The sequence below is a fragment of the Pyxidicoccus trucidator genome, from assembly GCF_010894435.1.
Classification (GTDB): Bacteria; Myxococcota; Myxococcia; order Myxococcales; family Myxococcaceae; genus Myxococcus; species Myxococcus trucidator.
In genome coordinates this window covers 515,806-573,476 of the sequence record NZ_JAAIXZ010000002.1, presented here as the reverse complement: position 1 = coordinate 573,476, position 57,671 = coordinate 515,806, and the positions used below count along the sequence as shown (strand labels likewise).

The 57,671-nt window shown below is 71.4% G+C and carries 40 protein-coding genes (2 of these 40 only partly in view); 20 read left to right on the top strand and 20 right to left on the bottom strand.

Annotated features, from left to right (window positions below; all coding sequences use genetic code 11):
- The 12 genes from G4D85_RS08825 to G4D85_RS08770 all read right to left on the bottom strand — a co-directional run.
- Nucleotides 1-2,040 carry the 5' portion of a type IV pilus secretin PilQ gene (locus G4D85_RS08825; RefSeq protein WP_164009985.1) on the bottom strand. It extends 732 nt beyond the left edge of the window, so the window shows 2,040 of its 2,772 coding nt (coding positions 1-2,040); the start codon lies at nucleotides 2,038-2,040; its stop codon lies beyond the left edge, outside the window.
- Between the two features lie 55 nt (nucleotides 2,041-2,095).
- The gene (locus G4D85_RS08820) at nucleotides 2,096-2,665 is read right to left on the bottom strand and encodes a pilus assembly protein PilP (RefSeq protein WP_205525474.1); all 570 of its coding nucleotides are present in this window, start codon (nucleotides 2,663-2,665) and stop codon (nucleotides 2,096-2,098) included.
- A 43-nt stretch (nucleotides 2,666-2,708) separates the two neighbouring features.
- Entirely contained in the window at nucleotides 2,709-3,308 is a 600-nt protein-coding gene (locus tag G4D85_RS08815) for a type IV pilus inner membrane component PilO (RefSeq protein WP_164009981.1), read from the bottom strand.
- A gap of 15 nt (nucleotides 3,309-3,323) precedes the next feature.
- The gene (locus G4D85_RS08810) at nucleotides 3,324-4,001 is read right to left on the bottom strand and encodes a PilN domain-containing protein (RefSeq protein ID WP_164009979.1); all 678 of its coding nucleotides are present in this window, start codon (nucleotides 3,999-4,001) and stop codon (nucleotides 3,324-3,326) included.
- Between the two features lie 31 nt (nucleotides 4,002-4,032).
- Nucleotides 4,033-5,115: a type IV pilus assembly protein PilM gene (gene pilM / locus G4D85_RS08805; protein ID WP_164009978.1), complete on the bottom strand. Its 1,083-nt coding sequence runs from the start codon at nucleotides 5,113-5,115 to the stop codon at nucleotides 4,033-4,035.
- 220 nt (nucleotides 5,116-5,335) lie between these two features.
- Entirely contained in the window at nucleotides 5,336-6,763 is a 1,428-nt protein-coding gene (locus G4D85_RS08800) for a sigma-54-dependent transcriptional regulator (protein WP_164009976.1), read from the bottom strand.
- Nucleotides 6,764-6,837: 74 nt separating this feature from the next.
- The gene (locus tag G4D85_RS08795; RefSeq protein ID WP_164009974.1) at nucleotides 6,838-7,959 is read right to left on the bottom strand and encodes a sensor histidine kinase; all 1,122 of its coding nucleotides are present in this window, start codon (nucleotides 7,957-7,959) and stop codon (nucleotides 6,838-6,840) included.
- Nucleotides 7,960-7,975: 16 nt separating this feature from the next.
- Complete coding sequence (locus G4D85_RS08790; protein ID WP_164009972.1) at nucleotides 7,976-9,016, bottom strand: prepilin peptidase; 1,041 nt, start codon at nucleotides 9,014-9,016, stop codon at nucleotides 7,976-7,978.
- 38 nt (nucleotides 9,017-9,054) lie between these two features.
- Nucleotides 9,055-9,825, bottom strand: coding sequence for an ABC transporter permease (locus tag G4D85_RS08785; RefSeq protein ID WP_205525473.1), 771 nt, complete (start codon nucleotides 9,823-9,825; stop codon nucleotides 9,055-9,057).
- The gene (locus G4D85_RS08780) at nucleotides 9,822-10,784 is read right to left on the bottom strand and encodes an ABC transporter ATP-binding protein (RefSeq protein WP_164009970.1); all 963 of its coding nucleotides are present in this window, start codon (nucleotides 10,782-10,784) and stop codon (nucleotides 9,822-9,824) included. Before G4D85_RS08780 ends, G4D85_RS08785 begins: the two co-directional genes overlap by 4 nt.
- Nucleotides 10,781-11,659: a tetratricopeptide repeat protein gene (locus tag G4D85_RS08775; protein WP_240359153.1), complete on the bottom strand. Its 879-nt coding sequence runs from the start codon at nucleotides 11,657-11,659 to the stop codon at nucleotides 10,781-10,783. Before G4D85_RS08775 ends, G4D85_RS08780 begins: the two co-directional genes overlap by 4 nt.
- A 159-nt stretch (nucleotides 11,660-11,818) precedes the next feature.
- A complete protein-coding gene (locus G4D85_RS08770; RefSeq protein WP_164009968.1) occupies nucleotides 11,819-12,493 on the bottom strand; it encodes a prepilin-type N-terminal cleavage/methylation domain-containing protein in 675 nt (224 codons plus the stop codon).
- 265 nt (nucleotides 12,494-12,758) lie between these two features.
- Between G4D85_RS08770 and G4D85_RS08765 the strand changes: the two genes are divergently transcribed.
- Nucleotides 12,759-14,387 (top strand): tetratricopeptide repeat protein, encoded by a 1,629-nt coding sequence (locus tag G4D85_RS08765; protein WP_164009966.1) that lies wholly within the window; start codon nucleotides 12,759-12,761, stop codon nucleotides 14,385-14,387.
- A 24-nt stretch (nucleotides 14,388-14,411) separates the two neighbouring features.
- On the opposite strand, the gene G4D85_RS08760 is transcribed toward G4D85_RS08765, so the two are convergent.
- From G4D85_RS08760 to G4D85_RS08735, 6 genes are all read right to left on the bottom strand, one after another.
- Nucleotides 14,412-15,794, bottom strand: a complete 1,383-nt coding sequence (locus G4D85_RS08760) for a sigma-54-dependent transcriptional regulator (RefSeq protein ID WP_164009964.1) — start codon at nucleotides 15,792-15,794, stop codon at nucleotides 14,412-14,414.
- A gap of 120 nt (nucleotides 15,795-15,914) precedes the next feature.
- Entirely contained in the window at nucleotides 15,915-17,633 is a 1,719-nt protein-coding gene (locus G4D85_RS08755) for a two-component system sensor histidine kinase NtrB (protein ID WP_164009962.1), read from the bottom strand.
- Nucleotides 17,634-17,656: 23 nt separating this feature from the next.
- Nucleotides 17,657-18,913, bottom strand: coding sequence for a type IV pilus assembly protein PilC (pilC, locus tag G4D85_RS08750; RefSeq protein WP_164009960.1), 1,257 nt, complete (start codon nucleotides 18,911-18,913; stop codon nucleotides 17,657-17,659).
- A 57-nt stretch (nucleotides 18,914-18,970) separates the two neighbouring features.
- Nucleotides 18,971-20,092, bottom strand: a complete 1,122-nt coding sequence (locus G4D85_RS08745) for a type IV pilus twitching motility protein PilT (protein ID WP_164009959.1) — start codon at nucleotides 20,090-20,092, stop codon at nucleotides 18,971-18,973.
- Nucleotides 20,093-20,131: 39 nt separating this feature from the next.
- Nucleotides 20,132-21,832 carry a type IV-A pilus assembly ATPase PilB gene (gene pilB, locus G4D85_RS08740; protein ID WP_164009957.1) on the bottom strand — a complete coding sequence of 567 codons (1,701 nt, stop codon included), beginning with the start codon at nucleotides 21,830-21,832 and terminating at the stop codon, nucleotides 20,132-20,134.
- A 207-nt stretch (nucleotides 21,833-22,039) separates the two neighbouring features.
- Nucleotides 22,040-22,966 carry a bifunctional riboflavin kinase/FAD synthetase gene (locus G4D85_RS08735; RefSeq protein ID WP_164009955.1) on the bottom strand — a complete coding sequence of 309 codons (927 nt, stop codon included), beginning with the start codon at nucleotides 22,964-22,966 and terminating at the stop codon, nucleotides 22,040-22,042.
- A gap of 90 nt (nucleotides 22,967-23,056) precedes the next feature.
- On the opposite strand from G4D85_RS08735, the gene trmB reads away from it, so the two are divergent.
- The 7 genes from trmB to G4D85_RS08700 all read left to right on the top strand — a co-directional run bounded on the left by trmB (nucleotide 23,057) and on the right by G4D85_RS08700 (nucleotide 31,057).
- Nucleotides 23,057-23,677: a tRNA (guanine(46)-N(7))-methyltransferase TrmB gene (gene trmB, locus G4D85_RS08730; RefSeq protein ID WP_164009953.1), complete on the top strand. Its 621-nt coding sequence runs from the start codon at nucleotides 23,057-23,059 to the stop codon at nucleotides 23,675-23,677.
- A gap of 107 nt (nucleotides 23,678-23,784) precedes the next feature.
- A complete protein-coding gene (locus G4D85_RS08725; RefSeq protein WP_164009951.1) occupies nucleotides 23,785-24,828 on the top strand; it encodes a diguanylate cyclase in 1,044 nt (347 codons plus the stop codon).
- 56 nt (nucleotides 24,829-24,884) lie between these two features.
- Nucleotides 24,885-25,301 carry a hypothetical protein gene (locus tag G4D85_RS08720; protein WP_164009949.1) on the top strand — a complete coding sequence of 139 codons (417 nt, stop codon included), beginning with the start codon at nucleotides 24,885-24,887 and terminating at the stop codon, nucleotides 25,299-25,301.
- A gap of 409 nt (nucleotides 25,302-25,710) precedes the next feature.
- Complete coding sequence (locus G4D85_RS08715; RefSeq protein WP_240359152.1) at nucleotides 25,711-26,580, top strand: hypothetical protein; 870 nt, start codon at nucleotides 25,711-25,713, stop codon at nucleotides 26,578-26,580.
- Between the two features lie 53 nt (nucleotides 26,581-26,633).
- Nucleotides 26,634-27,074: a cupredoxin domain-containing protein gene (locus tag G4D85_RS08710; protein ID WP_164009945.1), complete on the top strand. Its 441-nt coding sequence runs from the start codon at nucleotides 26,634-26,636 to the stop codon at nucleotides 27,072-27,074.
- Between the two features lie 57 nt (nucleotides 27,075-27,131).
- Nucleotides 27,132-30,095, top strand: a complete 2,964-nt coding sequence (locus G4D85_RS08705) for a helicase C-terminal domain-containing protein (protein ID WP_164009943.1) — start codon at nucleotides 27,132-27,134, stop codon at nucleotides 30,093-30,095.
- Between the two features lie 194 nt (nucleotides 30,096-30,289).
- Nucleotides 30,290-31,057 (top strand): Uma2 family endonuclease, encoded by a 768-nt coding sequence (locus G4D85_RS08700; RefSeq protein ID WP_164009941.1) that lies wholly within the window; start codon nucleotides 30,290-30,292, stop codon nucleotides 31,055-31,057.
- A gap of 24 nt (nucleotides 31,058-31,081) precedes the next feature.
- On the opposite strand, the gene G4D85_RS08695 is transcribed toward G4D85_RS08700, so the two are convergent.
- Nucleotides 31,082-31,819 (bottom strand): sensor histidine kinase, encoded by a 738-nt coding sequence (locus tag G4D85_RS08695; RefSeq protein WP_164009939.1) that lies wholly within the window; start codon nucleotides 31,817-31,819, stop codon nucleotides 31,082-31,084.
- The gene (locus G4D85_RS08690) at nucleotides 31,816-32,565 is read right to left on the bottom strand and encodes a HEAT repeat domain-containing protein (protein WP_164009937.1); all 750 of its coding nucleotides are present in this window, start codon (nucleotides 32,563-32,565) and stop codon (nucleotides 31,816-31,818) included. The genes G4D85_RS08695 and G4D85_RS08690 overlap by 4 nt, the downstream gene beginning before the upstream one ends.
- Before the next feature lie 176 nt (nucleotides 32,566-32,741).
- Here G4D85_RS08690 and G4D85_RS08685 point away from each other — a divergent pair, with 176 nt between their 5' ends.
- From G4D85_RS08685 to G4D85_RS08630, 12 genes are all read left to right on the top strand, one after another.
- On the top strand, nucleotides 32,742-34,523 hold the full coding sequence (locus G4D85_RS08685; protein ID WP_164009934.1) for a S53 family peptidase: 1,782 nt from the start codon (nucleotides 32,742-32,744) through the stop codon (nucleotides 34,521-34,523).
- A gap of 156 nt (nucleotides 34,524-34,679) precedes the next feature.
- Nucleotides 34,680-35,468 (top strand): hypothetical protein, encoded by a 789-nt coding sequence (locus G4D85_RS08680; protein WP_164009933.1) that lies wholly within the window; start codon nucleotides 34,680-34,682, stop codon nucleotides 35,466-35,468.
- Nucleotides 35,465-36,298 (top strand): hypothetical protein, encoded by an 834-nt coding sequence (locus tag G4D85_RS08675; protein ID WP_164009931.1) that lies wholly within the window; start codon nucleotides 35,465-35,467, stop codon nucleotides 36,296-36,298. The genes G4D85_RS08680 and G4D85_RS08675 overlap by 4 nt, the downstream gene beginning before the upstream one ends.
- A gap of 102 nt (nucleotides 36,299-36,400) precedes the next feature.
- Entirely contained in the window at nucleotides 36,401-37,753 is a 1,353-nt protein-coding gene (locus G4D85_RS08670) for a DcaP family trimeric outer membrane transporter (RefSeq protein ID WP_164009929.1), read from the top strand.
- A 141-nt stretch (nucleotides 37,754-37,894) separates the two neighbouring features.
- Complete coding sequence (locus tag G4D85_RS08665) at nucleotides 37,895-39,145, top strand: hypothetical protein (protein WP_164009927.1); 1,251 nt, start codon at nucleotides 37,895-37,897, stop codon at nucleotides 39,143-39,145.
- A gap of 224 nt (nucleotides 39,146-39,369) precedes the next feature.
- On the top strand, nucleotides 39,370-42,573 hold the full coding sequence (locus tag G4D85_RS08660; protein ID WP_164009925.1) for a poly-gamma-glutamate biosynthesis protein PgsC/CapC: 3,204 nt from the start codon (nucleotides 39,370-39,372) through the stop codon (nucleotides 42,571-42,573).
- Nucleotides 42,570-45,209 (top strand): hypothetical protein, encoded by a 2,640-nt coding sequence (locus tag G4D85_RS08655; RefSeq protein WP_164009923.1) that lies wholly within the window; start codon nucleotides 42,570-42,572, stop codon nucleotides 45,207-45,209. Before G4D85_RS08660 ends, G4D85_RS08655 begins: the two co-directional genes overlap by 4 nt.
- A gap of 260 nt (nucleotides 45,210-45,469) precedes the next feature.
- Entirely contained in the window at nucleotides 45,470-46,561 is a 1,092-nt protein-coding gene (locus G4D85_RS08650) for a hypothetical protein (RefSeq protein ID WP_164009921.1), read from the top strand.
- A gap of 6 nt (nucleotides 46,562-46,567) precedes the next feature.
- Nucleotides 46,568-51,586, top strand: coding sequence for a hypothetical protein (locus G4D85_RS08645; RefSeq protein WP_164009920.1), 5,019 nt, complete (start codon nucleotides 46,568-46,570; stop codon nucleotides 51,584-51,586).
- A 73-nt stretch (nucleotides 51,587-51,659) separates the two neighbouring features.
- Entirely contained in the window at nucleotides 51,660-56,261 is a 4,602-nt protein-coding gene (locus tag G4D85_RS08640) for a hypothetical protein (protein ID WP_164009918.1), read from the top strand.
- A gap of 171 nt (nucleotides 56,262-56,432) precedes the next feature.
- Nucleotides 56,433-57,527, top strand: a complete 1,095-nt coding sequence (locus G4D85_RS08635; RefSeq protein WP_240359184.1) for a GNAT family N-acetyltransferase — start codon at nucleotides 56,433-56,435, stop codon at nucleotides 57,525-57,527.
- Nucleotides 57,509-57,671, top strand: partial view of a serine O-acetyltransferase gene (locus G4D85_RS08630; RefSeq protein ID WP_164009914.1) — the 5' end (the start) only. The gene runs 269 nt beyond the window's last position; 163 of the gene's 432 nt are visible here — the first part of the coding sequence; the start codon lies at nucleotides 57,509-57,511; its stop codon lies beyond the right edge, outside the window. The genes G4D85_RS08635 and G4D85_RS08630 overlap by 19 nt, the downstream gene beginning before the upstream one ends.

The following is a 57,671-nucleotide window of genomic DNA, read 5'->3' as shown; positions in this document are numbered from 1 at the left end:
CACGCCCAGCTGGCGGCTGAAGGTGGTGTTGGCCTCCACGATGCGGCTCTCGATGAGCACCTGCGGCGTCTGCGTGTCCAGGCTGCGCACCAGCGCGCGCGCCTTCTCCGTGTTGGAGCGGACGTCCTTGACGATGAGGACATTGGTGCGGCCGTCCACCGTCACCGAGCCGCGCTCGCTGAGCACATCCTTCACACGCGCGGACATGTCCGCGGCCACCGCGTAGTTCACCGGGATGAGGTTGACCAGCAGATCCTCCTGCTGCTGGAGCGACTTCTTGCGCTCCTGGCGCAGCCGCGCCTCCTCTTCCAGCGTCTTGAGCGGAGCGATTCGGATGATGTTGCCGAACTCCTCCTTGCCCAGCTGCTTGGTGCGCAGGATGAGGTCCAGCGCCTGGTCCCAGGGCACGTTGCGCAGGCGGATGGTGACCTTGCCGCCCACATCGTCCGCGAGGACGACGTTGCGCTTGGAGATCTCCGCGATGACGCGCAGCAGGTTCTGGATGTCGATGTCCTTGAACTCGAAGGAGACGCGCTTGCCCCGGTAGCGGGCCTGCTGCGGCGCGCCCTCGGCGGCGTAGGCGGGCGCCTCGGCGGTGAAGCCAGCGGTGCGCTGTGCCACGGCCACCTGGTCCGTCTTCACGCCCTGCACGTCCAGGCGCCAGGACAGCGTGCCGCCGTTCTGCGTCACCTTCTCCTCGATGGCGCCATCGGCGGCCACCACCACGCGCACCTTGCGGCCCTCACCCGGCACGCTGAAGGCGCTGACCATCTTCACCGGCGTCTCGAGCGCGCTGGTGTCCAGGCTGCGCTCCAGCTTCTTCGGCAGGCGCGCGTTGTCCAGCGTCAGCACCGCGCTGCGCGGGTCCGGCCGGTCCACCTTCCACGCCGCCGTACCGGACAGCTTCAGCACCACGCGGCCACCCGCCCCGCTCTCCTCGAAGCTCAGGTCCTTCACGTCCACCAGCGAGGCCACCGTCGCGGGCGCCGCGGTCGGCTCGGGCGTCGGGCGCAGGGGCTCGACCTCGGCCACCGTGGCCACCATCTCGGACGGCTCCCGCGCGGGCGCCGCCTTGCGGGCCACCGCGCCGCCGAGCACCACCTCGAGGCCACGCGAGGCCCGGTCCACGCGGTAGGCCGGCATCTGCCCCCGCACGTCCAGCACCAGGCGCACCTTGTCCGAGTGGGCACCCACGCGCACGTCCTTCAGCGCGCCGCCGCTCACGCGCGGCGCCCGGGCCGACAGGCCCACGCCGTACAGGTCCACCGCCAGCCGCGGCGGGTCCGCCAGCTCCAGCACCTCGTAGCGGGCGATGTCGCCGTCCGCGCGGATGCGCAGGGTGTCGTCGGCGAAGGTCAGGCCGGTGATGCGCTGGGCCGGCTGCGCCACCTCGCGCTCGTCGGCCTCCGCGGCCACCACGTTCTCCGGCAGGGCCGGCTTCGCGGGCGCGGACTTCTCGGGAGCGCGGGGGGCCTCGGCCACCACCACGGCGGCGGGCTCGACCGGCTTCGGCGTCTCAATGGGCTTCACGACCTCGGCGGGCTTCGCCGCGACGGCCACGGTGGCCTTGACGGCCTCGGGCTCGGCGCGCTTCGCCTCGACGGGGGCCGTGGGAGTGGCCGCGGGCTGAGCGGCGCCATCCACGGAGATGACCACCCGGTTGCCATCCGCGCGGACGTCGTACTGGGACGCCTTGTCCAGCGCGAGCAGCACGCGGCCGACGCTCGCGCGCTCGTCCGAGAACTGCGAGGCGACCACGCCCGCCACGGGGCCGGAGCCGTCATGGTGGCCCTTGATGCTCGTCGCGTCCGCCGACGAGAGGTCCACCACCAGCCGCTCCGGTCCGCTCAGGCGGAACACGGTGAAGGTGGGCGGACGGGTGCCGGTGACCACGACCTGGGCCCCGGAACCCGTGCGCGACACATCCAGGTCGCGCAGCGTATTGAGTTCGGCGCCCTCAACCCTGGCGCCCACCAGAACGACGGCCCACGCGGCCGCCAACATCCACTTGCCCCTCGTCACAGCGCTCTGCTCGAGCATGCGTCCCCTCAACAAGTTGGAAGCGGGCGACCGCCCGCGGGAGCGCCTTGGGGCGCTACTCCCCGTAGTTCTTGCCCGTCATCATGTTGTAGGCGGGGTCCTGCTTATCGTCGGGCTTGAGCTGCAGAGTCACCGGATTCTTGATGATCTCGCCATTGCCCGAGAAGACCTCGGTCACCGTCACCGAGTCACGGAGGATCTGCGTCACCTTGCCACCCTGACGCCCCACCCGGGTGTTGCGCCGGACGATGTGGCCGCGACCCACCGGGTCCTCGACCATGGCAATCGGGTTGGCATCACCCGTGACGACCGCCACCAGCTTCAGCTGGTCCAGGTCGAAGGCGCACAGCGGCTCGTTGCACGAGGACGCCTGCGACTGCACCACGGGCCCGAGTTCGTCGACCGGGCTGCGGAACGGGTCGCGCTTGCCCACCGGGTTGTACGTGTACACGTACGGTGGGGGCGCGACGGCGGTTTCCGCCGCGGCAGGTGCCGCTTCGGCCGGAGCCGGAGCCGCCGCGGCAACAGGCTTGGCCGCGGCCGGAGCCGGCCGGGGCGCCTCGTCGCAAGCGGCCAGCGACAGCGCCAGCACCGCGGTGGTCATGGTGGCCTTGAACGTCTTCATCCTCAATCCCCTTGTCGCCCTACTTTTCGAGCGGATCAAGTTTCTAGTTCTTCGGAGTTTCGTTCTTGGGCGGCTCGACGAAGCGGAACGTCGTCGCCAGGAAGCTGCTCTGCAGGACGACCTTCTCGTTCTTCAGGGCGGGCGCATCGAGCTTGATGTTGTTGACGTTGACGATGCGGCGCATGTTCGCCATCTCCTGCAGGAACAGGGCGATTTCATGATAGTTGCCGCTGACCGTCATCTTCAGGGGGATGCGGGCGAAGAACTCGCCGCCGCCCACGAACTCGCGCTCCGGCGTCACGCTGGAGATCTCCAGCCCGCTCTTCTTGCCGATGTCGTTGATCTGCGCGAGCAGCTCCTCGATGTCCTTCTTCTCGGGCAGCTCCGTCAGCGCCTCGGCGAGCTTCTGCTCCAGCACGTCCATCTCGCGGCGGCGGTCGTTGAGGTTCTGGGCAATCTCACTCTTCTCCGCCAGCTCCAGGTCCAACGTGCGGCGCTGCGACATCGCGCCCTTGATGGAGGTCTCGGTGGGGTCGATGAGGAGGAAGTAGTTGGCGACGGTCATCAGGATGATGGCGATGCCCAGGCCGCCGAACTTCGTGGCCGGGGGCGCCTTGGCGAACTGATCCAGGTACTTGTCCATGGGGCGTGGGGCCTCTCAGATGGAGTAGCTCGACTGCAGCGTGATCTTGAAGTCGACCATGGGTTGCGCGCCCGGCTGTGACGCCCGGGCCTGCACCGCGTTGGTCAGGTCGATGTTGGTGAAGAAGGGGATGACCTCGTTCACCGGGAACTCCTCGACGGTGGCCTCGGCGGTGAGCAACTCCACGCGCGACGTCTTGCTGTCGCGGCGCTGGTCCACCAGGCGGCCCATGCCCTTCGGCGTCCACACCACGCCGTTGAGGCCGCGCATGAACTCGGCGACCTCGTCGTGGCTCACGGCGGCGCCGTCGATGGACACCGCGTTGCTGGTCTCCGCGAAGCTCTTGATCCAGACCTTCTTCGGCATGGCGGAGGCGAGCGCGTCCAGCATGCGCACCGGTCCGTTGCGACCCTTGCGCAGCGAGTCCAGCACCGCCAGCTTCTTCTCCACCTCGGCCTTGCGGGCGTTGATGTTGGCCACCTCGCCAATGACCTTCTCCAGCTCGGCGATCTTCGCGCGGGTCTGGGTGATGCCCTGGCGCTGGCGGGTCAGTTCGCCGTCGCGGTCCGCGTACCAGAAGTAGTTGCCAACAGCCGCGCCGAGCAACACCACGGCGAAGAGGACCAGCACCTGCCGGCCCATCTCCCGCTTCTTCACCGCCCTGACGGGCAGCAGGTTGATGCGAATCATCATGTGCGTCGTCTCCTAAAGGGGGTGGACCAACTCAGGCCAGCTTGTCGCCTGGGCGCCGCAGCGCCAGGCCCACGGCCACCGCCGCCATGGGAGCCACGTCCATGATGAACGCGGGGTCGAACTTCCGGTTGTCCACTTCGATCTTGCGGAAGGGGTTGAGGATCTCCACCGGCACGCCCGTGCGGGCTTCGATGGTCTTGAACAGCGCGGGAATCTTCGCCGTGCCGCCCGAGAGGTAGACCTTGCTGAAGTTGGAGTCGGCGGCGGTGCCCGCGTAGAAGTCCAGCGAGCGCTGGATTTCACCGGCCACCTGCTCGGCCACGCTGGAGAGCACGCGCTCGACTTCCTGAGGCACCACGGCGTCCGCGTCCGCGCGGTTGCCGCCAATCTTCAGGGCCTCGGCCTCCTCGTAGGAGACGTTGAGCTGCTTCTGGATTTCCTCGGTGAACTGGTTGCCACCGATGGTGACGTCGCGGGTGAACACCGTCACGCCGTTGGCGATGATGTTGATGTTCACCACCGAGGCGCCCGCGTTGATGAGCACCACGGTCTCCTTCTCCGGGAGGTCGTAGTTGACGGAGAACATGTTCTGGACGGCGAAGGCGTCCACGTCCACCACCACCGGCGCGAGGCCCGCCTCGGAGACCACGGTGGTGTAGTCGTTGATCATGTCCTTCTTGGCGGCCACCAGCAGCACGTCCATCTGCCCGGTGGCGTCGTTGCCGCCGCCGTCGAGGATCTGCGTGTCGATGTTCACGTCCTTCACATCGAACGGGATGTACTGCTCCGCTTCCCACTGGATGCTCTCCTCGAGCTCGTCCTGGGACATGCGGGGCATCTGGATCTTCTTGATGATGACCGAGTGGCCGGACACGCCGATGGCGACGTCCTTGCCCTTCACCTTGAGCTCGGACATCAGCTCCTGAACGGCCTGGACGATGGCCGTGGAGTTCATCAGCGCGCCGTCGACGATGGCCTCGGGCGGCAGAGGCTTCATCCCGAAGCTCTGCAACGCGAAGCCGACCTCGCCACGCTTGCGCTGCTCCTTGAGGAGAATCATCTTGATGGACGTCGATCCGATGTCCAGGCCGAGTGCCAGTTTGCCCTTCGCCATGCTTGACTCCGTCGAGAGGCGGGCAGCGTAACACTGGCCGTCAACCCCTCCTAGAAAGTGCCTGGAGCCCGCCTGCCCTACGGACGGACGGGAGCCCTACACCACCACTGCGCCGGGCCCCTCGACACCGTCGCGAAGGCCCGATTTTCCGGCCCCCGGCGCGTTCCGTCAAATGCAGGCAGGCAGGCGCCGTCCGGTGCACGCGCCCGTGCCGGGCACTTCAGCCCCGCTCCGCCTCCGCGTCCGGGTCGATGCCGTACTCCTTGATCTTGTACAGCAGCGCGCGGTGACTGATGTCCAGGAGCTCCGAGGCCCGGGTGCGGTTGCCCTTCGTCCGGCGCAGGGCCGCGCGGATGTAGGACTCCTCCATCTCCCGGATGGCGCGCTTGAGCGACAGGTCCGACACATCCTGTAGCACCCCACCGGTGCCGCCTTGCGCCGTGCCCGTGGGTCCGGGTGGGGACGCGGCCCACAGCCTGTCGGGCAGGTTGGACGGAAGGATGAGGGGGGTGTCGGCCAGCAACACCGCGCGCTCCATGGCGTTCTCGAGTTCGCGCACGTTCCCGGGCCAGGCGTAGGCGCACAGGAGGGCCTCGGCTTCCGGGGAGAGCCCCTCCACGGGCGGCTCCCGGTTCAGCTCGCGGTTGAAGCGGGAGATGAAGGTCCGCGCCAGCAGCGGCACGTCCTCACGGCGCTCGCGCAGGGGCGGCATCCGGACATTCACGACGTTGAGGCGGTAGTAGAGGTCTTCGCGGAACTCGCCCTTCTCCACCAGCTTCGCCAAATCCCGCAGCGTGGCGGCGACGACGCGCACGTCCACCGTCTCCTCCCGGTTCTCCCCCACCGGTCGGATGGTCCCCTCCTGGAGCACGCGCAGGAGCTTCACCTGGGCGGGCAGCGGCAGCTCCCCCACCTCGTCCAGGAAGAGGGTGCCGCCATCGGCCTCGGCGAAGAGGCCGCGCTTGGCGGTGCGCGCGTCGGTGAAGGCGCCCTTGGCGTGGCCGAACAGCTCGCTCTCGATGAGGCCGGAGGCGATGGCGCCGCAGTTGACGGCCACGAAGGCCATGGCGGCGCGGCGGCTGCGCGAGTGCAGCTCGCGGGCGATGAGCTCCTTGCCGGTGCCGCTCTCGCCGCTGATGAGCACGGTGGTGTCCACCGGGGCCAGGCGCGCCACCTGCTTGAGCACCGCCTGCAGCGCGGCGCTCCCACCGAGGATGTGCCCGTCCGGCGCGGAGGGGAGGCTGGCTTCCTTGAGCCGGCGGTTCTCCCGCACCAGCCGCTCGCGCTCCTCGGCCTTGCGGAGGACGAAGACGATTTCCTCCGGCTTGAAGGGCTTCTGGACGTAGTCGAAGGCGCCGGCGGACACGGCCTCCAGCGCCTGCTCCTGCGAGCCGTAGGCGCTCATCACCACCGCGGTGAGGCCGGGGTGGGCGGCCAGCGCCTCGCGCAGCAGGGTGAGGCCGTCCTTCTTCGGCATGCGCACGTCGGACACGAGCACGTCGTAGTCGCGCGCGGCCAGCTCACGCAGGGCCTCGTCGCCGTCCGCCACCGCGCGCACGTCATAGCCATGGTCGGTGAGGACCAGCGTGAGGATGTGGCGGATGGAGGGCTCGTCGTCGGCGACGAGGATGGTGCGGAAGAGGGACATGGCCGTCTCCGGGCATCATCCCCCAGCGAAGGGGAGGCCGATAGCTCCTGGCCACCAGGCAGGCCCTTTTCTCTTCACGGAGCAGGCAGGGACACGGTGAAGCGGGCACCGCTACCCGGGACGTTCTCCGCCAGCAGCCGGCCGCCCATCACCTGCGCCAGTCGCAGCGACACCGCCAGGCCCAGCCCGGTGCCCTCGCGGCCCTTGGTGGTGAAGAAGGGCTCGAACAGGCGGGGCATCACCTCGGCGGGGATGCCCGGCCCGGTGTCCTGCACCACCAGCCGGGCCTCGCCGTCCTCGCGCCGCGTGGTGACGCGCACGCTCCCCTGCCCTCCCATGGCCTGCGCGGCATTGAGCAGCAGGTTGATGACAATCTGGGACAGCGGCCCGGGGTCCGCACGGACCACGAGTCCCGGCTCCAGCCCCAGCTCCACCGTCACCCCGGCCAGCTCCGGCGCGGCGCGCACCAGGCGCACGCAGGTCTCCACCACCGCGCCCACCTCCACCGGCCCCAGCGAGGCCGACCCGGGACGCCCCAAGTCCAGCAGCCCGCGGATGATGCGGTCGATGCGCTGCACCTCGTGGTCGATGCGATCCAGGAAGTCCTTCAGCTCGGGTGTGTTGGCCTTCATCCGCGCCAGCGCCACGTAGCCCAGGATGCCCGACAGCGGGTTGCCCACCTCGTGCGCCACGCCCGCCGCCAGCCGGCCCACCGTCGCCAGCCGCTCCGAGGACACCAGCTCCGTCTGTGCCCGCGCCAGCCGGGCATTGGCCTCGCGGAGCGACGCCATCTGCGAGCGCGTGACGGACTGCTCCGCGCTCAGCGCCTCCGCCATGCGCTGGAGCGCGCGCTGGATGCGCGACACCAGCGCGCCGCCCTGGGTGGGCACCATGTGGGGGTCCAGCTCCAGGCGGCCGAACTGCTCCACCACCGCCTCCGTGCTGCGCAGCGGACGGCCCACCGTCAGGTCCAGCACCACGTACGCCAGCACCGTCAGCGCCACCAGGTCCAGCCCGAGCGCCAGCGGCAGCAGGCCCTTCACCCGCGCCAGGGCCTCCACCTCCGCGCTGCCCGGCGGCGCCAGCCGGCGCACCGTGTCCATCAGCCGGATGAGGGCCGGCTGCACCGACAGCCAGGTGAGCCCCGTGGACAGCGAGCCCAGCAGGAACGCCACGCTGGCGAGGCGCCACTTCACCGCGAGCCCGCCTCGCTCATGGCAGGCCCCCGAGCATCAGCGCGATGTCCGGCGGAAGCACCCGCGCCAGCCAGGGCCCCAGCAGCAGTATCTCCAGCCCCGCCAGCGCCAGCCACGGGCCGAAGGGGATGCTGGTGCGGTCCGGTACCCAGTCCTCCTCCTCGCCTTGCTCGTCCAGCGGCGCGTCGGGGATGGGTTGGAAGAGGAGGCAGTACGGCACCAGCAGGAGCCGCTTCCACAGGGAGAGGCCTGGCAGCGTGAAGCCCCAGGTCATCGTGAGCGCGGGCTCGTCGTCCGAAGCGGGGGACGATTCCGGGTCCGAGGGCGCCTCGTCCGTGCGGGGCCCCGCGCGTCCGGTCAGGGCCAGCATCGCCATGCCAACCACGGCGCCCTGCAGGGACGCGAAGAAGAGGATGCCGAGCAGCGCGCGCCAGGTCAGGAACGCACCCAGCATGGCGACGAGGTACTTGTCCCCCGCCCCGAGCGCCTCCTTCCGGAAGACCTTCCAGCCCACGTACTCCATCAGCCGGAAGACGAGGAAGCCCACCCCCGCGCCAAGCACCGCGTCCCAGAAGGGGCCCAGGCCCCGGGGCAGCGCGAGCACCGCGTCCCAGGTGGGCTCCAGGCCTTTGGGCAGCGCGAGCACCACGCCCGCGAGGGTGCCCGACACCGTCATGGACAGCGGCAGTATCCAGTGGTCCAGGTCGATGAAGGTGAGCGGCACCAGCAGCGTGACGAGCACCAGCGCGGGGACCAGGTCATACGTCCAGCCGAAGCGGCGCAGGCAGGCGAACCAGAGCAACCCCGTGAGCAGCTCCACGAGCGGGTAGCGCATGGAGATGGGGGCGGCGCAGCCCCGGCAGCGCGCCCGCAGCGCCAGCCAGGACAGCAGCGGGATGTTCTCGTACCAGGCCAGGACATGGCCGCACTTCGGGCAGCGCGAGCGCGGGTGGACGATGCTCTGCTCCAGCGGCACCCGCGCGATGACGACGTTGAGGAAGCTGCCCACGACCAGGCCGGTGACGAACAGCCAGGTCGCGAAGAAACCTTCCACCATGGGCCTCTACGGGCGGAGGGCCCAGGGCCCCGCCGCGCTCACTTGAAGTCGCGCCGGCTGAAGATGAAGACGGCGAGTGCCACCATGACGCCAGCGTAGCCGACTCCATAGGCCGCCGACTGCACGATGTCCATCGCGGGGGTCACGACGTCATACGAGGCCTGCGGCCGGAAGTTGAGCCGCGCCAGGTTGGGCAGGACGTAATAGATGCCCTTCCCCAGCCACTGGATGGCGGTGGAGTCCGAGCGGCTCGCCAGGTTGTAGATGTCCGCCGACAGATGACCGGCGAAGTACACGCCCGTGGTCACCACCGCCGACACCAACTGGCTGGCGAAGCTGGACATGGCGAAGCCCACGCTGGAGATGACGAGCAGCTCCACCCAGAGCATGCCGGCCGCCGCCAATTGGGGCTGCGTGACAGCCATGCCGTAGAGCGCCTCCTGCGCGAAGAACACCACCGACATGGCCAGCAGCAGCGCCGCCAGCGTCAGCATGTTGCCCGCCAGCCGCCCGACGATGAACAAGGCCCGCGACACCGGCTTGGAGACCACCAGGAAGATGGTCCGCCGCTCGATTTCGCGGCTCAAGAGGCCACTGGAGAGGAAGATGGCCAGCATCACCAGGGTGACGGCCATGGCCCCCAGCCCCACGTCCGCGAGCACCCGCTGGAACGTGTACACCGTCACGTTGGTGACGAGCGTGGAGGACAGCAGCAGGCCGAGGGTGAAGACGGCCACCACGACGCTGACGCGGTTGCGCCGCGCCTCGCGGAAGCCGTTGAGGGTGAGGGCACCGAACTCGCGAATCATGAAATCTCTCCTCCCACCGTGCCGCCCTTCGCCTCCTTGAGCGCATCCAGGAACAGGTCCTCCAGCGAGTAGCGGGTCGGCTGCACCTGCGTCACCCGGCCCCCGCGCTGGAGCGTCTGCTGGAGCAGCGACTGCGCGGCCTCGTTGCCGGTGCGCAGCAGCACCCGGTCTCCGAAGTCCTGCGCGTACGTCAGCTCGTGACCGAGGCTGCGGAGCTGCTCCAGAGACAGCCCCTCCACCGTCATCTCCACCACGGGCGCCTGGCCCGACAGCAGGTCGCGCACGCTGCCCTCGCGCACGCGGCGGCCGCCCACCAGCACCACCACGCGCTCGCAGAGGGCCTCCACGTCCGAGATGATGTGCGTGCAGAAGAGGATGGTCGTCCCCCGCTGCCGCTCGGCGAGGATGAGGTCTCTCACCTGACGGCGGCCCACCGGGTCCAGGCCGGAGGTGGGCTCGTCGAGGATGAGCAGCTTGGGCCGGTTGACGATGGCCTGCGCCAGACTGATGCGCTGGATCATCCCCTTGGAGTAGCGGCGGAGCTGGAGCTTCGCGGCCCGCTCCATCTCCACCATGCCGATGACTTCCTTCACCCGCTGGTCCAGCTCGTGGCCGCTCAGCCCGGCCAGCCGGCCCGACAGCGTCACGAACTCCGCGCCGGTGAGGTACTCGTAGGGGGCGGGGTTCTCCGGGAGGAAGCCCACCTGGCGCCGGGCCTCCTCGTTCGTGGGCGGCAGGCCGAAGATGCGGGCTGTGCCCTCGGAGGACTGCACCAGGTTCATGAGAATCTTGATGGTGGTGGACTTGCCCGCGCCATTCGGCCCGAGCAGGCCGTAGACCTGTCCGGGCTGCACTTCCAGATCCAACCCCTGGAGCGCCCGGACCTGGCGGTTCATCCAGAAGCCCAGACGGTACGTCTTGGCGAGCCCACGCACCTCGATAGGCAAGCTGCTACTCACGGCGACTCCTCCATGCTCGTGCGCGCGAAATCAGTCAGGCGTTTCTCCTGGGCCGTCGAGTGGCCGCGGCCCTCGGCGTCCAACTCGATGACGCCGCCGAGCGGGTCTTCCGGAATCCGCGGCAGGTCCCCCGCCTCGACCAAGGCCTGGAGCCCTGGAGGCAGCCGGCCCTCGCGCCGCTGGTAGGCCTGGACGGCCGCATCCACCCGGCTCAGCTCCCGCTCCAGCTCCAGCTCCTTCACCCGGCGCTCGAAGAGCTCCCGCGTCTCGGGCTCGTCGGAGGACTCCGCCAGGGAGCGCGCGAAGTCGAGGCCCGCGTCGAAGTTGCCGGCCTGCGCATGGAGCCGCGTGGCCAGGCCCGCCAGATACTCGGGGGCGTCCGGAAGCCGCGAGGCCTCTTCGACGATGCGCGCCGCCCGCTCATACTGACGGTGGAAGGTGCTCAGGTTGTAGGCCAGCATGATGCGCAGGGAGACATGGTCCGGAAAGTTGCGCAGGCCCTTCTCCAGCAGCCTCGTCGACTCCTCGATGTTGAACCACTTGCCGCCCCGGGCATGGAACGGGATGGCCACCCCGGCGAAGAGGTAGACCTGCCGGAACTTCGGGTCCAGCTCCGTCACCAGGTCCGCGTAGTCGTAGATGTCCCGGTACTCGTGCCGGGTGCCGGCCTTGCCCACGGCCTGGATGGTCTGGATCCAGAAGTAGTCCGTGACGAGGTGGTGGATGGGCGCTCCCACCGCGCGCAACACCTGCAGCCTGGGAAGCAGCGGGGGAAGGTGGCCCTGGCGGCCGGGGCGCTGCGGCGGCGCGGCGAGCACCACGCACAGCGTCACGGACAGGGCTAGAACCAGGGACCAGAAGAGGCGGCTCGACATGGCGACGGCGGCATTATTGCTGGTGGGCCCTGGCGGTGTCAGCAGGCACGTTGAACCTGGACGATGCCTGCCAGGACTGCAAGAAACCGCTTCACGAAGAAGGGGAGGACAGGCGCATGGCCTGTCCTCCCCTCGGGAGCTTCAATCAGCGACGGTCGACTACTGGCACTCGACGTCGTTGCTCATGTTGTACGGCAGGCCCTCGGCCGCGTTCAGCTCGTCCGGCTGGAAGGCGTTGCAGGCGGCCGCCGTGACAGGCCCCGCCGACTGGGAGGCGATGAACCACTGGTCATACCCGACACCGGCCGTCACGTCGTTGTCGATGTTACCCACGGCGTAGTGCAGGAAGTGCGAGGTGCCCGCGGCCTGGTACAGGCCCGCGGCAGCCGGCAGACCGCCGGTCTGGGTCATATCGGGGTTTTCATCGGTCTGGGTGGTGCCGTCCGGCTGGAACTGGAACTTGAACCTGTCGACCTGGATGATGTGGTGGGCACCCGCCGGGATGACCGCTGCATCGCGGACCTGGGGGCCGGCGCCGGCGGCGCCCGCGGGAGCTGCCACGGAAAGCGTGTAGGCGTAGCGGTTGCCGCGCTCGGGGGCGAAGCCGATGGCGCCGGCCAGCGCGGAGTAGCGGTCCTTCTCCTGGAAGTACGACTTCTGGGAGGTGAACAGACCCTTGAGGTTGGACTTCGCCTCACCCTGCTTGGAGCGCGCCTGGAACTTGATGAAGTTCGGGATGGCGATGGCCGCCAGGATGCCGATGATGGCGACGACGATCATCAGCTCGATGAGGGTAAAGCCGCGGTTGCGAGGGTTGAAGCGGGAGACGCGCATTGGGGAGTCCTCAGGGGGTTGCGACTTCGAGGGCGTGTTGCCCTGCCGTGTTTCTTAGCACATGCGGTGCCAATCCCCCCAGGCCCCTGGCCGCGGGCCAACGTCGCGAAATTCCATTGCCCCTCCTAATCCGAGCCCGTTTGCTCGCTTCTCAAGTGCCAAAAAACGGCACCCGGCAGTGACCAGAACTGTCGCTCCCGCCGCTCCCGCCGGGGTGGACATCAACTTCGTGACAGCCCTCTCGGGGCTGTGGTGGATTTCCTGAATGAGCATGCCCCTCCCCTGGCGTGAGCGCGTGGAACGACTCCCGTCGGCGTGGCTCGCGGCGCTCCTGGCCGGCTTCGCGTTCCTCGTCTACGCGGGGGCCATCCCCTCGGGCTTCGTCTTCGATGACGAGTTCGCCATCCTGGGCAGCCCGGTCGTCCAGGGCACGGTGCCCCTCGGGGAGGCGTTCGTCCGGGACTTCTGGGGCCGGCTCCCGGGGGCACCCAATGCCATTGGCACGTACCGGCCCCTGCCCGTGCTGCTGCTCGCGCTCGAGTGGCGGCTGGGCGGCGGGGCCGCGTGGGTGATGCACCTGGGCAACGTGCTCTGGCACAGCGCCACCATCGCCCTCTTCTTCCTCGCCTTCGCGCCCCGGGTGGGCCGGCGCCTCGCGTTCGTCGCAGCCGCGCTCGCCGCCGTGCTGTGCGCTCCCTCGGAGGCCGTCCAGGCGCTCGTGGGGCGCGCGGACCTGATGTGCGCGTTCTTCGTCCTGCTGGCGCTCTGCTTCCACGGCCGCCAGGGCGCGGGCGCCACCGTCGCCGCGGCCGTGTCCTTCGGCCTGGCGCTGGGTTCCAAGGAGAGCGCCATCGCGGCCCTGCCCGCATTCTGGGTGCTCGACCGGCTCGTACGCGCCGGCAGCCCGCCGCGCCTGGGGCGCTACGTGACGTACGGCCTCGTCACCGGGGGCTATCTCCTGCTCCGCTCGCGGGCGGTGGGCGCGGCGCTACGCCCCACCATCGACCCACAGAGCAACCCGCTGCTGCAGGCCGCGCCCCTGGAGCAGATGCTGGGCGCGGGCCGCGTCTTCCTGGAGCGCTACGTGGCCGGCATCGTCGCCCCCGGCCGGCGCCTCTACGAGTGCTCGGCCATGGCCTGCGGCCCCGCCAGCGCGGATGACGTCGTGGCCTGGGCCGGCGTCGCGCTGGCGCTGCTGCTGGCCCTCTCGCCGCTCCTGCTGTGGCGCCGGGCCCCCAGGGCCGCCGCGGGCCTGGCGTGGTTCGTCATCTTCTTCCTCCCGGTCTCCAACTTCCTCGTGCTCAGCCCTTCGCTCTACGGGGAGCGGCTGCTGTACCTGCCGCTGTTCGGCGCGGTCCTCGCGCTCGTGGACGGAGCGGATGCCCTCGCGCGGCGCGTGGCGCGTCCGGCGCTCGCCTGGGGAATCGTCGCCGCGCTCGGGCTGGCCAACCTGGCCGCGCTGCAGGTCCGTCACCTCGACTGGCGCACGGACCTCGCCCTCTACGCGAGCGGCCTGGAGCTCGCGGACACGAGCGCCAAGGTGCACAAGAACGTGGCCGTCGCCCTCATGAAGGCCGAGGAGTGGGTCCCCGCGGAGCTCCATGCCCGCCGCTCCCTGGAGCTCTGGCCCGGCAATGTCACCACGCGGTCCCTGCTGGGAATGTCCCTGGCCATGCAGGGCCGCACCCAGGAGGCCGAAGCGGAGTTCCGCCAGGCCCTCACCGTGAATCAGGCAGGGGAAGTCGTGTGCCCCTTCGCCGTCTTCCTGGCCCGGCAGCAGCGCTTCGCCGAGGCGCTGGAGCTGGTGCGCGCCCACGCGGAGAGAGTCGCCCGCGCCCCGGTGTGCACGGGCCTGACGCAGCAGCTCGAGGCCGCGGCGGGGGGCGCGAGGTGACGCTCGCGGCGGGCCCGGGAGGCGTCAGCGCTCCCGGACCTCGTCCAGCTCATCCACGAGGCCGTGCTTGGCGAGGCGGTAGCGAAAGGAGCGGAAGGACAACCCGAGCAGCTCCGCGGCGCGCGTCTTCACCCCATCGGTGCGCTTGAGGGCAGCCAGCAGGTAGCGCCGCTCGCTGTCATCCAGGTAGCGCTCCAGGTTGAAGCCCGCGGGCAGCTGCACGTCGCCCGCGGGTGCGGCGGGCTCGCCCCGCAGCGTGGCCGGCAGCGTGTCCGGCCCGAGCGCGTCCCCATCCGACAACGTCACCGCCCGCTCGACGATGTTCTGCAGCTGCCGCACGTTGCCCGGCCACGCATAGCGCTGGAGCACCGCGAGCGCCTCCGACGTGAAGCGCAGCCCGGGACGGCTCAGCTCCTCCCCGAGCCGCTCCAGGAAGTGCGTGGCCAGCAGGGGGATGTCCTCCGCGCGCTCGCGCAGCGCGGGCAGCTCCAGGGTGATGACGTTGAGGCGGTAGAGCAGGTCCTCACGGAAGCGGCCGGCCTTCACCTCCGCGTCGAGGTTGCGGTTGGTGGCGGCGACGAGGCGCGCGTGGAAGGGCACCTCCTGGCTGCTGCCTACCGGCTTCACCTTGCGCTCCTGCAGCACGCGCAAGAGCTTCACCTGCGTGGCGGGCGGCACCTCGCCAATCTCGTCCAGCAGCACCGTGCCCTCGCCCGCCGCGGCGAGCAGGCCCAGCCTGTCACTGGTGGCCCCGGTGAAGGCCCCCTTCATGTGGCCGAAGAGCTCGCTCTCCAGCACGCCCTCGGAGAGCGCGGCGCAGTTGACGGGAAGGAAGGGGTGGCCGGCACGAGGGCTCTTGAGGTGCAGCGCGCGCGCAATCAGCTCCTTGCCGGTGCCACTCTCGCCGCAGATGAGCACGGTGGTGCGCGTGGCGGCCACCTTCTCCACCAGGGCCATGACGGACTGCATGCGCGGGCTGTGGCCCACGGCGAGCATGCCGGCGCCGGGCACCAGCTGCGCGCGCAGGCTCAGGTTCTCCCGCCGGAGCGTCTTCTTCTCCAGCGCCTTCTGGACGAGCAGCCGCAGCTCCTCGTTGTCGAAGGGCTTGCAGATGTAGTGGTAGGCGCCCTCGCGCATGGCCTCCACCGCGGAGGCGGCCGTGCCGAAGGCGGTGATGACGATGACCTCGGGTGCGTCCTTCATCGCCCGGGCGGTGCGCAGCACCTCCATGCCGCTGCCGCTGCCGAGCTTCATGTCGGTGAGCACGAGGTCCACCGGGGCCCTCGACAGCGCCAGGGCGGCGTCCTTCACGCTGCCCGCGCAGGTCACCTCGAAGCCGGCCCGGGTGAAGAGCACCTCGAGCACGTCGCGCATGGACGGCTCGTCATCCACCACCAGAATGTGCATGGCCGGACGGTACCAGACGGCCCGTCCCTCATGGACAGGGGCCTTTCCGTCCGCCCTCCGGCAGGACAGCCGACCGGGTGCGGCGGCCCTCGGAATGTGACGTCCGGGTGACGGGAGACCTCAGTGCACCCGGGAGAGCGAGGGCACCGCGCCAGGGGTGGCACCGGCCTGCTCGCCACCGGCCACTCCCGGGGCCGGCGTCCCCTCGTCGGGAGGGGGCCCCAGGCTGGCATCCAGGAGGGGCAGGATGACGGTGAACTCCGTGCCCGCGCCTTCCTCGGAGTGGACCCGGATGTCTCCGCCATGCGCGCGGACGATGGAGTGCGCGGTGGCCAGCCCCAGGCCCGTGCCTCCTTCCCGCGTGGTGAAGAAGGGCTCGAAGAGCCGCGCCAGGTCCGTCCGGGGAATGGGCGGGCCGGCGTTCCACACCTTCAGCCGCACCTCACCACCCGCGTGCTTCACCTCCACGCGGACCCGTCCCTGGGGCCCCGTGGCCTGGAGCGCGTTGCGGGCCAGGTTGAGCAGCACCTGCTGGAGCTGGTCCGGGTCCAGCCGCGCGCTCGGCATGCCTTCTCCCGACTCCACCTCCAGCCGCACGTCGCGGGACAGCGGGTCGCCGCGGAGCATGTCCACCGTCTCCACCACGAGCCTGTCCAGCCGCACCTCGCGCCGCACGGGCGTTGGCGGCCGTGCAAAGCGCAGGAAGTCCTCCACCAGCCGCGACAGCCGGTCCGCCTCGCGGACCAGCACTCCGGTGAGCTTCACCGTCATCGCGTCCGCCGCCCCGTCCTGGCCCAGCAGTTGGGCGGAGCCCTTCATGGCGGCCAGCGGGTTGCGAATCTCGTGCGCGAGCTGCGCTGACATGGTGCCCAGCGCCGCCAGCCGGTCCGCGCGCCGCAGGCCGTCCTCCATGCGCCGCAGCTCCGTCAGGTCCTGGAAGACAATCAGCAGCGCGCCCTCGCGCTCGTCCGCCAGCGGAGTGATGCTCAGGCCGAGGATGCGCTCCCCCGCGGGCGTGCGGACCGTCAGCTCGCGCCGGCTGGTGCGCCGTCCCAGGTGGAGCGCCCCCGGCAGCAGGTCCTCCAGCCTCCGGCTGCGCGCCGCATCCACCTGGACGCCGAGGATGGCGCCCGCCGCGTGGTTGACGAACGTGACGCGCCCCCCCGCGTCGCAGGTGACGAGCCCCGAGGGCATGCAGGCCAGGATCTGCGCCTGCAGCGTCTCCAGGCGGTGCAAGTCCTTCTCCCGGGCGGACAGCGCGCCGCCCGCCGCCGACAGCTGCCGGCTGAGGTAGCCGGCCAGCACGGCCACGAGGAACATGGCCAGGACATGCGAGAGGAGGAGGAAGGCCACGTGCCGCGTGGGGATGGGCAGGCCGTTGAGCCCCTCGTGCACCCCGAGCACCACGCCCGCGTAGACGAGCGAGCCGGCCGCCGCCAGCGCGAGCGCCCCCCGCCGCTCCAGGAGGATGGCGCCGCTGATGACCGCCAGCGAGTAGGTGAAGGTGAAGGGCGACTCCCCGCCCCCCGTCAGCACCACCAGCCCGGTGGCGATGACCAGGTCCCCCAGCAGCTGGATGACCACCGCGGGAGTCGTCCAGCGTCCCCGGCGCACCGCCACCGCGGTGACGAGCGACAGCAGGTAGACGAGGCCGATGATGGAGAAGGCCGTCCAGTCGGCACGGCCCGGCTCGGCGGGAGCCTGGTCCAGCAGCCGGAGGACGACGGCCACCAGCGACAGGCTGGTGGCAACGATGCGGAAGGCGGTGAGCCAGGTCAGCTTGCGGCGCAGCTCCTCCTGGAAGGGGCCGGTGCGTGGCCCCTCCGGGTCGGAGCGCACGCGCTCACCCGCCGCGGGCGTCACTACTTGATGGCACCGGCGATGGAGAAGATGGGCAGGTACATGGCGATGAGGAAGCCACCGACCACGCCGCCGAGGAACACCATCAGCAACGGCTCAATCATCGCCGTGAGCGAGCTGACGGCGGTGTCCACCTCGTCGTCGTAGAAGTCGGCGATCTTGTTGAGCATGGTGTCCATGGCGCCGGTGGCCTCACCGACGCCAATCATCTGCACCACCATGGAGGGGAACACCTTGGTCTCCGACAGCGGACCCGCGATGTTCTTGCCCTCGGAGATCTTCCCGCGCACGTAGTAGATGGCCTCTTCCACCGTGCGGTTACCGGCCGTCTTCGCGGTGACGTCCAGCGCGTCGAGGATGGGCACGCCCGAGGAGAGCATGGTGCCCAGCGTGCGGGTGAAGCGCGCCACGGCGACCTTGCGGAGCACGGGCCCGAACAGCGGCATCTTCAGGAAGACCTTGTCCCAGAACTTGCGGCCCCGGACCTGGCGGTAGCTCCAGGTGAAGGAGACCACCAGCACGGTGATGATGCCGACGGCATGGAAGACGTACTTCTGCGCCGCCTCCGAGAAGTCGACCACGAACTGCGTCGGGGCCGGCAGCGCGGAGCCGAAGTCCGCGAACATCTTCGCGAACACCGGCGTCACCTGGAGGAGGAGGAGCGCCGTCACGCCGATGGCCACCAGGATGACGATGGCCGGGTAGGTCATCGCGCCCTTGACCTTGCGCTTGAGCTTCTCGTTCTTCTCGCGGTAGGCCGCGAGCCGGTTGAGGATGGAGTCGAGGATACCGCCGACCTCACCGGCCGCGCACAGCTGGGTGTAGAGCTCGTCGAAGACCTTGGGGTGCTCCTTCAGCGCATCCGCGAAGGTGCTGCCCTGCTCCACCTTGCCCTTGATGGCGAACAACACCTTCTTGAAGGCGGGGTTGTCCATCTGGGACGCCAGGATGTCGAGGCACTGCACCAGCGGGAGGCCGGCGTCGATCATCGTGGCGAACTGACGGGTGAAGACGAGGATGTCCTTGCCCGTCACCCCGCCGATGCCCGGCAGGGTGATGGCACCGTCCAGGGCGCCCTTCTTGCGCACCTTGGTCGGGTTGAGGCCCAGGGACTTGAGGCGCGCGTTGACGGCCTCGGTGTCCAAGGCCTCCATCTCGCCCTTCTTCGTCTCTCCGCCTTTGGTCTTCGCCTCCCAGAGGAACTGGGACGTGTTCTTCTTGGTGGCTACGGCCTTCTGTTGCACTGCTGGGGCTGCCATGACCTGGACCTCCGCGGACGCCGCGCGAGTCTAACCGCTGATCCCAAATTCCTGGAACTAACGACCGCCCGCTCCCCCGGCTGGTCGCTGCTGGGGCATGCCCGGGAGGTTCTGCCCACCACTGGCGAGGATGTTGCGCAGCTCCTCCGGGTCGCTGGAGCGGCCGAAGGCCTCATCCTGGGAGATGAGCCGGCGGAGGAGGAGCGCCGCCAGCGCCTGATTGAAGGTCTGCATGCCGAACTTGGCCTGGCCGACCTGCATGGACGAGTAGATTTGATGGACCTTGTCCTCGCGGATGAGGTTCCGGATGGCGGGGTTGGGAATCATCACCTCCAGCGCGAGGATGCGGCCCGGGCCGCCCGCCTTGGCCACCAGCGCCTGGCTCATCACGCCCTCGAGCACGAAGGACATCTGGGCGCGCACCTGCGGCTGCTGGTACGGGGGGAACACGTCGAGGACGCGGTTGATGGTCTGCACCGCGCTATTGGTGTGTAGCGTGGCGTAGCAGATGTGGCCCGTCTCGGCGATGGTGAGCGCCGCTTCAATCGTCTCCAAGTCACGGAGCTCGCCGACGAGCACGATGTCCGGGTCCTGGCGGAGGATGTACTTGAGGGCCGTCTTGAAGTTCCGCGTGTCCGCACCCACCTCGCGCTGATTGACGAGGCAGTTCTTGTGCGGGTGCAGGTACTCGATGGGGTCCTCGATGGTCATGATGTGCTCATGACGCTCGGTGTTGATCTTGTCGATCATCGAGGCCAGCGTGGTGGACTTGCCCGAGCCCGTGGGGCCCGTCACCAGGATGAGGCCGCGGGGCTTCTTCACCAGCTCCGCGACCACCGGGGGCAGGCCCAGCTCCTGGAACGTCAGAATCTTGAAGGGAATGGTTCGGAAGGCCCCGGCCACCGCGCCACGCTGCATGAAGATGTTGGCGCGGAAGCGCGACAGGCCCTTCACGCCGAAGGACAGGTCCAGCTCGTTGTCCTCCTCGAACTTGTGCTTCTGGGCGTCCGTGAGGATGGAGTAGCAGAGCTGCTTGGTCTCCACGGGGGTCAGCGGCGCCGTCTTCAAGGGGACGAGCTCGCCGTCGACGCGAAGCTGCGGCGGTGAGCCGGTGGTGACGTGGAGGTCGGAAGCGCCCTTCTCGACCATCGCCTTGAGGAGCTGGTGCAGGTTGGCCACGGGGGGATGTCCTTCGGTGAGGCGGTGGGGGAGGAGTGACTAGAAGCGGTCCGGGGCGGTGTTGCCGACGACTTCTTCCAGGGTGGTGGCGCCGTCCATCATCTTCCTGAGGCCGGACATGCGCAGGCTGCTCATGCCCAGGCGGATGGCCTCCTGCTTGAGCTCGGCGGCGGAGCCACCGTTGATGACCAGCTCCTTGAGGCCGTCCCAGAAGGGCATGACCTCGTAGATGGCGACGCGGCCACGGTAGCCGCGGTCATTGCAGTCGCGGCAGCCGACCTTCTCGTACATGGTGAAGGTGCCAATCTTGTCCGGCGGGACGCCGGCGTCGATGAGGGCCTGCTCGTCCACCTTCTCCGCCGGCTTCTTGCAGGCGGGGCACAGGCGGCGCGCCAGACGCTGGGCGAGGATGAGGTTGAGCGAGGCCGTCACGAGGAACGGCTCGATGCCCATGTTGAGCAGACGGCTGACCGTGCCCGGGGCGTCGTTGGTGTGCAGCGTGGAGAGCACCAGGTGGCCGGTGAGCGCGGCCTTGACGCCGATTTCCGCCGTCTCGAAGTCGCGGATCTCACCAATCATGATGATGTCCGGGTCCTGGCGGAGGAAGGAGCGGAGGGCCGCGGCGAAGTTCAGGCCGATGTCGTCATGCATCTGCACCTGGTTGATGCCGGCGAAGTTGAACTCGACGGGGTCCTCGGCGGTGCAGATGTTGGTGTCGATGCCGTTGAGGCTGGAGAGCGCCGAGTACAGCGTCGTCGTCTTGCCGGAGCCCGTGGGGCCCGTCACCAGCACCATGCCGTAGGGCCGGTCGATGGCCTCCTTGAACCAGGCCAGCGGCTGCGCGTCGAAGCCCAGCTTGGTCATGTCCAGCTGGAGGTTGCTCTTGTCGAGCAGACGCATGACGACCTTCTCGCCGAAGAGCGTGGGGCACACGCTCACGCGGAAGTCCATCTCCTTGCCGCCGCCGATCTTGATCTTGATGCGGCCGTCCTGCGGCAGGCGCCGCTCGGAGATGTCCAGCGAGGCCATGATCTTCAGACGCGACGTAATCGCGTTGCGCAGCTTCATGGGCGGGCGCATGACCTCGTACATCACACCGTCGATGCGGAAGCGGACGCGGAAGTCCTTCTCGTACGGTTCGATGTGGATGTCGGACGCGCGCTTCTTGATGGCGTCCATGAGGATGAGGTTGACGAGCTTGACCACGGGCGCGTCGTCCGCGGCCTTGGCCATCTCGTCGATGTTCTCCTCGGCCTCCTTGGCGACCTCGATGTCGTCGCCCACGTCACCGACGATGTCCTCGAGGGAGGGGCCCTTCTCCGCGTAGTAGCGCTCGATGGCCTCGCGGATGGAGACCTCGGAGGCGACCACCGTCTCGATGTTGTAGCCGGTGAGGAACTTCAGGTCGTCCACCGCGAAGATGTTGGACGGGTCGCACATGGCGGCGATGAGCGACGGGCCGGCACGGTTGACGGGGATCACCAGGTGCTTCTCGGCCACTTCCTTGGGCACGAGCTTGATGATCTCCGGGTCGATGTCGAAGTCCTTCAGGTTGATGGCCGGCACGCCGTACTGCTTGGAGAGGAAGTCGGTGAGCTTCGACTCCTCGATGGCGCCCGTCTTGATGAGGGCGGTGCCGATGCGCGTGCCGTTCTTCTGCTGCTCTTCCTGGGCCTTGCGCAGCTGCTGGACGGAGATGAGGTTCTCGCGAACCAGCAGTTCACCGAGTCGACCGGACATTCGTTGAAGCCTCTTCCTTGAGGAAAGAAGAAAGGACCGGGCGGGGGGCCCGTTCCGCATGCAGGAGACGTTGGGAGATGCCAGGGGGCCACGAGGCCCCTGGCACGGTTCCTGATACGAATTAGAGGGGAGCCGCGCTCTCGCGTCAAGGCGCCCTCGCCTGCTCCCTTGGCAGGTCAACCCGTTGAAGAAACACGGGAAAAACGCTCAGTCACCCACACCGGCGATGACGGTGCGGGCGGCCTCGACGTCGCGTTTGATCTGCCCGATGAGCTCGGCGACGGAGCCGAAGCGCTGCTCGGGGCGCAGCCGCTCCAAGAACTGCACCCGGAGCTCCTTGCCATAGAGGTCGCCGGTGAAGTCCAGCAGGTGGGCTTCAATGGTGACTTCGGTGCCGCCGAAGGTGGGCTTCACACCGATATTGGCGGCGCCCGCGTACCAGGTGCCCTGGGGCTCTCCGGGCAGGTGCACGCGGATGGCGTAGACACCGGGTGCGGGGCGCAGCTCGTTCTGCGTGTCCACGTTGGCGGTGGGAAAGCCGATGCCCCTGCCCCGCCCCGCGCCGGCCACCACCGTGCCGTCCAGGTCGAACGGGCGGCCCAGCAGCCGCCGCGCGGCGGACACGCGGCCTTCGAGGATGTACTCGCGCACGCGGGAGGACGAGGCCACGACGCCGTCCACGGTGACGGGCGCCACCACATGCACGTGCGCCCCGCGCCGGGCGGCCGCCTCGCGCAGCGTGTCCACGGTGCCCTTGCGGGCCGAGCCGTAGGTGAAGTCGCTGCCCACCACCACGTGCGCCACGCCGAGCGCGTCGAAGAGGCCGGCCTCGAAGTCGACGGGGGGCGTGCGCGCGTAGTCCCGAGTGAAGGGCTGCACCACCGCGGCGGCCAGGCCGCACTGGCCGAACAGCTCCAGCTTGCGGGGCAGCAGCGTAATCAGCTTGGGGGCGAGGTCCGGCTGGAGCACCTTGCCGGGGTGGGGATGGAAGGTGAAGGCGGCGGCCTCGCCGTGGCGGCGGGCCTCGGAGAAGAGGGCCTGGTGGCCCACGTGGACGCCGTCGAAGTTGCCCAGCGCGAGCGCCTGACCGGCCAGCGCCCGGCCCGCCTCCGCCACCGAGTGGAAGACCTTCATGGCCTCCCGTATACCCCAGCCCCCGCGGCCCCGCGCCCGCGTTTTTCCCTGGCCAAACCCGGCGCCGTCGTGGTTGGAGGCCCCCCTTCCATGACCCGCCCCCGCCTGCTGCCAGAGCCCGTCGGGCTCAAGTTCGTCACCATGGAGCGCCCCCCGGACTGGGACGCGGAGTTCGGCTACACCGGCCCGCTGGAGCTGGAGATTGGCTCCGGCGCCGGAGGCCACGCCCTGGAGTACTGTCGGCGCAACCCCGGGGTGCGCTTCGTCGCCTTCGAGTGGCGCAAGAAGTACGCGCGCGACACCCAGGCCCGCGCCGACAAGGCCGGCCTGCGCAACCTGCGCGTCATCGAGGCCGACGCCCGCTTCGTCGTGCCCCGCATCTTCGAGGCCAACTCCCTCGCCGTCGTCCACCTCCAGTTCCCGGACCCCTGGTGGAAGCGCTCCCACGCCAAGCGCGCGGTGATTCAGCCCGCCTTCGCCCAGCTGCTGCTGGAGAAGCTCGCCCCCGGCGGCCGCTTCGACATGCGCACCGACGTGCAGGACCGGGGCGAGGCCATGCTGGCCATCCTGGAATCCGTGGGTTTCCAGAACCCCCTGGGTTCAGGAGTGTTCCATCCTTATGAGCCGGAAGAGGTGCCCTCCACCCGGGAGCGGCGCTACCTGGCGAGCGGGGAGCCGGTCTACCGCGCACGGCTGGTGAAGCCCGGCTAACGCTTGCAAGACGGGCACTTGCCCGCCCTCTTGGCTTCCCCATCTCGGCAGGTGAGAATCGCACTCATTCCCGCGCCGCGGGACGATTGCACCGGGGGCGAAAAGGCATGGCGGAGGGCGAACGGAAGAGGACGCTGGAGGTTGCTCGCCGCGCGTCACCCGGGGGCGAGCTCAGCGGCCGGACGGTGCTCATCGTGGACGACGACCCGGCGCACGTGCGGCATGTGCGCGAGGGGCTGGCGCCACACGGCTACCTCTTCAAGGAAGCGAATGACGGGACGCAGGCCCTGTCGGCCATCCGCCAGGCGCGGCCGGACCTCATCCTGATGGACGTGGAGATGCCGGGGCTGGGCGGGGTGGAGGTGTGCCGCATCGTCAAGGCGAACTCGGGGGAGGACGGCTTCGGCTTCATCCCGGTGATTCTGATGACGGCGCGGCAGGCGGCGGGGAAGGTGGAGGGGCTGGAGCTGGGGGCGGACGACTACCTGGTGAAGCCCTTCGACATGCTGGAGCTGTCGGCGCGGGTGAAGTCCATGCTGCGGCTGAAGGCGCTGCAGGACGCGCTGGTGGAGAAGAACCGGGAGCTGGACCGGGCCAACAAGGAGCTGGCGGCGCGGCGCGAGGAGCTGCTGGCGCTCAGCCGGACGGACGCGCTCACCGGGCTGTTCAACCGGCGCTACTTCGAGGAGCGACTGCTGGAGGAGTTCGCGCGCTCGCGGCGGTACGGCTCGCCGCTGTCGCTGGTGATGCTGGATATCGACCACTTCAAGCGCATCAATGACACCTTCGGGCACCCCTTCGGAGACCAGGTGCTGAAGGCGGTGGCGCAGACGGCGCGCTCGCGGCTGCGAGAAGTGGACCTGATTGCCCGGTACGGCGGCGAGGAGTTCATCGCCCTGCTGCCGGAGACGTCGCCGGCGGATGCGCTGCGGGTGTGCGAGCGCGTGCGCGAGGCGATTGAGTCGCTGGCGCTGGAGCACCCGGGCGCGGACGGGCGGACGCAGGAAGTGCGGCTGACGGCGTCGCTGGGGGTGGCCACGGTGCCCTCGGCCAGCCTGGCGAGCGCGGAGGCCCTGCTGCTGGCGGCGGACACCAGCCTCTATGCGGCCAAGGGAGCGGGCCGCAACCGCGTCCACCAGCACGCGGCGTGACAAGGATGAAGCTCGGGCTTTCCCCCGGCGACGCTTTGACCTAAATCCCTGTTTCCATGCGCCCGACCGTGATGATGCCCTGGCTGGTGGCCCTGGTCCTGCTCGGCCTGGGCCTGGGCGGCTGCAATCGCCAGGACACCCCGCAGGGCGCCTACCGGCTGTTCCACGACAAGGTTCGCAAGGGCGAGCTGCGTGAGGCGTGGGCAGTGCTGTCCAAGCCCACCCAGGACGCATTGGCCGAGCGGGCCCGGGCAGTGAGCGAGGCGTCCGGTGGCACCGAGAAGCCGGAGCCCCTGGCACTCTTCTTCGCGAATGTCCCTCCCCCTCCGGATGTTACGGAGGTTTCGCTGGTCCGTGAGGAGGGCGACAAGGCGACCGTGCTCGTGCGCTCGCCCGGAAGCTCCCACGAGGTCCAGATGGTCCGGGAGCCGTCCGGATGGAAGGTGGACCTTTCAGCATCCCTCCAGCCGTGAAGCCGGGCATGCCCGGAAATCTCGCATCAGGTAACGTACGACTGTGAACGACAGGAAGACACGGCGGGTGCTCCCCGCGGTCGAAGTCATCCGGCGGCCGGCCTCCACGCCCGGCAGCGCTCCCGTGACGCCGACCCCCACGGCATCCCCCACCCCGGCGCCTACGCCGCGCCCAACGCCTACGCCCCGGCCCGCCGCCGCGGCGCCCACTCCCGCGCCCCGGCCGGCAGGCACGGCCCCGGCCCCCTTGCCTACCCCCGCGCCCCGGCCGGCCGCCGGAGCGGCCCCGGTGCCGACACCGACACCGACACCGACACCGACACCGACGGCGCCCCCGGTGCCCCGGGCTGTCGTCGTGTCCCCCGCGCCCACGCCCCGCCCCACGGGCGGGGCGCCAGGCGCTCGGCCCATGGCCCCGCGTCCAGGGGGTGCGGGTCCTGGCGGTCCGCCCCGGCCCGGAGGCTTCGGCGGGCGTCCCGGAGGGTTCCGCTCCTCCACGCCCCGTCCGCCGCCCACGCCGGAGCAGATCCAGCTGCTGGCGGCGCGCGAGCACGTCCCCGCCCGCATCGCCAAGGGCGAGCTCGAAGGGAAGATGAAGGCCCGCATCTGGCGCAAGCTGCACGCCGAGGAGGCGAAGCGGTTCGACCAGGTGTACGAGCTGATGGGCCAGACGCCGAGTCTGTCGCTGGGTGACGCCTTCGGCGTGCTCCAGAGCGGCATGACGGTGGCCGAGTTCATGGCGCGCAAGGAGCGCACCCAGCGCAAGGCCGCCATCAAGCAGGCGCGTGGCGAGGTGGAGAACGCCATCGTCGCGGAGTTCCTGACCGACCTCATCGGCGGCAAGGCAGAGGTCTCCGTGGTGCTGGCGGAGCGCTCCCTGCTGGACACGCTGATGGTGGAGGAGCCCATCGCCTTCACGCTGGAGCGCACCGGGCGGCTGGAGAAGCTGCAGGTGGTGCTGCTGGCCCGCCGCGCGGACTGGGAGCGACTGCTGCCCGGCCTGGAGCGCGACGCGAAGCTGACGCAGAAGCCCGCGGCCGTGGCGCGCCAGCCGGACAAGCGCCCGTACTCGGACCCGCGCGCGTTCCTGGACCACCTGGGCCAGACGGTGAAGCTGGTGCTGCGCAACGGCATCACCCTGGAGCTGCCGCTGATGCACGTGGGCCGCTTCGACCTGCTGCTGGGCGAGAAGGGCCACGAGGTCTTCGTGCCGCTGCACGCCCTGCTCCGCTTCGAGCCGCCCCCCGCCGACGAGAGCGCCCCCGAGGACGAGGCCTGAGGGCCGCCGTCTCCTCGGGGCGCCGTGCCCCCTCCTTCCCTTCGAGGCTTCACATGCGCCGCTTCATCTCCCGCATCATCAAGCCCTGGCTCGCCCTGGCCGCGACGGCCGCCATGGTGGGCGCCACGCAGCAGGGCTGCACCAAGGACCCAGGGGCCTCCGCGAAGGCGCCGGAGGCCGCTGCGGCTCCCGCGGCTCCCGCTGCCAATGAGAAGCGCGAGGGCGGGGTGCGCGTGGTGGAGCTGTCCGTGACGGAGAAGGGCTACGAGCCCAGCCCCGTGAATCTGAAGAAGGGCGAGCCGGTGAAGCTCGTGGTGACGCGCAAGACGGAGCAGACGTGCGCCACCGAGGTCGTCATGGACGGCTACGACATCAACACCCCGCTGCCGCTGAACCAGCCGGTGGAAATCGCCTTCACTCCCAAGGAGTCCGGCAAGCTCGTCTACGGCTGCGCCATGGGGAAGATGATTTCCGGCGTGTTCATGGTGGACTGAGGACGGCGGCCGAATTCTGTCCTCCGCCGCGAGTCGGCCTTAGGCTCGGCGCCCTGCATGGGCGGCGCGGCGGAGCTCTTCACCCGGCATGTCTTTCTCGACCTCGAGACCACGGGGCTGGACCCACGTGTGGACGAGGTCATCGAGCTGGGCTGCCTCTTCTTTGAAGGTGGGCGGGAAGTGGACCGCTTCGCGCGCCTGTACTCGGCGTCGCGGCCCCTGCCCCTCACCATCCGCCGGCTGACGGGCCTGACGGACGCGGACCTCGCGGGCCGGCCCCGCTTCGGCACCGACATCGCGGAGCTGCGCGAGCGGCTCACCGGGTGGACGGTGGTGGCGCACAACGCGCCCTTCGAGAAGGGCTTCCTGCCCGACTTGCTGGGCCCCATCCGCGCCCCGGTGCTCGACTCGTGCGAGCTGATGCACTACCTGCACCCGGAGCTGCCCAGCCACTCGCTGGAGTCGCTGCTGCGCTGGGCGGGGCTGGCCCTGCGCCAGCCGCACCGGGCCCTGTCGGACTGCGAGGCGGTGCAGTCCGTGCTGGTGCACGCCATGGACCGCTGCATCCGCGACGGCCGGGGTGACGACGTTTCGGATCTGCTCGCCACGCTGGACCCGCGCCCGGGCGCGGACCTGCGGCTGGCGCAGGCGGACGCGGGCCTGGCAGACGACGCGCACGGCGCCTTCGACTACGAGGAGTGGCCGCTGGTGGACCTGCTGTCGCGGCTCCGCACGGCGTGCCGCGCGGTGTCCGTGCCGCTGAAGCTGGAGGCCCAGGGCTTCCTGCGCGGGCGGCCGGAGCGGAGGCGCGCGGGAGGCGTATCGGCCCCGCCCGAGCCGGACGCGGACGCGCCGGTGCTGCCGGTGCGCCCGGACGAGGTGGCGGCGGTGCTGGGCGCCGGTGGCGCGCTGGAGCGCGTGAGCGAGGGGTTCGTCAGCCGGCCCGCGCAGCTGGACGTGGCGCTGGCGGTGGCACGCACGCTGTCGGACGGCGGGCAGGTGGCGGTGGAGGCCGGGACGGGCACGGGCAAGTCGCTGGCGTACCTGGCGCCCGCGGCCCTCTTCGCCGCGCGCAACGGGCGCAAGGTGGGCGTGGCGCCGCACACGAAGACGCTGCAGGACCAGTTGCTGGAGAAGGACCTGCCCCGGCTGCACCGGGCCATGAACGGGTCCTTCGGCTACGCCCTGCTGAAGGGGCAGACGAACTACCTGTGCCGCCGCCGCGCGCTGGAGGCCACGCGGGTGGAGCCGGGCATGGGCCACGCCGCGCGCGCGCCGCGGGCCTACCTGCGCGCGTACATGCGCCGCAGTGGCGAGGGCGACCTGGACCGGCTGAGTCACTGGTTCCGCGAGCGCTTCCCGGCGATGTACGGACTGGTGCCGGCGGTGCGCTCGGAGGCGGCGACGACGCTGGGCGAGAAGTGCCCGCACTTCCACAAGTGCTTCTACCACTCGGCGGTGGCGCAGGCCCGCGAGGCGGACGTGCTGGTCATCAACCAGTCCCTCGCCTTCGCCTGGCCCGCGCGCTACCCGAAGCTGGACCACCTGGTGCTGGACGAGGCGCACGAGGTGGAGGACGTCGCCACCACCGCGCTGGCCGTGGAGTTGTCGGACCTGGCCTTCCAGCGCCTCACGGAGCGGCTGCATGGGCGGGACGGACGGCGCGGCCTCTTCGCCGAGCTGCGGCGGGCCCTGGGCGGCGCGCGGGCGGAGTCACGCACGCTGATGGGCGAGGTGGAGGACGGGCTGCGCCGGCTGCTGGACGAAGCGCGCGGCCTGGGCGCGGGCGTGCTGGCGCTGTGCGAGCCGGCGGCCACGGCCGTGGGCGAGGACCCGGACGAGGGCGCGTACGCGCCGGAGCTGCGGGTGACGGAGGCCGTGCGCGCCCTGCCCGCCTGGGAGCCGGTGCGAGACGGGCTGGAGGCGGTGCGCGGCGCGCTCCAGGCGTTGCACACGCTGCTGGCGGTACGGGTGCTGGCGGCCCTGCCGGAGCTCGCGGCGCGGATGCCGGCGCTGGAGCGCGAGCTGTCCGGGGCCACCACGGAGCTGGGCGAATTGGCGGTGCTGGCGGGAGAGCTGTCCGGCGAGGCCGCGCCGGGGCGATGCTACGCGGCCACGGCGGAGCCGAAGCGGCAGCGCTGGAGCGTGGGCGCGCAGCCGGTGGACGTGTCCGGGTACGTGTCGCGCGACTTCGCCGCGAGCAAGCGCTCACTGGTGCTGGCCTCGGCCACGCTGGGCACGGGGGACAACGTTCCCTTCGTGCTGCGGCGGCTCGGGCTGGACGGGCGCGGCGAGCAGCCGGCACCGAAGCTGGTGCGGGCGCCCTCCCCCTTCCGGCTGCGGGAGCAGGCGCTGGTGGTGCTCGTCACCGACGCGCCGCGCGCGCACGAGGAGGCCTTCGTCGAGTGGGCCGCGCTCCGGATTTCGGGGCTGGCGCAGACCATGGGCGGGCGCGTGCTGGGGCTGTTCGCGTCCACACGGCGCATGGAGCGCGTGGGGGCGGAGGTGCGCTCGCGCCTGGAGCCGCTCGGGATTGAAGTGATGCGGCAGTCGCGCGGGCACAGCCGCTCGCTGGCGGCACGGCAGGAGCGCGACACGGGCACGGTGCTGCTGGGCACCAAGAGCTTCTGGCAGGGTGTGGACATCCCCGGCCGGGGCGTGGGCTGCGTGTTCATCGACAAGCTTCCGCTGGAGCCCGCGCTGCGCCCGCTGGTGGCCGCGCGCGAGGAGCCGCTGGCCCGCAACGGCGGCGAGTACATGGGCTTCCTCCAGTACCGGCTGCCCCGGGCGCTGCTGCTGCTGCGCCAGGGCGTGGGCCGGCTCATCCGCTCCACCACGGACCGGGGCGTCGTCATCCTCGCGGACCCGGGCCACCCCAGCTACCGCGCGCACTTGATGAACGCGCTCGATGGCTACCGCGTGGAGGCACTCCCGTGGGCCCAGGCGCGCCTGCGCATCCATGGCGTGCTCAAGGAGACCGGGCTCACCGTGGAGCTGGACCCCGCGCGCTCCTGGGGCTGACGCGGAGGCTCGCTCGCGGCTCGAATCCGGATTCATTCGAAAATCCGGGCGCGGACGCGCGCTCGGAGTCCGTGAGGCATTGACGCGCGAGGCTGCCGACCGCACGCTTTCACGGCATGGGATGGCACGCGGATGACGACAACCATCGTGGGCAGGCCTTCCCTCGGGCTCCCACGCAAGAGGAGTGGGACGCGATGGGGCCCGAGGAGCGGGCGGAGGTGGTGGAGTCACTCCCCGATGAGGTGACGGACCGGGAGATGTCTCCGCCGGAGGGAGACAGACACCAGGAGGGCAAGCACCGCGCGCTGGACGTGCTCAAGGGGCACTTCGGCAACAAGCGGCGCAAGGTGTACGTGGGCTCGGAGCTGCCCGTCTATTACCCGGGCGAACGGCGCTTCGCGCCAGACCTCCTGGTCGTGTTCGACGTCGAGTCACACAGCCGCGGGAAGTGGCTGGTGAGTCACGAGGGCAAGGGGCTGGACTGGGTGATGGAGGTGCACCACGGAGGCGACCGGAGGAAGGACGCCGAGGTCAACGTGGAGCGCAATGCCCGGCTGGGCATCCCCGAATACTTCATCTACGACCGCAACCGGGAACAGCTGGAGGGCTTCCGGCTGAAGACGCGCTCCGCGCGCACGTACACGCGCATCAAGCCGCGGAAGGGGCGGTACCTGTCGAAGGTGCTGGGGCTGGAGCTGGAGGTGCGCGACGACCGGCTGCTGCTGTGGGCGGGCAGGAAGCTGTTGCTGGAGTCGTCGGAGATAATGGAGCAGCTCCGGGAGAAGGTGGAGAAGGTCCAGCGGCGTGTCGACGCGGAGGCCCGGAAGCGGAAGGCGGCCGAGCGGAGCCTGGCGACCGAGACGCGGCGGCTCGAGGAGGCAGTCCGGCGACGCGAGGAGGCCGAGCAGCAACTGGCCGCATTGAAGGCGGAGCTTCGCAAGCTCCGGCCCCGCAAGCACTGACGCGCGGGAGCCGGGTCCGTCCCGCTACTGCTCCAGCCGGGTGCGGTAGCGGGCCTCCAGCGTGCGCAGCTCCGCCAGGGCCTCCGGCGAAGCCCCGGCGCCCTCGGCGATTCGCAGCGCCTTCGCCAGCGCGTTCGCGTCCTCCTCGTGCTGGTCCCTCAGCCGCTGCACCATCATCCGCGTGTCCTCGAAGAGGTCCCGCAGCTCGTCACCGTCGCGCAGGCCGTACTGCGGAGGACGCAGCTTGCCGCCGTGGACCTCCTTCACCATGCGCCGGATGCGCAGCAGCGGCCCCGCCAGCCGGTGCGTCACGACAATCGTCCCCAGCGCCACCACCACCGTGAAGCCCGTCAGCAGCCCGCCCAGCACCCACCACGTGAGCCGCTGCTGCCGCTCCAGCTCCGCGCGCTGGGCGACGATGGCGGAGCGCTCCTCCTCGTAGGCCGCGTCGATGGAGCGCGCCTTCTCCCGGAAGGTGGCCTCGAACGACGGGTCGTCCATCCGCGCCAGCAGCTCGTTGGACAGCGTGGCGCCGGACAGCTCGCGGCTCACCTCCGCCGCGCGCGAGCGCGCCTCCACCGCCGTCGCCGTCTCCCGCATCAGCGAGCGCGCCGCCCGCACCAGGAACACGCCCAGCAGCGCCGACAACACCAGCGTCACCGCGACCATGTACGCGGTCAGCTTGAGCTGGAAGCCCGTGTCGAGGAGGAAGTTGCGCCAGCGCCGCTTCACGGGCGCCATGGGCGCCGTCGTCGTCGTCATGTCTCGCTGCTCCACTCGAAGGTTTCCGCCGCCTCTTCCACCGCCTTCGGCACCAGCGCCTTGAGGAGGTCTCCGGGCTGCGCGCCCGCGGCATTCACGTCCACCTGCCCCATCAACGACAGCTCCGGATACGTCAGGCAGACGATGTGCACCCGCAGCCCGCCGCTCTCCGTCGCCTGTATCTCCGGGGTGATGCGGTAGCCCGACACGCCCAGCTTCTTCAGCGTGCCCTTCGCCGCCGCCTTCGACTCCTTCGCCGGGGCCAGCATCGCCCCGCGGCGCACCAGCCGGGAGCGCAGCCGCGCCTCCGTCGCCTTCACCAGCTCGGCCGGCAGCTTGCCCGTGCGGTCCTTCAGCGCGTCCACGGACACGTAGAAGCCCGGACGGCGCGACTGGTACGCCTTCAGCGCCTCCACCGCCTCGTCCACCGCGGACTTCACCGCCGCGTCCGCCTCCGCCTTGTGCGCCTGGAGGCAGGCGAGCGCGGACGGCTCCAGCAGCTTCGCCAGTCCCTTCGCCGCCGCCGAGCGCACCAGCTCGCTCGTGTCCTTCAGCGCTCCGCACAGCAGGGCCACTGCCTCCGGGTCCTCCGTGGCGCCCAGCACCAGCGCCGCCTGCGAGCGCGTGCGCGGGTCCTTGCCCTGCTGGAGCTGGCGCCCCAGGAAGGCAATACGGGAGTCACCCTGGGCCAGGGCCGCGCAGGGCGCGAGAAGCAGGAGGATGAGGGCAGAGGGCAGCAGCCGCATGGGGGGGACGCGTGCCCGCACTCTAGCCCCGACTGCCCGGTCGCGAACAGTTGCATGCCCTGCGAGCCACACCCACCTTCCCTCCGCACAGTCGTACCAAGGGTCCCCCGTGAGGGGGACGGGATGGGAGGCGGCCGGCCGGTCCTGGCGTGCCGCATCGGTGGGGGAGCCACGACATGAGAGGAAGCATCCTTGCGGGCGTGCTGGTGCTGGCGGTGCTGGGAGGCGCGGGCTGCCGCGACTCGGACAGACTGGTCCCCGTCGGCCTTCCCCGTAGCACCAACCCCGAGGACCCAGTCCCTCAGCCGGCGCCCACACCCCAACCGGAACCGCCACCTCCAGCACCACCTCCAGTCGAGGAGCCACCTCCTCCGACGCCGGTGGACCCGGACGCCCCGCCGCCGCTGCCCGAAACCCTGGACCGCACGCCCACGCCCACTCCCGACGGCGTGCCCGGCCCCATGCCTGGCGTCTACAGAGACCTTGGCCCCGCGCCCAACACCGACATCATCCGCGGCCTGGTGGCGCTGCCCATTCGCAACAGGGCGGAGCTGGAGACGGCCATCAAGGAAATGTACGACCCCAGCAGCGCGCGCTTCCGCCGGTACATGACGCCGCAGCAGTGGAACGCGCGGCACGCCCCGTGGGAGCAGGACGTGAAGCTGGTGTCGGACCACCTGGAGTCGGTGGGACTGAAGGTGGAGCGCGTCGCCACCAACCGGCTGCTCATCCACTTCACCGGTACGGTGTCCCAGTTCAACGCGGCGTTCGGCGTGCAGCTCATCATCCTGGAGCGCAAGTCCCCGCAGGGCGGCAATGACCCGCACAACGTCTACGGCCTGCCGCCCAACGTGGAAATCAAGGCGCCCCAGTTCGTGAAGGAGCGCATCGCCTCCATCGTCGCGGTGGACCTGCCCACCGACCCGGGCCCCCTGCCCGGCGAGTTCGGCGAGGTGCCCACCACGCCGCCGCAGCCGCTCAGCGACGGACTCACGCCCCAGCAGGTGGCGAGCGCCTACGGCCTGACGCCCCTCTACCAGCGCGGCTTCCGCGGCAAGGGAGTGAAGCTGGGCGTCACCATCGGCGCGAGCTTCCGGTGGAAGGACCTGCGCGCCTTCTGGAAGATCTTCGGCGTCGAGCGCTCGGACCCCACCGTGGTGCAGACCATGGAGCCCCCCGGCACGCGCTACCGCGAGGGACAGCTCGACGTGGAGTGGGCCAGCGTCATGGCCCCCGAGGCAGACGTCATCGTCTACATGGGCCCGGACGCGCGCAACACGTCCATGGTCTACACCTTCAACGAGGCCATCGCCCGGGGCGAGGTGTCCGTCATCACCGACTCGTTCGCCCACCGCGAGGACTCGGAGCCGAAGGCGGTGCACGAGCAGTACAGCGCCTCCGCGACGATGGCCGCCGCGCTCGGAATCACGGTGGTGGCGGCCGGCGGTGACTCGGCGGGCGTGGACGTGCCGTCCTCCAGCCCCTACGTCACCTCCGTGGGCGGCACGCAATTGAGGATGAATGGGAACACGGTGACGGGCGAGGTGACCTGGCTGTACTCGGGCTCGGGCATCAGCATGACCTTCCCGACGCCCGAGTGGCAGAAGGGCCTGCCGCAGGTGCCCCGCCGCCGCGCCGTGGCCGACGTGGCCCTCAACGCGGACACCGGCTACTGGTACACGTGGCTGGGCAACACCGTCCCCAACACGGGCACCTCGTTCGGCTCGCCCATCTTCGCGGGGCTGGTGGCCGTGGTGAACAGCGCGCGCGCCTCGGAGAACAAGCCGGTGGTCGGCTGGCTCAACTCCACGCTCTATACGACGCCCGCCGTCCAGGACACCTTCCGGGACATCACCGTGGGCGTCTCCGACCGGGGGTACGTCGCCGGCCCCGGCTGGGACATCCCCACCGGGTGGGGCGCGCCCAACGGCCTGGGCCTCTTCAACACCCTGCCGTGAGCGGCGTCCCCTGGCCCCCGGCGGCCAGGGTGGAAACGGCCCAGGTGGGCCCCGCCGACCCGGGAGGAGTCCGGGGGTGGGGCCTCTTCCGTGGGCGGCTGATCCGGATCAGGCCCATCCTGGGGTAACGTGCGGCGGATCCAGGAGGCTCGCCAGGTGTCTTTCACTTCCCGGTTGGAAGGTCTGCTCCAGAACGTGGGGTTGGGCGGTGTCGTGGGTGAGGTGCGCGCGATGCTGGGACTTCCGCGCGACAACACTTCACCGCGCAACGAGGTCGTGGGGCAGGCACCGCCGCCCAGGCCGGCTCCGGCCCCCGCACAGACGGTGGTGGAGCGCACACCGCGCCCCAGACCCGTCTCCGAACCCGTGGCCCGGGAGCCCGTCAGCGTCGAGGCCCCCGAGGCGGAGCCCCCGGCGCCCGCGAAGGCCGCCCCCGCCGGACGCGCGAAGGCGAAGAAGGCCCGCCCCGTGAAGCGCGGGAAGGCCCCGGCCCGGAACGGCGCGGAAGCGGCCGCTCCGAAGGCAGGCAAGGGAACAGCGTCGCGGAGCCGCCCGAAGGCGAAGAAGGCCGCGCGCACCGCGAGCGCGACGGCCGCGCCGCAGGACGCGTCCGTGGTGGTGGCCCGGCTGGTGGAGGCGCTCCGCGCGCACCCCCGGCACGAGGCGCTGGTCACCGCGGGCCGGCAGAAGGACCAACTGGTGCGCTCGCTCATCCCCCTCTACCTCGCCCGTGCCGTGGAGGCGGACGTGGAGGTGACGTCCGGGACGATGTCGCGCTTCTGGGGCGAGCTGGGCGTCACGTATGCCGCGCCCAACGCCGCGAAGGCGCTCCGCCTGCACAGCGGCTACGCCCAGGACACGAAGAAGGGCAAGGCGATTACGCCCCGGGGCATCCAGTACGTGGAAGAGGCCCTGGAGCGCGTGCGGGAGCCCGCCTCCCGGTGAAGACCCTCCGGAAGCGGCGCGGCCCGTCCCTGCGTGCGTTCGTTGTGGTGGCGTTCGCGCTGGCCCTGGCGTCGGCCCCCGAGGCGAAGGCGGACGACGCCGTCGCGCTCATCTGGAAGGGCGCGAAGGACCAGCCGACGGCGGAGGCCCTGAAGCCTGGCTGGGAGCGGCTCGGGAAGCTCCTCTCCGACAGCGGTGTCGTCATCCCGGAAGGCTTCCCCACCCTGGTCCAGAGCAGCACCGTCAGCGGCCTCAAGCCTGGTTTCTGGGTGTGGGTCGTTGGCTTCTGCCCCGCGGGTGAAGGCGGAGATGCCCTGGAGCAGCTGAAGGTCGTCGCTCCAGACACCTACGCGCGCGACGTGAAGCTCCCTCGCGAGAAGCTGGCATGCCCGAACGTCGAAGCGGCGACCCTGAACGCCGACTCCCACACCTTCAAGCTGCCGGAGGGCCGGGTGCTCCGCGTCTTCACGTACGAGGAGTCCGAAGTGCCCGAGGGTGACATGCCCGGCGATGAGTACACCCGCACCCAGTACGTCTTCGCCCTCATGGGCAAGGCGGGAGAGGTGCTCGACACCGTGAGCGCGGCGGGCGAGGAGACCTTCTCCGGCGACGTTCGCAACGGCCCCTCAGGCTACAGCTGCCTCGCCCCGAGTATTGCCCGCGACAATAAGGGCGTCGTGAAGTTCACCCGGAGCTGCACTGCGACCGTCGCGGAGTGTGGCTCGGTGGTCCGCGGAGACGAGGTCACCCTCATCACCGTGGACAGAACCGGGATGAAGAGCCAGGAGAAGCGCATCAACGAGGAACGCATGGAGTGCGGCGGGGACTAACCGACATCCAGGCGGCACCCGGGGCCGTGGTGCTGCCCCAGCGCTGACTCCGCATCCTCCCCTCCCAGCTTCCGCCGCGTCGGAAGTCGTGGAGGGCGCCGCATGCGGAGAGCCAGCCAGCTGGCGGTGTTGTGGATGCTGGCCCTCGCCGCGAGCCCCGCCCTCGCCTTCCCCGCCCCGGACGTGCCCGACGCGGGACTCCCCGAGACACTCGCGGGCGATGAACAGGCGCCCCCACCCGTCGCGCCTGACGGGGGCACGTCCATCGCAGAGGAGGCCACCAAGTCCGAGGAGCCCGAGCCTCCCAAGACGGAGCAGGCGCCCGAGGAGGTCCCAGGCGCCATCATCGACCCGGACCTCACGGGCATCGTCGTCAGGACGGGCCAGGCCACCGAGGAGGACCTGAAGCGCGGCTACGTCACCTTCCGGGGCCGCATCAAGGTGGACGTCAACTACGACTTCCGGCCCATCCTCAACGAGGAGGACTTCGTCCCCTCCTCCATCCCCATCGACACCCAGCTGCGCGGGCCGAACCTCAACTTCAACGCGAAGCAGAGCCGCCTCTTCTTCGAGGGCGGCAAGCTGTCCAGGCTGGGGCCCCTCATCGGCCACGTGTCCGGTGACTTCTACGGCGAGGGCTCCAGCGGCGGCGACTTCCGCGTCTACGAGGTGTACGCCGTCGTCGGCCCGCTGCTCGCCGGGCGGAAGTGGTCCACCTTCATGGGGCTGGAGTCCATCCCCGACACGCTCGACTTCCAGGGGCCCGGCTCCATGCTGGCCGCGCGGCGGGAGATGCTGCGCTATGGCCCCACGCTGGGGCCGCTGCTGGTGCAGGTGTCGCTGGAGCGACCGCAGCCGGACCTCACGCTCGCCAACACCGACACGGAGCAGGTGCGCATGCCCCTGCCGGACGTCGCGGGCGCGCTGGAGTGGGACTTCGGCGACGGCCGCAACCTCCGGCTGGCGGCGCTGGCGCGGTGGCTCGCCTACTACGAGCTCGGCGGCGACGAGGACATGACGCTGGGCCGGGGCGTCATGTTGAACGGGCTCTGGACGTGGAGGCCCTCTGGCTGGCGCGTATCGGCCCAGGTCCACTACGGCGCCGGCATGGCCAGCTACGTCGGCGACCTGGCGGGACAGGGGCTCGACGCGGTGCTGGTGGCGCCGGGGCGGTTGGAGTCGGTGTCCTCATTCGGCTTCTATGTCGGCCTCGAGCCACAGTGGACGGAGTGGCTCGCCTCGACATTCGTCTACGGCTTCCTGGACGCGTCCCCGCCCGACACGCTTCCCGGCACCACGCTGCACCGCACGCACTACCTCTCCGGCAACCTCAAGGTGCGCCCCGTGCGCTCCTTCGAGTTCGGCTCGGAGCTGCTCTTCGGCAGGAGGCAGGACCAGGACGGCGGCGCGGGCAACGCGCTCCGCCTCATCCTGTCGACGCGCTTCTTCTATTGATGCGCGGCGGGGCCCAGGGCTCGGCTCGGGATGAACCCTCCCGGATGTGGGGCGGGCATGCGGGCGTTCCCCTGAGGTCTCGCTCCGTGTCGAGGGTGCTGGGAAGAATGGTCCTGACCAGTCGGCTGTTCGGTCTGGTCAATGAGGCCCTTCTCCAAGCGCTCGCTCGCCCTCTCGCTCATCCTGCTCTCCGTCGCCGGCTGCTCAGGCGCTGGCAGTGGGACGGAGTCGTCCGACGCCCCCGGCGCCGAGTCCCCCGCGCCGTCCGAGAACGCGCCGGGCAGGACGCCCGATACGACGGGCCCCTCGCTCCCGAGCACCAGCACCACTGAGGGCTCCGCCGGGGACACCACGCCCACGCCGGAGGCCACCCCTGCCCCGCTCAGCGCGTGTGCCATGCCCGCTGGCCTGCCGCTCCAGCAGGGAAGCCTGCGCACGTGGCTCGGCACGGTGCCCATCAATGCTTCGGGCAGCGAGGGCTTCCGTGAGCCGGGTGGCACCGAGCTCACCGCCTTCGAGCGGGCTTTCGGGAAGCTGCTCGCCACCGGTCCTTCCGCGGAGCGCGTGCTGGACTTCGCCCAGCTCGGCTACTCGCTCTCCAGCTACCGCGACGCTGACAGCGGCGGCGGGTGGCTCGTGCTGGCCGAGCAGGACCGGACGCGCGGCGGCGGCACCTTCATCATCAACCTCGCGCCCGCGCGAGACTTGTGGCTGGAGACGCCGCACGCCGACTCCGACGCGGGCACCCTCCGCCAGGGCGCGGAGCAGCTCGTGGCGCTCGGCGCGCGCGCGCTCCTCATCACCGGCACCAATCGCTGTGCCGGTGCCGCGGCCAGCCCGTGCAGCGGCACCACTGGCGTCTGCGGCACCACCGGCCTGCGCGCGTCCGACGTGGCGCACTACGCCAACAACTTCTTCACAGCCGCCCACCGCGCCCTGCGCGACGCCTACCCGCAAGGCATCGCGGTGAGCGTCCACGGCATGGACGTGTCCGAGGAAGGCCCCGAGGCCGCCGTGGTCAGTGACGGCACCTCGAAGGACCGCGCCAGCTCGCTGTCCGTGCGCCTGCGCGACGCGCTCAACCAGCGCCTGCCCGCGGGCCCGCGCCGCGCCTTCTCGTGCAACGCCCCGGACGACTCCGGCAAGCACCGCGCGCTATGTGGCACCACCAACGTCCAGGGCCGCATCGACAACGGCGCGGGGGACGCGTGCTACGCCGATGCGCCTTCCGCCAGCGACCGCTTCCTCCACCTGGAGCAGGCCTCGACGCTGCGCGGCACCGGCGCCGCGGCGGACGCCGTCATCGCAGCGCTCGCCGACACCGTGCCGTGCTCACTTCCGGGCAATGGCCTGGGGTGCCCCGCCGTGGCCAGCCTCACCGCCTGTCGCTGATCCACCCGGGCACGAGGTGCGTGCACGCCGTGCGCCTACGAGGCGCTGACGCGGGCCCCCGCGCGCCCGCGCGATTCCCCTTCTGCACGTTTTGACGGTGGCTCTGTCCACCGTCCGGCAGTCGAGCGCGTGTCGTCGGTTCCCTGGCCGACGATTGGCTCGTCCGTGAGGGGTCTTTACTAGCCGGTGAGAAGACGCTCCTTAGCTTGGCGCGGAGCGACGTCATGGCGCTCTTCTCCACATTGACCCTGTTCCCGGCCTACAGCCTCGACACCTCCATTCTGGCGGCGGTGCTCGTTGGCGTGCTCATCCTCGCCCTGCTCACCGAGACGTTCGGGTGGGTGTTCGTGGGCCTGGTGGTGCCTGGCTATCTGGCCTCCGTCTTCGTCATCCACCCCGAGGCGGGCGTCACCGTCGTGGCGGAGGCGATGCTCACCTACGCGCTCGCGCTGGCGCTCTCCGCGGGCATGAGCCGTACAGGCGCCTGGAGCGAGTTCTTCGGAAGAGACCGCTTCTTCGCCATCGTCCTCTCCAGCGTGCTGGTGCGCGCGCTGAGCGAGGCGGTGCTGCTGCCCCACTTCGGCCGGTGGCTGGACGCCCAGTGGGGCACGTCGTTCGCGCTGGACCGCAGCCTGCACAGCATCGGCCTGGTGCTGGTGCCACTCACGGCCAACGCCTTCTGGAAGCTGAAGCTGCGGCGCGGACTGTGGCAGGTGGGCGTGCCGGTGGTCCTCACCTACGCGCTGCTGCGCTTCGTGCTGCTGCCCGCCACCAACCTGTCCTTCTCCAGCCTGGAGCTGATGTACGAGGACGTGGCGCAGGACTTCCTGGCCAGTCCGAAGGCGTACATCATCCTGCTCACCACGGCGCTGCTGGCCGCGCGCTTCAACCTGAACTACGGCTGGGACTTCAACGGCATCCTCGTGCCGGCGCTGCTGGCGCTGACGTGGCTGGAGCCGGCCAAGCTGGTGGCCACGCTGCTGGAGGTGCTGCTGCTGGTGGGTGGCACCCGCGCCCTGCTGGCGATGCCGGGCCTGCGCACCCTCAACCTGGAAGGCCCCCGGAAGACGGTGCTCGTCTTCTTCCTCGGCTTCGTCGTGAAGTGGGGCATCGGCTGGGCGCTGGGCGGCCGCGTGCCGGGGCTGAAGGTGACGGACCTGTTCGGCTTCGGCTACCTGGTGCCCACGCTGCTGGCGGTCAAGATTCTCCAGAAGCAGGCCGTGGCCCGGGTGATGCTGGCCACGGTGCACACGTCGCTGGCGGGCTTCGTCGTGGGCAGCCTGGTGGGCTTCGGCCTGTCGCTGGTGGAGCCCCGCCCGGCCACCGCGCTGACCGCGGAGACCCTGACGGCGCGGGCCCCGGGACTGGGCCTGGACAAGAGCCCCCTGGGCGTCATGGCGCTGGCGCATGCCACCGCGCGCGAGAATGACGCCAGCGGTGTGCCGCTGCGCCGGCGCAACGGAGAGCTGCGCCAGTACGTCGCGCTGTGGCGCGCCGCGGGCGCATGGCTGGAGTCCGGGGACCTGGAGGCGGAGCGCACGGTGCGTGAGCGCGCCCAGGCCCTGGGCCTGGAGCTGCGCCCGCTGGCCACCCCGCCGGGAGCCCCCGCACGCTTCGCACTGGTGGAGCGCGAGCGCCTCGAAGGGAAGCTGGGCTGGGACACCGCCGTGCTGGTGCCGGGCGCTCCCGGGCCCGTGCTGGAGGTGCCCCGTCCGCTGACCGAGGCTCCCAGTGCCGAGGCCGCCGCCACCCTGTGCGAGCGCGTGCGGTGCCGCGCCATCATCGCCAGCGGCGTGGACACGTCCGCCGCCGGACTGGTGACGGGTGACGCCCTGAATGAGCCGGACGCACCCCTGCGCAGCGCGCACGTGGCGCTGTCCGCGAGCGAGCGCGTCCAGGTGCGCGCCGACACGTCGCTGGCTCGCGGCGGGGCACTGCTCCACGTACCCGGCGGGCAGACTCCCGAGTCCTTGAAGTCGCTGTGGCCCGGAACAGCCACCACCGACGCGGCCCCGCCCGAGCCCGGCCTGTCCTGGGGCGAGGCGCGACTGAGCGTGCTGCGCGCGCACCCGCATGACCTGGCCACGGTGGCGCTGGAGGGCCTGCCGGAGCTGCCCGCGCCCCTCACCCAGGTGCAGGTCCGCTCCGCGCTGCTGTCACCCGAGGAGTCCGCGCCGTACGCGGAGGGCGCCGCGCCCCAGCCCACCGACGCCGAGCTGCTGGTGCTGGAGCAGCAGGTGGCCGCGCCGCTGCTGGGCAATGGCGGGGCGACGGTGCCGGAGTCGCTGCACGCGCGCTGGGCCTCGGCCATGGCGGGCCTCATGGGCATGGTGGTGAGGCCCGTGGAGGACTGCGCGGACACGGGCCCCTGCTGGTGGGTGACGGACACGGAGGGCAACTTTGGCCGCGCGGGCGCTTCGCTGCTGGTGCGCCCCGGCACGGGGACGCTCGCCTTCGGAGTGCCCGTGCCGGACCGCGAGCAGGGCACGCTGGCCGTGGCGCTGGAGGCGTGGCACGAGGCGCGCGCCCGTGCGCTGGTGGTGGCCACGCCGGAGGGCTCGACGGGGGCGCTCCATGCGGCCACCCAGGGCCACCTGCGCACCACCTTCCAGGCCTTCCACCAGGCCGTGCACCGGGCGCTGCCTGAGGGAAGCGGCCTGGTCCTCCAGGTGCGCGGCTTCTCAGGCCGCCCGGCCGTGAATGCCGACGTGCTGGTGGACGTGGGGGGCCCGGTGCTCCAGCCGGGGCAGCGTCCCGCGGACCTGGAGCGGCTGCTGGCGAAGAGTGGACCGCTGGGGTGGCTGTCCTCGCGCGTGCGCTACCACGATGGTTCGCCGGAGCTGGCCGGCCTGTCGGACGCGAGCCCGCAAGCGGCCTTCTCCCGCACCTTCGGCGGCGCGCACACCGCCACGCTGTGGCTTTCCGAGCCGCTGCGCGGCGCCTTCGTGGGCCCACGCCTCGTTGCCTCGGAGCTGGCCCTGGCGGGGCTGACGCGGCCGGTGCCAGCCGAGGACTCGCCGCTCCAGGCGCTGCTCAAGCCGGGCCTGCGCGTGTCGTCTCGGCCCGCTCCCGCCGCGCTTCAGGAGCGCTTCGCCGCGCTCACCGCGAGCGCCGAGCGCTACCTCTTGCAGCAGAACGTGCATGAGCTTCGGATGCTCGCCCGGGCGGGCCGCGCCGGGCCGGTGACGCAGTCGGTGCGCGCGGGCTACAGCGCGTCGCACGGACTGCCCTGGCTGGTGGTGGAGGCGCGCCAGGGCCGGCACGTGCTGCGCGGCGTGTACTTCCTCCAGCAGCACCCGTCGCCGCTGAAGCGGGTGGAGCTGGTGGCCGGAGTCGAGGGGCTGGAGGCCGCCGTGGACGAGGCGCTGCGCCACCGTCGCCCGGTGTTGCTCACCGGAGAGCTGACGTCCGTGGAGGGACGCCGATGAAGACGAAGTCCCGCGCCCTGCTGGCCCTGGTGGGTCTGGCTGTCACCCTGGCGCTCATCTATGCCGCCAGCGCGAGCGTGGTGCGCAGCGCCGGCTCCACCGCCGCAGTGCGCGACGACAAGTTCGCCCGCGCCGAGCGGCTCGTCTTCTACCGGCTGACGGCGGGCGAGGAGATGCGCGTCAAGGTGCCCTCGGACGCCGAGGAGCTTCGCGTCGTCACACACCTCATGCTGCCGGACGGCACCACCTACGGCCCCGAGCGCCAGTACCAGTACGGCCTCAAGCTGCTGCTGCGCGACCCGGCCCAGGTGCTGCTGGAGAAGCCCCTCTTCACCCGCACACGGCAGAGCAAGGCCCAGCCCCAGGAGGACGGCACCTGGCTGCAGGAGAGCGCCTTCGTCACGGACCCCAACGTCCAGGTGACGGACGAGCGCGAGTTCCTCGTCCGCCTGCCGCCGCCGCCGCGCACGAAGAATGCGGTGATGTACCTCAAGCCGGCGGGCACCCACGGCACGCTGCTGGTGCGCGTGTACGTGCGCACTCAGCGACGGCTGCCGCTGCTCTCCTCGCAGCGCGTGGCCGACCAGCGCGCCGAGGAGCGCGTGGAGCGAACCACCTTCCTGCCCTTCGAGAAGCTGTCCGCGGAGACGCGGCACAAGCTGGCGGAGGAGAAGTGGGAGCGGCTGAGCGCGGAGGGTGAGGCCGGCGCCGACTACTTCATCGAGCCCGTCTACCGCACCCCGTTCCGCCTGCCGCTGGTGGAGGTGGCCGAGTCCGCGCAGGAGCGACTGGGCGCGGGCGGCGCGGTGGCCCTCAACGTCAACGGCCCCACGCAGGCGGTGCTGTGGCTGTGGAGCACCACGCCGGACACCGAGGGCGGCACGCCCACGCCAGCGGGCCCCGTCACCGTACGCGCACTGGGCCCCACCGGGGCGGAGCGCACCTGGGAGGTGCCCGCGCTGGGCAGCGGCGCTCCGGTGTCCCATGTGCTCGACGTGCCGGAGGGGCTGCACACGCTCTCCATCCACAACGCGGGCACGGAAGACCTGCGCTACACGGTGGAGGGGCCCGCGGGAGCGTGGCTCGCTCCGTCCGAGCTGCGCGCCACCATCCAACCCGATGCGCGCATCGCCTGGCTGCCCGACACGCGCCGCACCGAGGCGTTCGTCACCGGCCCCGGCTGCGCCACGCTGGAGCTGGAGGTCGACGCGGCGATGGACCCGGCCGGGCGTCTGCTGCGGCTGGACGCGCGGCGGCTCGGCGTCACCGGCGCCGCTGACGAGAAGCCGTCCGACGTGCTCCTCACGGTACTGGACGCGCGCGGCAAGGTGATGGGCCAGACGCGCATGGACGTGGTGCCCCAGCCCGCGAGCTTCGAGAGCGCCGACGTGCCGCGGCTTCCGGGACAGCGGCTGCCGTGCTCGGAGGGACTCGCGGCCACGGCCGACGCGGGCACGGGTGAGGTGACGGACCGGCCGACGCCGGTGTCCGTGCCCACCAGCGCGCGGGTGTTCCTGCCGGCCGGGGCGCGCAAGGTGCGCCTGCACGCCTCGAAGCCCACGGCGGTGTTCCTCTCCACCTTCCTGCCCGCGCAAGGCGGACTGGCCGGCCTGGCGCCGTACCTGGAAGAAGGGCTGCAAGGGGTGCGCTGGCGCAACGCGCCGCTGGAGAAGCGGAGCTGGCACCCCATGCGTCCGGCCAACGTGACGGAGCTGACCCGACGCGGGGCGCGGCTGGAGCTGCTGAGCCAGGTGCGCCTGGAGCCCGAGGGCCTGGAGACGGTGTCGCCGCCGCCTTCCGGCAACACGGTGGTGCTCAAGCCCCTGGGCAGCCCCGACACTCAGGAGGTGCTGGAGCCCATCCAGGGTGCCGGCGACGCGGCCCGCGCGCTGTCCACGCTGCTGACGCCGGGGCGCGCGGTGCGCACGCGGTTCGACGCGCGCTCGCCGTCGCGGCCGGAGCTGCGCCTGTCGCTGGAGGGCGCGGAGGGGCTGGGCAGCGAGGTGGAAGTCATCCTCAACGGCGAGCCGGTGCACCGCTGGACGCTGCGCTCCACGCGCACCCGGGAGCTTCTGCCGCCACTGCCGCCCGGTGAGCACGAGGTCATGCTGCGCACCACCGCAGAAGGGCTGACGGCCACGCTCAACCGGCCGCCTGTCGAGGGCAGCGGCCTGGGCGCTCGCACCGTGTACCGGATGGACGGCGAGGGCCTGCGCGTGCCCGTGCGCAAGCCGGGCGTGGGCGCCGTCACCGTCAACATCATCGTCTACACGCAGCAGCCGGAGAGCTCCGCGCAGCAGCAGCTGTCCGTGGTGCTGGACAACGGCCAGCCGCTCCGCCGCAGCGGGGTGCTGCTGCCCCGGGTGACGCGCGCGACGCGTGTGCTGCCGCTGCCCCGCTCCACCAAGGCGCCGGCCACGCCCGCGGGCCGTCCGCAGGCACGGTGGTACGCGCGCACCGTGTCGGTGACGCTGGGCGAGGACCTGGCGCCCGGTCTGCACCAGGTGCGTGTGGTGCCGCAGGGCCTGGGCGACTCGCCGCTGTGGGCGCGCTTCTTCATGTTCGGCCACGCCGAGAGCAACAGTGTCACGCAGGAGTGGAACCGGAACGGCTGGGAGCTGGAGGACGCGCTGTGAGTCGCTGCCTGCCGCGATGGGCCGCACGCTGGCTGGCGGCGGGCGCACTGGTGGCGCCCGGGCTGACACCGCTCGCCCTCGCGTCCGAGCCCGTTGCCACGCCCACCGCCCTTCCCGCCTCCGGGACGGCTTCCCGGCCCGCCTCCTCGCCCGCCACCGGGGCGGCTTCCCGGCCCGCATCCTCGCCCGCCTCCGGGGCGGCTTCTCGGCCCGCCCCGACGCCCGCCACCGGGGCGGCTTCCCGGCCCGCCCCGACGCCCGTGTCGGAAGGCACGGAGACACGCACCCGTCGCGAGGAGCCGACCCAGGCCACGCCCCGAGACAGCACGGAGCAGGACGAGGAGACCCTGGGAACAGATGAGGATGCGTCGGCCTCGCGCGAGCAGGGTAAGAAGACCCTGGGCGCGGAGGAGGACGCGTCGGCCTCGCGCGAGCCGGACGAGAGCCCCGCGCGGCCCCGCTCCGCGAAGGGGTGCGGCCCCGATGCGCGCTTCGCCGGGCTGTGGCCCGCGGTGAAGGACGTGAAGTTCCACCCCACCACGCTGGAGGAGCGGGCCGCCTTCACGAAGCTGCTGCCCGCGCTGCTGAAGGCGGCGCCGGAGCGGAAGACGCCACCGGCGGGCCTGGAGCAGGTGGCGGCCTCCGTGGGCTTCCGGCTGGAGGTCTGGGAGGGAAAGCAGGACACCTTCTGGGTGCTGCGCGAGAAGGCCGAGCGGCTGCGCGGCGCGGGGGCCTACGTGGTCCGTACCGGGCCCGCCACGGAGGACGTGGTGCAGGTGCCGCATCCCTGGTTCGACCGGGGCACCGAGGACATCGGCGTCGGACTCTTCGCCTGCGCGCCGGAGGGGCTGCGGCCCCGCCTCTTCATGACGGCCACCGCGCACCGCTACCACGGCAACCCGGGCGAGACGCCCGAGGACCCGGAGCATCCGGCGGACGTCGCGCACAACCCGGACCACCTCTTCCAGGAGGTGACGAACCTGGTGGCTCGCACGCTGTCCATGCCACGCGTGGTGCAACTGCACGGCTTCGGCACCGCGAAGGCGGCGGCCGGGCAGCAGCGGGACCAGTCGATGACCGCGGTGGTGAGCTCCGGCACGCGTCAGCCCACGGCCTGGGCTCGGCGGGTGTCGCAGCGGCTGGTGAAGGTGTTGGGTGAGGGGGTGCGCCTGTATCCGGAAGGAGCACAGGTGCTGGGCGGGACGCAGAACGCCCAGGGACGGCTGCTGCAGGCGTACGAATGCGCGCACTTCCTCCATCTCGAGTTGTCGGCCCAGGCGCGCAAGTCCCTCACCTCCGGGGAGCGGCTCGCGCGAATGGGGCACGTGCTGTTCGCACCCTTGGAGGACTGAGCGCCGATGTATCCGCTTCGACGCCGCACACGACTCGTCTCTCTGGCCGGCATGCTCGTCATGCTGCCGGTGGCAGTGCTCGCCGCCTCCTCGCCGGAGACGCTCCGGTCGGTGGAAGGACTCAGCTGGGAGCCGCGCCCCGTGCGCGCCCCCGTTCCCCCCGCCGACGTGCGCGCCACCGCGCCCTATGTGCCGGACGGCGTGCCACAGGTGACGGGCGCCGTGGAAGTGGGCCCCGAGCGAGGGGCCGCGCTGTGGCTGGGGCCGCTGGACGTGGCTCGCGTCACGGGCGCGCCCGGCACGCTGCGCTTCGTGCGTGTGCCCACGGCGGACGCGGAGGGGCCACACCTCAGGGTGGAGGAGGAAGGCGTGCCGGAGAAGCCCGGCCGCTGGTACCTCGCCGAGCCCATGGGGCCGGGCAGCATCTGGCTGGTGACCGCCACGAAGCCGGGCCGCGTCTGGGTGGAGCGCCCCCTGCCCTACGTGACGGGCCACACCGACGAGGCCATGCGCGAGGCGCTGCTGGGCTGGGTGGCCGGCACGAGTCCGCGTCCGCCACTGCCCTTCCAGGCGTCGCTGCGCACGCGGCTGGAGCTGGACGCGGAGCTGGAGGCCGCGCTGGCGGAGGGCGTGCCGGAAGACGCACCGCTGCGTGGCGCCCTGCGTGACTGGCGCAAGGCCGCCGCGCTGCGGGAGTGGACCCAGGTGTCGCCGCTGCGAGGGGCGAGCCTCCGCGTCTCCCATCCCCGTCCGCCCGGCGCGACGGTTTCGCTGGAGGGTATGAGCGCGCCCTGGGTGCGTCCCGAGCAGGGCACGGGAAGCTGGGCGGTGGAGCTGGAAGGCCCCGGCGTGCTGGCGCTGGAGGCGCGTCCGCTGCTGCACGGCACGGAGACGCCGCCCGTCGCGCTGGAGGTGCGCAGCGAGGGCATGATGCTGGCCCGCGCCGACGTGGCGCCGGAGCCCGCCTGGGTGGATGGCGCGTCCGACGTGGCACTGCCCGAGGACCGCAGGCCTCGCGTGCTCCCCAGCGGGGAGCGGGTGGGCGTCGAGGAGGAGCTGCGGGTGGCGCTGCGCCCGGGAAGGCACGCCTACCGCGTGCACTGGGACGGCAGCCCGGTGCTGCTCCGCGCCCGCGTGGTGTCCCGCCGTCCGAAGCTGGGCGAGGCGCTGGCGAACGAGGCGCACTGGCATGACTACGCGCGGAAGGCCTGGGACGCGGTGAAGGCGGACAGCTCGCCCCGCGCCGCGCTGCTGCGTCGGCAGCTCGCCACGCTGGCGCCGGAGCTGGCCTCGGGAGAGGCCTCGCTCATCGCGGTATATAATGATGCGGGGCTGCCTCCCCTGCTCCGTGCCCTGGTCGCCGTGGACGAGGCGAGCGGTGAGCGCGTGTCGGAGGCGGTGAAGGCCCTTCGCGCGCTGGAGGGGCAGTCGGCCACCACGCCGCTGGCCTGGCACCTTCGGCTGCGCGCGGCGCGGCTGCTGCTGGACAGCCGGCAGACGGACGAGGCGCATGCGCTGCTGGGCACGGCGCCCGCCTTCCCGGAGCCGGGCTGGCTCGCCGCCGAAGCCGCCGGGCTGGTGGCGCGGCTCCCGCTGGGAGACCCGCTGCGCAGTCGCGAGCTGGCCGCGCTGGAGTTGGCATGGCGCGCCGAGCCGCTGTCGAACGAGATTCGCCGCCGCTACCGCTCCGCGTGGTGGCGCGCGAGCCGGTGGACGCGCGTGGTGCCCGCGCCGGAGGAGGACGCGACGGCCCTGCTGCCCACGCGCTGGCTGGACGTGCAGCGCGTGGATGAAGAGGAAGGAACGGCCTCGTCTGGAGCGCTCTGGCCACTGGCCTCGGGCGCCGCTGTCCGCGTCCACGCCAGCGGCCCGGCCGAGGCGCCGACGCTGCTGCGTGCCTACGTCGTGACTCCGTCCCGCTCGGGCGCGCCGCTGGCGCTCCGCGTGGGAGAGCACGACTTCCCGCTGCTCCCGCTGTCCGCGGTGGAGCCGGTGGAGATTGCCCTGCCGCCCGGTGACCACACCGTGCGCCTGAAGGGTGGCGCAGACGCGCGGGCCTTCCTCTCGCTGCGGCCGGCCGAGACAACACGCACCGTGGAGGAGGTGGGCTACCTCCGCACGCAGTGGCCGGTGCGCGTGGGCAAGAAGGCGGTGCGCTTCCGCGTCCCGGACGCGAAGCTGCCCACGCCGGTGCGCCTGCAGCTGCGCGGGTTGGGGGACGTCTCCCGGCCGGTGACGCTGCGCATGCACACGGACGTGGGGCGGCCCCAGAAGCTGGTGCTGATGCCGGGCCGCTCGGGCTCGCTGCACCACGCGCTGGAAGGCGCGGAGGGCACGTCGGGCGCGCCGGTGTCCGCGGTGGTGGTGCTTCCGCCACTGGCGCGGGAGGTCTGGTTCGAGGTGGAGGGCAAGGCCACGCCGCTCGTCGCCTCGCTGTCAGTGCGCCGTGGCACCGCGGGCTCGCTGGACGCGGTGGCCCCGGCCGTGGCTGTCGCCAGCGCGTCGGCGATGGACACGCTGCTCACCCTGTCGCGGCGGCTGCGCGAGACGCCGGACGACCTGGAGCCCCGGCTGTCCCGTGCGGAGCTGCTGCTGTCGCTCCAGGAAGAGGGCTTCGCCCGCGCGGACGTGGTGCCTCTGCTGAAGGACCAGCAGCGGCTGTCGCCGGAGCAGTCCCGGCGCCTGCTCGCGCTGCTGGGCCGTCTGCAGGACGGCGAGAGCGAGGGCCTGCGCTTCGGCCAGGCCCTCACCGAGCCCATGCTGGTGTCCCCCGCCTTCTCCGTGCTCCCGGGCGCGGCGAAGGAGGACCTGACAGCGCGCGTGGCGAAGGCCCGCGAGGTGGGCGCGAAGCGCGCGCTGGAGGCGCTGACCTCCGAGGGCACCGGCTCCGTGGCGAAGCGCTACCTCAAGGCGCGCTGGCTGGCGGCGTCCGGTCAGGACGAGGCGGCGGCGCTAGCGCTGGTGGCGCTGTACCGCGAGACGGGCCTCCCGCAAGTGGGCCTGGAGGCGCTGGGGCTGCTGGAGCGTCTGGAGTCGTCGCCGAGCGCATGGCGGGAGGGCGGGGCCCCGCTGGGCGCCGCGCTGGCCGCGCAGCTGGAGGGCTGGGCGGACCACCCGCGCGTGCGCCGCATGCGCGCGCTGGCGGGCCGCTGGACGCGCTGGGAGCGGCTGCGCGACGCGGAGCAGACGGCGGGCCTGCTGGACGCGCTCGCCGAGGGAGACCCGGAGGAAGCCGGCACGGAGGACTCGGTGCGCAAGGCGCTGCTGGCGCCACCATGGCCGCTGGAGCAGGGCCGGCTGCTGCCCTCGGGCCGGGCGCGCGTGCTGAGCATGGACGTGCGCGAGGCGCGTCCCGTCGGTGCCCAGGTGCTGTGCGGCTCCACGCCGCGCGTGGGCGTGGACGGCCCCCGGCCACCGTGCACCTTCGCGCTGCGCGTGGATGGCCGCACGGTGGTGGAGCAGCAGGTGGAGGATGGAAGGACGGCGCTGCTGACCTTCGTGATGGACGTGCGCGGTCGCCACCAGGTGGAGGTGCTGCACGCGCGCAACGAGACGCCGGCCCTGGGGCTGGTGCGCTTCGTGGACCCGTCTGTCGCGGGCCGCGACTCGGCGCCACTGTCCTCGCAGCAACCGCTGACGATGCTGCGCAGCAAGCCGGGCACGCCGGTGGTGATGACGGTGCTCGGGCCGGGCGCGCTGCGCATCCAGGCGCGCGCGCTGTCACCCCAGGCCGGACGCCACGTGCTGCTGTCGAGCGTGGTGGTGCCCACCGGAGAGGGCACGGGCGGCGCTGGCGCGGCGGACGCGCAGCCGGTGCGCCTGGGCCTGCCGGAGGAGACCGACCCCACGGTGCGCAACGTCTCCGTCCCGGTGGGCCGAGCCGGAGAGACGTGGCTGCTGCTGCCCGACAAGGGCCCGCACCAGGTGCGCCTGGAGTCGCCCGAGGGCGAAGCACTGGTGCGCGTGGAGCTGGGCGTGGTGGAGGCGCCGGACGCGCCGGCCGGGCGCTGGTGGGAGCAGTCCTCCTCAGGACTGGAACCCCTGCCCTGGCCCGCGCTGCCGCCGCGCCTGTCGCTGCTGCCGGAGGGCGTGGCTCCCGCGGAGTCTCCGCGCGGCCTGGGCATGATTTCGGCGGAGCTGGCCTTCCGCCGCGAGGAAGTCGAGGAGGGTGAGCTGGTGGACCGCCCGCTGCGCTCGGGCATGGAGGTGCGCCTGGGCCTGCGCCGCGAATTGGTGGAGGAGCGCATGTGGCTGCGCTTCCAGCCGGAGGCGCGCTACCCGGTGGGCCAGCCCACGGTGTTCGGCGCCACGACGGGCCTGTACGTGACGCGACTGCCGCTGAACCTGCGGCTGAACGTGCAGGGCTCGCTCTTCAGCCAGTCGGTGGAGAGCACGCTGCGATGGAGCGCGCGCGGCCGGGCCTCGGTGGACCGTTGGGTGCGGCTGAGCCCGGACCTGGGGCTGGTGCCGTCGCTGGGGCTGGCGATGGAGAAGTCACACGGTGGCTCGGCGGTGGACGCGGGCCGCTACGACCAGAGCGTGTACTGGCGGTACGGAGAAGACCACCCGCGCCGGCTGATGCCGCGACTGTCGCTGCGCTGGCAGCCGTTCCAGGACCACGTGGGCACGGCGGGGACGTATGCCACCACCAACGCGGACCTGGGCACGCTGGACCACGCGGGCGGGCAGCTGAAGTGGGCGGCGCTGCTGGGCGGGCCGCTGCGGGGCACTCGGGCGGAGCTGGGCTACGACCTGTCCTACCGCATGAAGGACGAGCACCGCTCGGACGCCTACCTGCGGCACCGGGTGGCGGGCCGGCTGGACTGGAACGTGTGGGTGGGAGCGGGCAGCCGGCTGATGCTGTTCGCGGAGGACCGGGCGCTGCTGTCGGACCCCTTCGGGTTGCAGAACGTGTTCTCCGTGGGGGCGCGCTGGGACTGGATGGGCGGCCGAGGCCTGCGGGACATCACCCCTCCCGAGGAGGAGTTCGAAGAGCTGCTCGATGGCGGACGTTCCCTCGACTGAAATGTCCTCGTCACAACGCGGTATCGCCCCCGGGCGGCATCCCTCGGGGGCGATGCATAGCTCTCCCGGCGACATGCGACCGTCGTCTGATCCGCTGGAAGACCTGCTCCTCGAGGCCCTCCCACCCCTCCACCGCCGCGTCCGCCGCGCCGTGGTGGCCCGGCTGGCGCACCGGCTGTGCGAGTCCTGTCCGCGCCCACATGGAGGGGGAGACGGACATGCGCTGTGGCTGCGGGAGGCCGTGCAGTCCCTGGTGGCCGAGGTCGCCGTGGTCGACGCCGAGTCCGCCGCCCTCACCCGCCGCTACAACGAAGCGGACGGCGAGGAGGCGCGCCGTCAGGTCCTGGTCGACCACCTCACCGAGACGGTGAAGGACCGGAAGGAGCGCCGCGAGGACCTCCGCGCGCTGGACCGGTGGATGGGGCTGGACGCGCTGCGTGAGCGGCTGGAGCGCAAGCGGCACCAGCTCCTCCAGGAGGAGGAGACGGCGCTGCGCTGCCTCACCAGCGTGCTGGGGCGGCTGGACGACGACACCCGGGCCATGCACGCGGCGGAGCTGAAGTCCCTCGCGAGCGAACTGCTGGAGCGCGCGGTGGGAGCACCCCGCGCGCAGAACCGCCTGGCCGCGCTGGAGTGCTTCCACGCGCTGGCGCGCCAGGAGCCCGAGTCGGTGGCGACGCTGCTGGAGGCTGGCGCGGAGCTGTCGGGGCTGGTGGGCCAGGAGGACGCGAGCCCCTTCTTCCAGGCGGAGGCCCTCCGGGCGCTGCTGGTGACGGACCTGCTCGCCGGGCTCGCGACGCTGCGCCAGCGCCTGCGTGGCCCCTACCCTTCCGCGAAGGACTTCCTCTTCCGCCGTCAGGCGCTGGAACTGGCGACACCGCTGCTCCCCGCTGAATACCTGCTCCCGCTACTGGCGGAGGTGGCCTCGCACGACCCGAGCGAGTTCGTGTGCATGGGCCTGTGTGACCTGCTGGCGCGCCGCGTGGATGGCCAGTCCCTCCTGCGACAACTCGCGGGCCTGGATGGGGCCACGCAGAGTCCCCGCGTGCGCACCGCCGCGGTGCTCGCAGCTGCGGAGGGCGCGCGCCAGGAAGCGCCGGTGCGAGACGCCGTGCTCGCCCTGCTGGTGGACGTGCTGAGCCAGGACACCCATGCGCTCGTGCTGCGCGTGGCATGTGAGCAGTCCGCCGCGCTGGCCGAGTCCCTAGGCGCCGGCCTGGGTGAGGCCCACACGCGGCTCACCGAGGCCGTGGCCGCCCTGCGGGTGCGCCCGGACACGGAGGGCGTGGTGCTGGAGACCGCGTCCAACGCCGAGCAGGTGCTGCGCCGCACGGCCGACCCCGCGCGGCTGGCGTGGACGCGCTACCTCGCCGGGCGCGTGGAGAAGCTCCGCCCCGGGGGCCGCACCAAGGTGACGCTGGAACCGCTGCCGGACGGGCTGCCTCCGATGCCCGAGGCGCCGGCCTGGCTGGGCGCCATCCTCGCGGACCTGTCGCGGGACGGGTACGGCCTCTACGCTGAGCGCTCGGAGACGACGCTGACGCTGTGGCAGGGAGACCGGCAGAAGCGCCGGCTGTGGCGCATCCTCCACGAGCTGCGCACGCCCGCGCCCAACAAGCGCCAGGCGTTCCAGCACACCGTCGGCCGGGTGATGCCGGGCACGCTGCGGGCGCACCCCGCGCACCTGGACGAAATCACGGAGACGGTAGTGCCGGGCGAGCGCGTGCACGTGGCCAGCCAGGGCGGCTGGGGCCGGCACCTGCCCACCGTGGACGACCTGCTGGACTTGCCCCTGCGAGCGAACGGCAAGGTGCACCTGTTCAGCAGCCACGGCACCACGGTGCTGGTGCCTCCGCCCTCGCTGGCGCGGCGGCTGCGCAACCGGTTGCGAGTAACGCGTGACTACCGCCGGCTGTCGGCGCTGCGGCTCACGTCGCTCCATGGCGAGGAGCCGCGCGAGCGCCGCCGCTTCGTGGAGCACGTGGAGAAGGACCTCGGCGTGCTGGTGCACTTCTCCCCGTACGAGGAGCAGGCGCCGGTACCCGGCCCGCTGTCCACCCTCTTCGGAGACCCGGATGAGCGCCAGGGCCCGCGCCTCCACTCGTCCGCGCTGGTGGGACTGGAGAGCGGCGTCCTGGCGATGCTCACCGAGCGCATCATGGAGAGCGAGGGCTACTTCCTCGGCACGGGCGGCAACGGTGTCGCGGCGCTCGGCATCTTCACGGCAGCGCTGTTCACCGTCTTCCTCGGTGAGACGTACGCCAAGCGTCAGCGGGTGCGGAAGGCACGCGCGCAGGTGCCGCTGTGCATCGGCGGCTGGGGCACGCGCGGCAAGTCCGGCACGGAGCGGCTGAAGGCAGCGCTCTTCACCGGCCTGGGCTTCGACGTGTTCGCGAAGACGACGGGCTCGGAGGCGATGTTCGTGCACTCCGCGCCCGGCGGAGCGCCGACGGAGTTCTTCATCTTCCGTCCGTACGACAAGGCCACCATCTGGGAGCAGAAGGACATGGTGGAGCTGGGCGCGCGCCTGGGCACGGAGGTCTTCCTCTGGGAGTGCATGGCGCTGCAGCCCAACTTCGTGGAGCTGCTCCAGAACGACTGGATGAAGGACGACGTGGCCACGCTGACCAATGCGTACCCGGACCACGAGGACATCCAGGGCCCGGCCGGCATGGATGTCGCCACCGTCATCACGAAGTTCATGCCGAAGGGCGGCAAGGTGGTGACGACGGAAGACCACTTCCTGCCCCTCTTCCAGCGCGCCGCGAAGGACGGCGGCACGGCGCTGCACCACAGCGCGTGGTGGGAGGCGGAGCTGATTCCGGAGGAGCTGCTCGCGCTGTTCCCCTACCGCGAGCACCCGCGCAACATGGCGCTGGTGGCCACGCTGGGCGAGCAACTCGGTGTGCCTCGCGCGTACGCGCTGGCGCTGATGGCCGAGCACGTCCAGCCGGAGATTGGCGTGCTCAAGGTCTTCCCGAGCGCGAAGGTGCGCGGGCGGAAGCTGACCTTCATCAACGGCCACTCGGCCAACGAGCGCACGGGCTTCCTCAACAACTGGCGCCGCACCGGACTGGACACGGTGGAGCCGGAGACGCAGGCGGACCGCGCCGTCATCACCGTCATCAACAACCGGTGGGACCGTGTGTCGCGCTCGGAGGTCTTCGCGCGCATCATGGTGGAGGACGCGGCGGCGGACCGGCACGTCCTCATCGGCACCAACCTGGAGGGCCTCCAGAAGTACGTGCGCGACGCGCTGGACCGCTTCCTCCAGCGCACCGAGGTGGTGGCACAGGAGGACCTCGTCGCGGGCTCGGATGTCAGCCGTCCCGAGGCCCGCCTGACGCGCGAGCTGGCGCGACTGAAGATTCCCCGTCCCAGGCCCGAGGCCTTCTTCGAACGGCTGGGGCTCTACGCGAAGGGCGCGGGGCTCACCGCGGTGCGCACGCCGGAGCTGGTGGCGGCGGTGGACTCGGCGCTCGGCGCCCACGATGACGAGCTGGCCGTGGCGCGGGTGCGCTCCGCCCTGGAGCGCGAGGTAGGGCCGCTGCTGGATGCGGCGCTGCGCGAGGCGCCGGTGCGGGAGGACGCGGCATCTCCCGAGGTGCTGGCTCCGGCGACGAAGGACGAGGTGCGCGAGCACGCGCTGTACGCACTGGCGCGGCTGGTGGTGCACGCGCGGCTGCGGCGCGCACTGCCCGGCGCGGGCGGGGACGGCGACGCGGAGGCGGTGGCGGCGTTCCACCGGAAGTTCCGCGACGCCTACCGGGACCTGTACCTGGAGCAGCTCGTGCCGGTGAACGACGCGGGGGCCACGGGTGACCAGGTCATCGACGCGTGCGCGCGCGCCGTCCCGCCGGGGCTGAGCGTGAGCATCATGGGCGCGCAGAACATCAAGGGCACGGGCCTGGACTGGGTGTACCGGTGGCTGGCGCTGGACCGGGTGGGCTCGGCGCTGGAGACGCTGCGGAAGGGCTCTGAGGAGTCGCGGCGGCGCGCCCTGGAGTCGCTGGAGACGTTCGCGGACTGCGGCCTGGTGGACTCGGGGCTGGCACGGGTGGCGCTACCGCGGCTGGCGAAGCATGCCCAGACTCCGGAGGAGGCCGAGCGGATGCGGCGCCTGGCCGAGCGGGCCCGGGCCACGCACGAGGCGAAGCTCGCGGCGCTGCGGCACACGGGGACTTCGACGTTCATGCAGTCCGTCACACGCAAGGTGGAGAAGGTCTTCGACTACCTGGACAGCGTGACGCGGCGGCGGCTGAGCGAGCTGCTGCTGGAGGACCTGGTGGCCGGGCGCGTCTCGCACGCGCGGGCGGCGCTGGAGACACGCAAGCTGTACGAGCGTCAGAAGGGCGGCTGGCTGTTCTCGGGGTTCGGCAAGGCCAAGCCGGAGGAAGCGCCCCTGCTGCCGGCGGAGACGCAACCCACGCTGTCGGAGCCGTTGGCGCCGCAGCCGCTGCGGGACGTGTTCGAAGAAGCGTTGGAGACGAAGCGCGGCGACGTGGCGGTGCCGGTTCCCCGGCCCGCTCCGGGCACGAACACCCCGGTGGTGGCGGGCCCGAGGGCGTCGACGGAGGGGGGCCATGCGAAGCCCCGGGAAGAGCGGGAGCCGGCGGCCAAGGAGGCTCCGGTGACACGCGCCCCGGTGGACGACGCGGGGGACCCGGCGAGCTGAGCCAGGGGCGTCGCGACAACCTGAGGAGAGGACTTCATGGAGGAGCTTCCCACCCCGGATGCTCCCGGCGTCGCGAGTGTGCCCTCGGGCCCACGCGTTGGAGTCGGAGTACCGGGTCACAACGAAACCACGGCGGCCCGAAGGCGGGCGCTGTTCTACGCGCGTCAGAGCATGCGCGTGAGCGAGGTGCGTGACCTGGCCGGGTTCGACGCACTGGAGGCCGAGTGGAACGAGCTGGTGACACGCACGGACGACCAGGTCTTCTACCGGCACGAGTTCCTGCGCTGCTGGCTGCGGCACTTCGCGCCAGAGGGCCGGCTGCGCATCCTGACGGGGCGTGACGCGCAAGGCCGGCTGGTGGCCGTGCTGCCGCTGCAAGCGAAGCAGGGAAAGCAGTACGGGATGCCGGTGCGGCAGTTGCTGTCGCTGACGAACAAGCACTCGTGCCGCTTTGACTTGCTGGCGGAGGACCCGCGCCGCGCGGGAACGGCCTTCCTGGCGCACCTGCTGAAGGACGCGAGCTGGGACGTGCTGCGGCTGGCGGACGTGCCCGAGGGAGGCTCGGCGTTCGCACTCCTCGCGGTGGCGCGCAGGGTGGGGCTGCCCTGCGGGACGTGGCAGAGCGCGCGCTCGCCGTACACAGTGTTACCGGAGACGGTGGAGGCATGGCAGCGCGAGCGAGGGCGGAAGTCGAAGCCGCTGCGTCGGCGCAGGCGCCGGCTGGAGGAGCGTGGCCGGGTGACGCTGGAGCGGATGACAGGCGGCGAGCGACTGGCTGAGCGGCTGGCGGAAGGCTTCGCGCTGGAGCGCAGCGGCTGGAAGGCGGAGCGCGGGACGGCGATTGCGCAGAGCGCGCGGCGGCTGGCGTTCTACTCAGACCTGGCGGACGTGGCGGCGAAGGCCGGGTGGCTGGGGCTGTACTCGCTGCGGCTGGGCAAGCAGGCCATCGCGTTCCAGTACGGGCTGGAGTACGGCGGCCGATACCTGGCGATGAAGCCCGGCTACGACGAGCGCTTCGCGGAGGTGGGTCCGGGGCAGCTGCTGACGGAGGGGCTCATCCAGGACTGCATCGGCCGAGGGGTGACGGAGCTGGACCTGCTGGGGGACGACGCGCCCTTCAAGCGGGAGTGGACGGACACGGTGCGACCGCACCACTGGTTGTTCATCTACCGGAACTCGCTGAGGGGCCGGGCGATGTACCGGGCGAAGTTCCGCTGGGCCCCGGTGGCCCGGAGAATGGTGGGGAAATGGGTCCGACGGCGCTGACCTTCTATTGGGCCGCGAAGCGGCTGAAGACGTGGGGTGTGCCGGTGCTGCCGGAGGTGGTGGCGGCGGTGGGCACTCGCATGCACCAATGCCACGTGGACCTGGAGTCGCGGCTCCATGCGAGCGTGGAGCTGGGCTACGGCG

What these genes read in the sequence shown, in the direction of transcription:
- G4D85_RS08765 (WP_164009966.1), top strand. Translation starts at nt 12,759, where the DNA reads ATGAGCATGCCCCTCCCCTGGCGTGAGCGCGTGGAACGACTCCCGTCG.
- G4D85_RS08790 (WP_164009972.1), bottom strand. Translation starts at nt 9,016, where the DNA reads ATGGTGGAAGGTTTCTTCGCGACCTGGCTGTTCGTCACCGGCCTGGTC.
- G4D85_RS08670 (WP_164009929.1), top strand. Translation starts at nt 36,401, where the DNA reads ATGCGGAGAGCCAGCCAGCTGGCGGTGTTGTGGATGCTGGCCCTCGCC.
- G4D85_RS08810 (WP_164009979.1), bottom strand. Translation starts at nt 4,001, where the DNA reads ATGATGATTCGCATCAACCTGCTGCCCGTCAGGGCGGTGAAGAAGCGG.
- G4D85_RS08665 (WP_164009927.1), top strand. Translation starts at nt 37,895, where the DNA reads ATGAGGCCCTTCTCCAAGCGCTCGCTCGCCCTCTCGCTCATCCTGCTC.
- G4D85_RS08715 (WP_240359152.1), top strand. Translation starts at nt 25,711, where the DNA reads ATGGCCCCGCGTCCAGGGGGTGCGGGTCCTGGCGGTCCGCCCCGGCCC.
- G4D85_RS08685 (WP_164009934.1), top strand. Translation starts at nt 32,742, where the DNA reads ATGAGAGGAAGCATCCTTGCGGGCGTGCTGGTGCTGGCGGTGCTGGGA.
- G4D85_RS08725 (WP_164009951.1), top strand. Translation starts at nt 23,785, where the DNA reads ATGGCGGAGGGCGAACGGAAGAGGACGCTGGAGGTTGCTCGCCGCGCG.
- G4D85_RS08815 (WP_164009981.1), bottom strand. Translation starts at nt 3,308, where the DNA reads ATGGACAAGTACCTGGATCAGTTCGCCAAGGCGCCCCCGGCCACGAAG.
- G4D85_RS08695 (WP_164009939.1), bottom strand. Translation starts at nt 31,819, where the DNA reads ATGACGACGACGACGGCGCCCATGGCGCCCGTGAAGCGGCGCTGGCGC.
- G4D85_RS08705 (WP_164009943.1), top strand. Translation starts at nt 27,132, where the DNA reads ATGGGCGGCGCGGCGGAGCTCTTCACCCGGCATGTCTTTCTCGACCTC.
- G4D85_RS08635 (WP_240359184.1), top strand. Translation starts at nt 56,433, where the DNA reads ATGCGCGTGAGCGAGGTGCGTGACCTGGCCGGGTTCGACGCACTGGAG.
- G4D85_RS08690 (WP_164009937.1), bottom strand. Translation starts at nt 32,565, where the DNA reads ATGCGGCTGCTGCCCTCTGCCCTCATCCTCCTGCTTCTCGCGCCCTGC.
- pilM (WP_164009978.1), bottom strand. Translation starts at nt 5,115, where the DNA reads ATGGCGAAGGGCAAACTGGCACTCGGCCTGGACATCGGATCGACGTCC.
- G4D85_RS08770 (WP_164009968.1), bottom strand. Translation starts at nt 12,493, where the DNA reads ATGCGCGTCTCCCGCTTCAACCCTCGCAACCGCGGCTTTACCCTCATC.
- G4D85_RS08700 (WP_164009941.1), top strand. Translation starts at nt 30,290, where the DNA reads ATGGGGCCCGAGGAGCGGGCGGAGGTGGTGGAGTCACTCCCCGATGAG.
- G4D85_RS08760 (WP_164009964.1), bottom strand. Translation starts at nt 15,794, where the DNA reads ATGCACATTCTGGTGGTGGATGACGAGCCGTCCATGCGCGACGTGCTC.
- G4D85_RS08660 (WP_164009925.1), top strand. Translation starts at nt 39,370, where the DNA reads ATGGCGCTCTTCTCCACATTGACCCTGTTCCCGGCCTACAGCCTCGAC.
- pilC (WP_164009960.1), bottom strand. Translation starts at nt 18,913, where the DNA reads ATGGCAGCCCCAGCAGTGCAACAGAAGGCCGTAGCCACCAAGAAGAAC.
- G4D85_RS08720 (WP_164009949.1), top strand. Translation starts at nt 24,885, where the DNA reads ATGCGCCCGACCGTGATGATGCCCTGGCTGGTGGCCCTGGTCCTGCTC.
- trmB (WP_164009953.1), top strand. Translation starts at nt 23,057, where the DNA reads ATGACCCGCCCCCGCCTGCTGCCAGAGCCCGTCGGGCTCAAGTTCGTC.
- G4D85_RS08800 (WP_164009976.1), bottom strand. Translation starts at nt 6,763, where the DNA reads ATGTCCCTCTTCCGCACCATCCTCGTCGCCGACGACGAGCCCTCCATC.
- G4D85_RS08640 (WP_164009918.1), top strand. Translation starts at nt 51,660, where the DNA reads ATGCGACCGTCGTCTGATCCGCTGGAAGACCTGCTCCTCGAGGCCCTC.
- G4D85_RS08710 (WP_164009945.1), top strand. Translation starts at nt 26,634, where the DNA reads ATGCGCCGCTTCATCTCCCGCATCATCAAGCCCTGGCTCGCCCTGGCC.
- G4D85_RS08775 (WP_240359153.1), bottom strand. Translation starts at nt 11,659, where the DNA reads ATGTCGAGCCGCCTCTTCTGGTCCCTGGTTCTAGCCCTGTCCGTGACG.
- G4D85_RS08785 (WP_205525473.1), bottom strand. Translation starts at nt 9,825, where the DNA reads ATGATTCGCGAGTTCGGTGCCCTCACCCTCAACGGCTTCCGCGAGGCG.
- G4D85_RS08645 (WP_164009920.1), top strand. Translation starts at nt 46,568, where the DNA reads ATGTATCCGCTTCGACGCCGCACACGACTCGTCTCTCTGGCCGGCATG.
- G4D85_RS08655 (WP_164009923.1), top strand. Translation starts at nt 42,570, where the DNA reads ATGAAGACGAAGTCCCGCGCCCTGCTGGCCCTGGTGGGTCTGGCTGTC.
- pilB (WP_164009957.1), bottom strand. Translation starts at nt 21,832, where the DNA reads ATGTCCGGTCGACTCGGTGAACTGCTGGTTCGCGAGAACCTCATCTCC.
- G4D85_RS08735 (WP_164009955.1), bottom strand. Translation starts at nt 22,966, where the DNA reads ATGAAGGTCTTCCACTCGGTGGCGGAGGCGGGCCGGGCGCTGGCCGGT.
- G4D85_RS08820 (WP_205525474.1), bottom strand. Translation starts at nt 2,665, where the DNA reads ATGAAGACGTTCAAGGCCACCATGACCACCGCGGTGCTGGCGCTGTCG.